Raw genomic sequence first — 54,491 nt, 5'->3', positions numbered from 1 at the left:
TATGCCACGCGAGAAAAGACCCGCCGGGAACATCTGGATGCTCTGCGCAAGATGTACGGGTACAAGATGTTCTCCGGCAAGCGCGCCAAAAAGATGCGGAACTGGCTGGACCGAAATGCCCAAGCCGCGCAATCCAGTCAGGCTCTGGTGCGTGGGTTCGCAGAAGAATGCCGCAGACAGCAGATCATTCTGCCGGGAACTTCGGTCATCGAACGTCATTGTGCTGATGCATTGGTCGCCGCTGAACATAGAATTGAGGCGCGCATAGCCGCTCGCCTCGATGCAAATGCGCGCGCCAAGCTCGAAAAATTGCTGGCCGAAGAGGTGGGTGGTCGGGTCAGTCGGTTTGTCTGGTTACGGCGGTTTGAGGTTGGAAAAAACTCTGCCGACATCAACCGCCAGCTCAACCGATTGGAATTTCTGCAACGGCTCGCGTTGCCACCAGCAATCCTCGACGACATCCCGGCGCACCGGGTCGCGCAATTGCGCCGCCAAGGCGAAAGGTATTTCACGGATGGGCTTCGAGACATCACCAGTGATCGTCGTTTGGCCATCCTTGCCACCTGCATCGTGGAATGGTCGGCTGCCATTGCAGACACTGTGGTCGAGACCCATGACCGGATCGTGGGGTCGATCTGGCGAGAGGCAAAGAGGATTTGCGATGCCCGTGTTACAGAGGCGCAATCGGAGATCGCAGCGACTTTAGCGGGGTTCGAGACGTTGGGCACGACCTTGCTGCTGGCAAAAGGTGATGACACGGCTGTCGCCGGTGCTGTGGATGCGTCCTGTGGTTGGGGCATGCTGGAAAACCTCGTCGCAACGGCAGGAGCGCTCGGCAAGACCGTCAAAGCGGATGCCTTGGCTTACGTCGAGAAGGGGTATCACCGCTTCAAGCTCTATGCCCCGCGAATGCTGGCGGCCTTGGACATTGCCTGCGCCAGCGTGACGGAACCCTTGCTCGCAGCGGCTGATGTGATCCGCGACAAGCAGGATATCCCAAGCCGGTCTGCGCCGTTTCTGAAACCGCAGTCGAAATGGCGAGGCCACCTGCAGAATCCAGAAACCAACCGGGAGCGTCTTTGGGTCGTCGCGGTATTGTTCCATCTGCGCGAAGCCTTCAGATCCGGGGATGTCTGGCTTGCTCATTCCCGCCGCTACAGCGACATGAAACAGGGCCTGGTTCCGGTCGAGGCCGCTCAAACCATGGGGCTGTCGATGCCATTGGAACCGGACGTCTGGATCGCAGATCGAAAACAACGGCTGGAAGACGGGCTGCACAGGCTTGCCATGGCGGTCAAAAATGGAACCCTCCCCGGCGGCGTCATCGAGGATGGCCGCTTGCGCGTCGACCGGCTTGAAGCTGATGTACCTGCGGAGGCCGATAGCCTCATCCTTGATCTTTATCGCCGTCTGCCAGAGGTGAGGATAACGGATATCCTTATGGACGTGGACAATGATACCGGGTTCACCGATGCCTTCACCCATCTGCGCACCGGGGCACCGTGCAAAGACAGGCTCGGATTGTTGAACGTCATTCTCGCTGAGGGTCTAAATCTTGGGCTGAGTAAGATGGCCGGAGCTAGCAGCACGCATAGTTTTACCCAACTGGCGCGACTTTCGAACTGGCATGTGGAAAGCGAGGCTATCAATCGGGCATTGGCCAACGTGATCGAAGCGCAAGCACAGTTGCCAATGGCAAAGTACTGGGGTGCCGGTGAAACTGCTTCCAGTGACGGGCAATTCTTTCCGACCACGCGGCAAGGCGAGGCGATGAATCTGATCAATGCGAAGTACGGTCATGAACCCGGCCTGAAAGCCTATACCCATGTAACAGATCAGTATGGCCCCTTTGCTGCGCAGGTTATCCCTGCCACGGTGAACGAGGCCCCATATATATTGGATGGGTTGCTGATGAACCCGACCGGAAAACGGATCAAAGAACAGTATGCCGATACTGGTGGCTTCACCGATCTTGTGTTCGCCGCCACTTCGCTGCTTGGCTATCTGTTCATCCCGCGCATCAGGGATTTGCCGTCTAAACGGCTGCATGTCTTTGATCGGCGCAGTGTCCCGACTGAGCTGAAGGGCTTGGTGGGTGACAAAATCCGGGAAACCACCATCATCGCCAACTGGCCGGATGTTCTGCGCTGCATTGCGACGATGCTTTCCGGCAGGATGCAACCCAGTCAACTCCTGAAGAAACTGGCGGCGCGGCCGAGACAACACGACCTGGCCATTGCCCTACGCGAAATCGGGCGGGTTGAACGAACACTCTTCATCATCGAATGGGCGCTCGACACGGATATGCAGCGTCGCGCCAACATTGGTCTCAATAAAGGTGAGGCGCACCATGCTTTGAAAAGTGCCCTACGGATTGGTCGGCAGGGAGAAATCAGAGATCGCACAATCGAAGGTCAACACTTCCGCATTGCAGGACTGAACCTGCTCACCGCAATCATCATCTACTGGAATACAAAACAGCTCGGCATAGCGGTCGCGCAGCGGAAAAAGGCCGGGTTGGACACGCCAGCCTATCTTCTTTCACACATCTCGCCCCTTGGATGGGCACATATTATCCTCACCGGTGAATATAGGTGGCGACAGATCGAAGCCATTGCCACTTAGAAGGGCCGGGCGCTCATTCGGTCTCAATACCCTCCTGAAGCACATGCTTCGGGTAGGTAGATTAGTTTTGGCAAAACTGCCACACGACCTTACAAATAACAGCATTGCGGCGTATTTTTTTCAAACTTTATTTGTATCCGAACTAAATCGAGTACGTTGTTTTGAATGAGTGAAGCTTTGGTAAGAATGAGAAAAAACGAAAAACAGGCATGTTTGAGAACAACCCTGAAGGATGAACACACCTATACTTCAGGGTCACGCGTCCAGATTTTTGCGTGGTCGCTCCTGTCGACGACATTGATGACTTCTGGCGCATATGCTCAGAGCTTTACGATCCAAAACGGACAGATTGTTGGTCAACAAACCCTGACAACTCCTGGTGATGTGGGTACAGTGGATGCCGGTGGGACCATCAATGCCGGGGGTGATGGCATCGTTGATGCCGGGGCCGTCGATAACCTGACCGTGCTAAACAATGGATCAATTGTTTCTGGCGCTAACGGTGTGAACTTTGATGGGAACTCTAGCGCTCTCACAAACAACGGGGGCATCACCGCAACAGTTGATGGTCTTCGGTTCCAGGACGGGTCAGTTGTGACCAACGGTGGTACAATTTCAGCCAGCGATGATGGCCTGGATGGACAAGATTCAAACACGATAACGAATAATGGCACAATTACATCAGCAGGGAGTGGTAGTTCTGCTAATAACAACAGCATCGAGGTTCAGGACAACAACACCGTAACAAACAACGGAACGTTGATTTCAGCAGACGATGTAATTGATGCCGGTGATACTAACACCCTCGTAAACTCTGCCACTGGTATCATCAATGCAGGCGACGACGGTTTTGATATCGGAGATGGGAATAGCGTCACAAACCGCGGAACAATAACAGCCACAGACCGGGGGATTCAAGCAGGTGATGATCTTACGGCCATCAATTCGGGAACTATCACCGCGGGTGACGATGGTATCCTTGGTCAAGACAACGGGTTTGTAGACAATTCCGGCACCGTTACGACGACCAGTGGAGGCACCGGAAATGTGGCCGTTGCTTTGAACAATGGCACGGTCATCAACTCCGGTACGTTAGATGGCGGGATTGGCATTCAGTTCGCCACCGGCATGGGAACGGTTATCAGTTCTGGCGCAATTACCGGCCGAGCCGGTACGGCGCTGGATTTTGCTCTGGGCGCCTTTGATGATCAGGCAACGTTACAGACCGGGAGCACTACAACCGGTAATATTCTACTCAAAGGTGGGAATGACACGCTGACCAGTGATGGAGGAATTGTTGGTGATATTCTCGCAGACACCGGCGATGATTCCGCAACCTTTACCAGCAACAGCACAACGGTGGGCCAAATACTGATGGGGGACGGCTCCGATCTTGTAACCTTTTCAGGTGGAGATTTCAGCGGCGTTACCCTGTTCGATGGCGGCGATGATACTGGCCTTGCCGACGGATTTGTCGACGTTCTGACCTTTACCGGAACCAGCGGGGCTCTGACCGGCACGAATGTCATCAACTGGGAGAACGTAGTGATCGGAGCAGGGTCCACGATTTCGTTCACTGATAACCTGCTCGTCGCAGGAGCGCTTCAAACCAATGCAGGCGGTATTCTGAATGCCGCTGGCGGGTTTTCTCTGACCGGCGCACTGACGAACAATGGGATAGTGTCCACCCGAAATGGTGCGGCAGGGGATGTGGTGTCTGTGAGCGGCGATTATTCCGGCAGCGGTCAGTTGCAAGTTGATGTCGATTTCACCTCAGATACAGCGGATTCGTTGCAAGTCGCCGGTGACGTGAACGGGGGAACAACAGCCATCGCCGTAACCGATGTCTCAACAGGTCTGGCATCAGGCAATGACGTTCTGGTCGTTGATGTGGCCGGGACAACATCCGCCGGTGACTTTGCGCTGGCGAGTGGCCCGGTCGCATCCGGGGCTTTCTCTTATGACCTTGAGCTCATTGGCAGCCAATTCTTTCTAAGCAGCATCGGCGTAAATGGAACCGGAGCGGTTTATGAGGCAACGCCTTCGGTGCTGCTCGGCTTCACAGACCTGCCGACACTGGAACAACGTGTTGGTCAGAGGCAATGGTTGTCTCGGGACAGTGAGCGGGGCCCGGTACAACCTCAGGAAGGCGCGTGGCTGCGCCTTTATGGTAACCGTTTTGACATTTCACCCGACTCCAGCACCTCAGGTCTGAATTACGACACACAAAGATGGGGCCTCCAGTTCGGTGCGGATGTTGCTATTGACGAAGGTGACAACGGGTTTTGGGTTGTGGGTGTTACAGGTCAACTTGGCAGCGTTAGCGCGGATGTGACAAACGCTCTTGGGCGCGGCGATATCGATGCAGACGGGGTCGGGATTGGCGCAACTGCAACCTGGTATGGAAATTCCGGCACTTACTTCGATGCCCAGGCACAGTTGAACTGGATAGATACTGATTTTTCATCGTCAACCAGTGGATCATTAGGATCGGATGTTTCCTCGAAAGCCTATGCTTTGAGTTTCGAGGTCGGCCATCTGTACGAACTGGATGAACAGAACGCTCTTGTGCCGCAAGCGCAGCTGACCTGGGGCGGCTGGGATGGAGATGATTTTACCGACAACGCGGGGAATGTTGTAGATTTCAACTCAGAAACTAGCCTGATCGGCCGCATTGGTCTGGCCTATGAGCATGAGTACACTGAAGGATATTTCTTTGGCGATCATAGCCGGGGTGCTGGATATGCCGGGCACCGTGAAAAAGTCTACGTCATCGGAAACATCCTGCACCAGTTTGCGGGATCGACAACAGTTGGCGTTTCTGGAAGCAACCTGTCGTTGGAAAACCAGACGACATGGGCTGAAATTGGTCTCGGTGGGTCGATTGTTTGGGAAGAAGATAAAACGCTCTACCTTGAAGCCGCCTATAGCTCATCACTAGATGGCGGCGGAGATAGTCACGGATATGGTTTAACAGCAGGATTCAGGATGCTTTGGTGAAATATCGCATCAACAGGCGGAGCAGTTTTCACTCGCCGGACCTGAATGACGTTCATCATTCCCTCTGGTAAGTGACCGGGCCCCATCAGCACGAAGCCTTCCGAAAAATGCGGCTGAAAGGCAGTTATCCAATCTACCTGCATGAAGAAATCTCTTACCGCCCTATTCTGCACTTAGCCGGAGTCGACCCCTACTGCGTCGAAAATGGTGGAACATACGAGATCCGTCGTGCCGCCGACGGCTCGCAGACCGGGGTCTGCATCCTCGAGGACGGCGCCGAGGTCGAAGCCTGGGACTATTTCAGGGAAAAGGCGGGATGAAGTGACGGCGGTCGTTGGGTACCGCATGCATTGATGACCGCTTTGTACCAGAAGCGCCGGCCGGAACGGTCGGTTCGAATGTCTGGAAGGTCCCGCATTCTGTGAATTCAATCTCTAAAATCGAATGACTGCAACGGTGGCGTGGCTTGTGGCCCCGCCGCTTTTGTTCGTTGGGCCAGCGGGATTTGGCCAAGCCAAACGCCCCTGGCCGTCAGGGGGAAGGCGCTGCCTTCCCCCTCGGGCAACCCTATTAGACAAAACCGTGTCCTCGCTGCGCTGCGGGCCGCACCACTTTTGTCGAATAGCATTGCCTCGCCCCCATCCGCGTTCGCCACGTGGCAGATCAGCAGGAACAGGCGGCTTCGCCGTCTGAACCTGCAAATCAGCCCTGATTTTCCAAAAAGGGAAGTCAGATCAACGCAACAGGCCACACGGGCAAAAACAGGGATTGGGTCAGTTTATGACGTTTGGGTCAAATTCATCTGACATTCAACATTTACCAAGTGGCGGACCGAGGAGGATTCGAACCCCCGACCCCTTGATTCGTAGTCAAGTACTCTATCCAGCTGAGCTATCGGTCCGCGTTGGTGAGGCGCTATTTAGACCCGCCGCCCGAGACGTGCAACCCGATTCTTCAAAAATATTTCAAAAACCCGCATCGCCGCGCGGAAGCCTTATTTCAAAGGCCGTGCCATCGGGTCCGGTGCGGCTCAGCACCAGTTCGCCGCCATGTCCGCGCACCAATTCCTGCGAAATCGCCAGCCCCAGCCCTGACCCGCCTTTGCGCACGCCGCCCTGAAATGGCGTGAACAGATTCTCCTGCGCGCGGAGCGGCAGTCCCGGACCGGTGTCTTCGATGTCTATGAGCCAGGCGTCGTCGTCCTCGCGCGCGGACACGGTGATCCGGCCCGGCTGCCCTGACGCCACCAGCGCCTGTCGGGCGTTGCGTACGAGGTTCATCAGAACCCGGAACATCTGTTCGGGGTCAGCGCGAATGACCATGTCTTCGGGAACTTCGTTACGAATCTCGATACGCGCGTCGTCTACGGCCAGCGCCTCGCTGCCGACCACATCCGCCGCCACGTTGCGCAGGCGCACCATGGTCAGCGTCGGCGCCGGCTCTTCGGCGCGGCCGAAGGCCAGCGTGCTTTCACACAGGGAAACGGCGCGGGTGATCGAGTTGACCAGCTTGGGCGCCATGCGACGCACCAACGGGTCTTCGCTGGACTCGAGCCGGTCGGTGAACAGCTGGGCCGAGGTCAGGATGTTGCGCAGATCGTGGCTGACCTTGGCCACCGCACCACCAAGTTGCGCAAGCCTCTCGCGCTGTTTCAGGGCCTGGGTCAGGTCGGTCTGCAACATCTGCAGGGCTTCTTCGGCCTCGCGCAGTTCGGTCACCTTTGACTGGGGCGAAATGATCCCGCGCGCGTCTTCGGGCGCACGCGCATAGCGCTGCATGTAGCCCACCACGCCCTTGATCGGACGAACAAGGACCACCCGCACAGCCAGAAACAGGAAAAACGCGGTGATGATCGAGATGACGAAGGACAGGCCGAGGATGCGCAGACCATAATCGATCATCGCCATCCGCAGGGGCGCCGTATCCATCGTGACCTCGATCAGCAGGCCGGCGTCTCGGACCGGCTGGCCGATCACGCGGATGATCTCGTTTTCGGGGGTGAACAGCCGCAGCATCGCATCGCGGATCAGAACCCACGGCCCCGCCTCGCGCAGATCAAAGGTCTTGGACACGTCGCCGGGAATGGGCGAGGACAGCATCAGCTGGCGCACCTCGTCCCGGCGCAGCACCACGTTGTAGACCCCGGCATTGGCTAGAAGCTCGGCCTCCAGCTCTTCGGCCAGCATGTCGTCGGCCAGCAGCGCCAGCGAGGCGATCTGGGCGCGTTCTAGCCGGTTCAGAAGGAAATCCTCGCGGAAGCGCGCGATCGACGGCACGAAGATCAGCACCTCGGCCAACATCACGAAGACCGTCGTCAAGATCAGGAAACGACCCGACAGCGAGTTCAAGTGGCGCTCCTTTCCCGATCAGGGGAGCCAACGCTGGACCAGCCTGACCACCCGTTCAACCATCTGATTTTCAAACAGTCTTGGCGAGAAATAGGCGCCCGCCACCCGTTTGTTAAGCTCTCCGATCGTGGGATAGGGCGACACCATCGCCGCGATCTGGCTCATCTTCAGGTTATTGGCCAGCGCCAGAGACCACAAGTTGATCAATTCGCCCGCCTGATGCCCCACGATTGTGGCCCCCACCGGGCGCCCCTTGACGACCATGACCTTGATGAACCCGGTCGTTTTGCGTTCGGCCACGGCACGATCGTTGTGGGCATAGTCGAACCGGGCGATCTCGACCTTGTCGCCGTGGCGGTCGCGCGCCTGCGCCTCGGTCAGACCAACCTGAGCCAGTTCGGGGTTGGTATAGGTCGCCCAGGGGATATGCGACGTCCTCGCCTTGGACGGCAGCCCGAACAGGGCCGATCGGATGATGACCCCGGCATGATACCCCGCCACATGGGTGAACTGCAGCCCGCCCGCGACGTCGCCGATCGCGTAGACCCTGCGGTTGGTGGTGCGCAGGCTGTCATCCACCTTGATGCCCGTGCGCGTCTGCTCGACCCCGGCAGCCTGCAGGTTCAGGCGGTCGGTGTTGGCCTTGCGTCCCACCGCCAGCAGCAGGTTTGAGCCCGCGTGGACCGCGCGATCCTCGGTGACGACCTCGACCGCGCCGGCCTTCCCGCGCACCCGGGCCACCATCGCGTGTTCCAGAATTTCGACCCCTTCGGCGCGCAGAGCCTCCAATACCACTGCGGCCGCCTCGGGGTCATCATTGCCCAGCGCCCGCGCGCCTTCGATCACCGTCACCTTGCAGCCCAGCCGGGCATGCGCCTGCGCCATTTCCATGCCGATAGGTCCCCCGCCGATGATCAGCAGGTGGTCGGGCTTGTCGCGCAGGTCGAAGATGGTCTCGTTGGTCTCATACGGCACCTCATCCAGCCCCGGGATCGGCGGCACCAGCGGCGACGAGCCCGTGGCCAGCACCACGCGACGGGGGGTGATGACGAAATGGCCGGCCTGAACCTGCGTGGGCGACAGAAAGCTCCCCCAGTCACGAATGACGCGCACGCCGAAACCTTCGAACCGTTCCTGGCTGTCCATGGGCTCGATCTGCGCGATCACGTCCCGCACATGGTCTATTGCGGCGGCATAGTCCACCTGTGGCGCGTGTTCGGCAACGCCGAACGGCGCGGCATGGCTTTGTGCATGGGCTAGCTTGGCGCTGGCCAGCAGGGCCTTGGACGGGACGCAGCCATAATTCAGGCAGTCGCCACCCATCTTGTGCCCTTCCAGCAGGATCACGTCAGCGCCCATCTGGCTGGCCCCAGCGGCCACCGACAGGCCGCCCGACCCGGCCCCGATCACCAGGATGTCGGTCTTGAGGTTTTGCATGGATCAAAGGCCCCTTCGGCCGCGAATGGTTTTGAGGAAAATCGGCAGAGCCGCCAGCGCGCACAGCCCCAGGATTGGGCCGATCACGAAGGGCTCGGTCAGCAGCGACAGGTCTGGCGTCTCGCCCCGGTCGAACACGCCGCCCAGGCCGACGCCGATCCAAGTATAGACGATGCCGCCCGGAATGATGCCCAGCGCCGTGGTCAGCAGAAAGTTCCGGAACCTCACCCCCACCAGCGCCGGGATCAGATTGGCAACGAAAAACGGCACCACCGGCACCAGCCGCATCAGGAACAGCACCGGGATCTCGTTCTCGCGCAACCCGTCCTTGATTCGCTTGACGGTGCCTTCCGAGGCCTCCAGCCGCGCCGTCAACGCCTCGCCCAAACCCCAGCGGGCCGCCAGAAAGATCGCCGAGGCACCCAAGGTTGCGGCAAATACGTTGAACACGGTGCCCGCGAACAGCCCGAACAGGAACCCGCCCGTCATCGAGGCCACGGCCGCACCGGGCAAAGAAAAGGTGACGATCAGGACATAGACCAGGAAGAAAACCCCCGCCAACGACCAGTAGTTGGCATCACGCCAGGCCAACAGCGCCTCGCGATTATCGCGCAGGGTCTCAAAGGTCAGGTAGTCGCCCAGCGCAAAGAACCCGACGACGGCAACCGTCAGGATCACGATCAGGGGAATATGTCGGGCCAGCCCATTGCGCGGCACCTGGGTGGTTTCGGTCATTTCGTGGTCCGGGTTCGAATGCTTCATCAGACCCACAAGATGCGCGCTTGGCCTCCTGTGCAACAGGGTCTTCACGCCGGGTTGAACACGCACCGGTTCAATGTGAGAAATCCGCCGTCCTCGGGCTGATTCTGAAACTTTTGGCTGGTCGCCCGGCAGAATTGTTGCAAAAGGCAAGAAAACCGTTGCTATGGGGTTTGACTTGCCCGCCGGTTCCCAGTAGAGGACGGGCTTCGAACACCACGGGCAGGCGAATCCGCGCCGCACCCGACCGCCAAAGATTGGAGACGGAGCGATGAAACGCACCTATCAGCCTTCGAACCTGGTTCGCAAACGCCGCCACGGTTTCCGCGCGCGCATGGCCACCAAGGCCGGCCGCAAGATCCTGAACGCTCGCCGTGCCCGCGGCCGCAAGTCGCTGAGCGCATAAACCGCGCGACCTTTCAGGTTTAGAACATGACGCCGCCGGAGGCCCCTGTGGATGGCACTGACCACCCCGGGGATATGCCCCCGGCGGTGTCCGTTTGCGCGCCTGCCTTGTCGGTACTGCGCAAGCGCAGCGATTTCCTTAGGGCCGCACGGGCCCGACGACAGGGCACGCCTTCCATGATGGTGCAGGCCCGCAAGCGCGCGCCGGATGAGGCCGAGGGCATTCGCGTCGGGTTCACCTGCTCGAAGAAGGTCGGCAATGCCGTAGCCCGCAACCGGGCCAAGCGCCGGCTGCGCGAGGCGGCCCGCGCCGTTCTTCCGGACCATGGCCGGGACGGGTGGGATTACGTCCTGATCGGTCGGGTCGAGGTGACCGCCGCCCGCCCCTTCGGCGCTCTGCTGGACGATCTGCGCCAGGCCCTGCGCAAGATCCACAGCCCGCGCAAATGACCCCTCTTGCCCATATCCTCGCGCTGCCAATCCGGGCCTATCGGCTGATCTTCAGTCCCTGGGTGGGGTTCAACTGCCGCTATCAGCCGACCTGCTCGGCCTATGCGCTGGAAGCGCTGGAAAAGCACGGTCCGATCAAGGGCGCTTGGCTGGCCGCGCGCCGTATCGGGCGCTGCCACCCCTGGGGGGGTGACGGCTATGACCCGGTGCCCGACGACAAACCCGACGCGCCCTGATCTGACACCCCGTCACGCTTGACCCAAGGGGGTGCGCCGCTGAACATCGGTTTCATCAACAACCGTCCGAGGCGCCCATGTCCAGATCCAACGCCCGCCAGTCTCTGCCCACGCATGAGGTGACAAACCAACCGCCCGAGCGCGGCGACGCTGACCTGTGGACCTCGGACCCGGTTCTGCGCGATTGCGCCACGCGCGCCGGGGCGCGGACGGCCCCGCTGGCCGCCTATGGGGCCGCTCTGGGCCGGAGCGAAACCCGCGACGCCGGGCGCGACGCCAACATGCACCCGCCCAAACTCTGCCTCTTCGACCGGGGCGGCCGCCGTCTGGACGAGGTGCGGTTCCACCCGGCCTATCATCACATGATGGATCTGAGCCAATCGGCAGGCTATGCCGCGCTGGCCTGGGACGGAGCATCGGGCGGTCACGCCACTCATGCCGCGATGGTCTATCTGGCCAGCCAGGTCGAGCCGGGCCATTGCTGCCCGCTGACCATGACCTATGCCGCCGTGCCGGCGCTGGCCGCCAACCCCGAACTGGCCGATATCTGGCGCCCGAAACTGACCGCCAACACCTATGACCCAGCCCCCCGCCCGATCGGAGAAAAACGCTCGGCGACCTTGGGCATGGCGGTGACCGAGAAACAGGGCGGCTCGGACGTGCGTGGCAATACCACCACCGCCACCCGTGACGGTGAGGCCTGGCGGCTGCGCGGCCACAAATGGTTCTGCTCGGCCCCGATGTCCGACGGGTTCCTCACGCTGGCGCAGGCTCCGGGCGGGCTGACCTGTTTTCTGCTGCCCCGCTGGCTGGAGGGCGAGCGCAACGCCATCCACCTGATGCGCCTCAAGGACAAGCTGGGCAACCGCGCCAACGCCTCGTCCGAAGTCGAGTTCCACGACGCGCTGGCCTATCAACTGGGGGACGAGGGGGCCGGCGTACGCACGATCATCGAGATGGTGCATCACACCCGGCTCGACACCGCGATGGCACCCGCCGGCCTGATGCGTGCGGCCTTGTCCGAAGCGCATCACTGGGTTAACCACCGCAGCGCCTTTCAGCGCCGCTTGATCGACCAGCCGCTGATGCGTGCCGTTCTGGCCGACCTTGCGCTGGACTGGGAAGGCGCCCTGACCCTGGGCCTGCGCGTGGCACGCGCCTTTGACGGGGACACCGCCGAAGACCGCGCGTTTGCCCGGATCGGGGTGGCGCTGGCCAAGTTCCTGTCGAACAAGCGCTGCCCCGTCGTTGCGGTCGAGGCGATGGAGGTGCTGGGTGGCATGGGCTATGTCGAGGACACGCCGATGCCGATGATCTATCGCGAAGCGCCGCTGAACGGCATCTGGGAGGGGTCCGGCAACGTGATCTGCCTGGACATTCTACGCAGCCTTGCGCGCGACCCGCTGGCCGGCCAGACAGTACATGCCGAACTGGACGCGGCAACCGGAGCCGACCGCCGCTATGACGCCGCCCTGAAGGCGCATCGCGACCGTTGGCCCACCCTGCCCCCCGAGGCCGAGGCCCGCTGGTTCGCCGAGGCCACCGCGCATCTGCTGACCGCCGCACTGCTGCTGCGCCACGCGCCCGGTGCGGTGGCCGATGGATATATTGCCACGCGGGTTCTGGGCGAAAGCGGGCGCATACCCGGATCGGTCTCGGGGCTGGACACCGACGCCCTGCTGGGCCGGCTGTCCGGCTAGGCGGGCCTTGCTCGGTCGGCGCATCTGCGGTAGGGGCTGCGCATGTTCGACGAAGCCGACGATATCCATCCGCTGTTTGCCGGTGCGCCCTCGACCACCGAGTTCAAGAAGCTGCGCAAACGCATCGTGCGCCAGACGCGCGAGGCGATCGAGCAATACGGCATGGTTGACCCGTCGGCCCATGACAAGGATGGCAAGCCGCCGCGCTGGCTGGTCTGCCTGTCGGGCGGCAAGGACAGCTATACCCTGCTGGCCGTTCTGTACGAGCTGAAGTGGCGCGGCCTGCTGCCCGTGGACCTGCTGGCCTGCAATCTGGATCAGGGGCAGCCGGGCTTTCCGGCCACCGTGCTGCCCGAGTTTCTGGAACGCATGGGCGTGCCGCACCGGATCGAGTACCAGGACACCTATTCCATCGTGGTCGACAAGGTGCCGCAGGGCCGCACCTATTGCGCGCTGTGCTCGCGTTTGCGCCGCGGCAACCTGTACCGGATCGCGCGCGAGGAAGGGTGCTCGGCTGTGGTGCTGGGTCATCACCGCGATGACATCCTGGAAACCTTCTTCATGAACCTGTTCCACGGCGGCCGTCTGGCGACCATGCCCCCGAAACTGGTGAACGAGGATGGCGACCTGTTCGTTTATCGCCCTCTGGCCCATGTGGCCGAGGCCGATTGCGAGAAATTCGCCAAGGCGATGAACTATCCGATTATTCCCTGCGACCTGTGCGGCAGCCAGGACGGCCTGCAACGCCAGCAGGTCAAACAGATTCTGGACCAATGGGAAAAGAACAGTCCCGGCCGCCGGCAGGTGATGTTCCGTGCGCTGACCAATGCGCGTCCGTCCCACTTGCTAGACCCTGATCTCTTCGACTTTGCCGGCCTTTCGCTGAAACCCCGAAAAAACCCGGATGATCAGGGCGAAATACCGCGGTTGCGTTAACTTCTGACTCAGATTGGTTTTCTACCCTCGCCCTGCACGACAACGCCAAGGACGAGGGCCGAAACCCGATGCGGACCCATACTTTCTTCAGACAGATCCGGCACGCGCTGCTGACGGTTCTCTCGATTCCGCAGGGGCTGGCATTCGTTCCCGCACTCAGCCTCGCCGCATTCTGGCTGGGTGGAGAAACCGCGCTGATCGTCGCGGCCCTTGGCCTGCCCTTGGCCTTTCTGATCGCCCTGCGCCTGACTGACAATACCTTGCCCGACGGCCAGAATATCTCGGGCCTGGTTTCCAACGACGCGTTCCGAACCCGGCTGGAGCAGATGCACCTGGCGGCGCGGGAGACTGGGTGCGATGCCGCCTGTCTGGTCGTCGCCGTGGATCAGTTCGACGACCTTCAGGAACTGCACGGTTCCGCCGCCGCCGATTTAATCGCACAGCGATTCGGCGACCGGGTTCTATCGGTCATACGCAGTCAGGACGTCGCGACCCGCATTTCCCGAAATACGTTCCTGATTGGCATGCACCCCTCCACGCAGCTCGGGCTCGAGGCTTGCATTCAGGCATCGGGCCGCATTCAGAGCGTTGTCGAGGAACCCGTTCCGCTCAACAGCGTCAGCGTCTACCTGTCCTGCTCGATCGGGTTCTGCCTGCAGTCAATGGTTCCCGATGGACCGGCATCCGACTGGATCGAGGCCGCACAGGCCGCGCTGTCCGAAGCGCAGCGCAACGGGCCGTCGACGATCCGGGCCTTTTCCACCGAGACCCGGCGCCGGTCTCTGATCCATGTCAATCTCCGCAAAGAGCTTGAGGCGGCGCTGGACAACGGCGAAATCCAGCCGTGTTTCCAGCCACAGGTTTCGACCGATACGGGGGACGTCACCGGTTTCGAGGCTCTGGCGCGCTGGAATCACCCCACCAAAGGGGTACTGCGCCCGCAGGTCTTCCTGCCTTTCGCAGAGCAGGCCAACCTGATGGGAATGCTTGGCCAGGCCATTCGACACCAGGCCTTTTCGGCCATGCGCGATTGGGATCGCGCGGGGGCGGTGGTGCCCAGGATCGGCATCAACTTTTCGTCGGAGGAACTGCGCGACCCCAAGCTGATCGACCGCCTCAAATGGGAACTGGACCAGTACGACCTGACCCCGGAGCGGCTGGCTGTCGAAGTTCTCGAGACAGTGTTCGCTCGGCATCCCGACGATATCATTGCGCGCAACGTGGCGCAGATGTCCGCCATGGGCTGCCATATCGATCTGGATGACTTCGGCACCGGGCATGCGGCCTTCGCGTCGATCAAACGTTTCAACGTGAACCGCATCAAGATCGACCGGTCCTTTGTCACCAACGCCGACAAGGACCCTGAACAGCAACAGCTCGTCGGCGCGATACTGACGATGGCCGAACGCCTGAACCTGGAAACTTTGGCCGAGGGCGTCGAGACCCCCGGCGAGCATGCGCTGATGGCGCAGTTGGGCTGCCACCATGTTCAGGGCTATGGAATTGCCAAACCGATGCCCTGGGAAGAGACCGTGCGGTGGATCACCAACCACCGCAACAGCCTCAAGGGAGCGCCCGCGATCGGACGGAAAATGGGAGGAGAATCCTGAAATCGCCGCCTGCATTGCCGCTGCAACGGGCAAACAGCGGCGATTCCGCTTGACCTTTCGGGCTGCACTCTGTTGAACCCTGCGGTGTCTTTCACTGCTCAAGGTGGCTGTCCCCGATGGACGATCAGAACAAGAATCTCATCCTCGCAACCGCGCTCAGCTTTCTCGTGATCCTCGTGTGGTTCGTGCTGTTCCCTCCGCCGGAACCCGCCACGAACCTCGACCGAACCGAGATCAGTGCGACCGATGGTGACGGGCTCCAAACACCGAGCGCCGCCGGGCCTTCGACCATTGGCGAGACCACCTCGGAAGCCGCTGAAGCGGCCCCCGAGTCCAACGCGCCGCGGCTCGAGATCGACACCCCGCGCCTGACGGGCAGTCTTTCGCTTTCGGGTGGTCGGATCGATGAGCTGTTTCTGAAGGATTACAAGGTCTCGCTCGAAGAAGACGCGCCCATCGTCGAACTTCTGTCGCCGGTCGGATCGGAATCCGCATATTACGCGCTGTATGGTTGGGCCCCCGGCGCCGGACTTGCTGGGGCCGACGTGCCCGGCCCGAATACCTTGTGGGAAATTGAGAGTGGCGAAACGCTGGGCGTGGACAGCCCGGTCACTTTGGTCTGGAACAACGGCAAGGGCCTGACCTTCCGTCGCACGATCGCGGTGGACGAAGACTATATGTTCACGGTGACCCAGTCGGTTGAGAACGCGAGCCAGACCGAGGTCGGCATGGCGCCGTATGGCATCCTTGCCAGGCATGGCATGGGCGAGGATGGCGATCTTCCGGGATTGAAGAATTTCTTCATCCTGCACGAAGGCGTCATTGGCATGGCGGACGGGACGTTGTCCGAAGTCGATTATGGGGATGTCCGAGAATTCGACATCGACCCGAACGAACGCGCCCAGGCTGAGGTCTATCAGGTGAAGGAAAACGGCTGGATCGGCTTTACCGATCACTACTGGATGACCACACTGATCCCCGAGCCGGGCTCGGCCTTCAAGGCCGCCGCGAAATACGACGCCCGCCGCAAGATCTATCAGACCGAAACAGTACTGCCGACCTTGACGGTCGCACCCGGCGAAACCTCCCAGGTTACCACCCGGCTGTTTGCGGGGGCGAAGGAATGGGAAACCATCCGCGAATATCAGGCGCAGGGCGTTCAGAAATTCATCGACAGCATCGATTGGGGCTGGTTCTTCTTCCTGACCAAGCCGATCTTCTGGCTGCTGCACAACATCAACGCCCTGATCGGCAACATGGGTTGGTCGATCATCGGGCTTACTCTGATCATCAAGGCGATTCTGTTCCCGCTGGCCTTCAAGTCCTATGTCTCGATGGCCAAAATGAAAGAGCTTCAGCCGCAGATGGAAGCCCTCAAAGAGGCCGCTGGCGACGACCGCCAAAAGATGCAGCAGGGCATGATGGAGCTGTACAAGAAGGAAAAGGTCAACCCGGCTGCCGGCTGTCTGCCGATACTGCTGCAAATTCCGATCTTCTTCTCGCTGTACAAGGTGATTTTCGTCACCATCGAATTGCGCCACGCGCCCTGGTTCGGCCCGTTCCGCGATCTGAGCGCGCCGGACCCGACCTCGATCATGAACCTGTTTGGGCTGCTGCCCTGGGCCGGTCCCGAGCCGGGAACCCTGATGGCGACCATCTTCATCGGGATCCTGCCGCTGTTGCTGGGTATCTCGATGTGGCTGCAGCAAAAGCTGAACCCGGCGCCCACCGATCCGACCCAGGCCATGATCTTTGCCTGGATGCCTTGGGTCTTCATGTTCATGCTGGGCAGCTTCGCCAGCGGGCTGGTGATTTACTGGATCGCGAACAACACGATCACGTTTACCCAGCAGTACCTGATCATGCGCAGCCAGGGCTACAAGCCTGACGTGTTTGGCAACATCAAGTCCGGCTTCAAGCGAACACCGAAAACGGACGGCAAATGACGGGGGCGGTCACCGAAATCTGGCGGCACCCGATCAAGAGCCACGGCAGGGAAACCCTGTCCGAAGTCACCCTCATCCCCGGGCAGACCATGCCCGGGGATCGTGTTTGGGCGGTGGCGCATGAAATGTCCGAGGCCGACGGATCCGAATGGGCGCCCTGCGCAAATTTCAGCCGCGGTTCGAAGGCACCCCGCCTAATGGCGATCTCGGCCGTTCTGGACGGGGATCGCGTGACACTCAGCCACCCGGATCGGCCAGATCTGACCTTCCACCCAGACACCCAGCAGGATCTGTTTCTGGATTGGGTCCGCCCGCTCATGCCCGCCGACCGCGCGGCCTCGGCCCGGATCGTCCGAGTTCCGGGGCGGGGCATGACCGACAGCGACTACCCCTCGATCAGCCTTTGCAATATGGCCTCGCACCGCGCGGTCGAGCAAAGACTGGGCCGCAAGCTGTCGATCTGCCGCTGGCGGGGCAATATCTGGTTCGACGGCCTTCCTCTGTGGGAAGAATTCGACTGGCTGGATCGCGAGGTCCGGATCGGTGATACCGTTTTTCACGTCAAGGAGCGGATCACCCGCTGCCTGGCAACCACCGCCAACCCCGAGACCGGCCAGCGCGACGCCGACACGCTGGGCGCGCTACGCAGTTGGGACCACCAGGATTTCGGCGTCTATGCGACTGTGATCCGCGGTGGCACGATCCGGCGCGGAGACGAGGTGCAGGTCCTATGAATACATTGCCTTTCCCTTTGGCCCCCGAGCCCGACGCATTCGCGTTGGAAAAAGGCCGCAAGCTGTTTGCCGGGCCGTCCGAATTCGTCAAGGGCGTCGTGGCGATGAACGGCCTTCCCGCCCCCGACCGGATCGAGGTCTGTTTCGCCGGCCGGTCGAACGTGGGCAAGTCCAGCCTGATCAACGCCCTGACCGGCACCAAGGGGTTGGCCCGCGCATCGAACACGCCGGGCCGCACGCAAGAGATCAACTTCTTCACCCAGGGCCCCGACCTGTATCTGGTTGACCTGCCCGGCTATGGCTATGCCAACGCTCCGGTCAAGGTGGTCGAGAAGTGGCAGCGCCTTCTGAAACAGTATCTGAGCGGGCGGCAGACCCTGCGCCGGGCCTTCGTACTGATTGATTCCCGCCACGGAGTGAAGCCCGTGGATGACGAGATCATGAAGCTGCTGGACACCAGCGCCGTGACCTTTCAATGCGTGATGACCAAGGCCGACAAGGTCAAGGCCAAGGACCGCGAAAAGGTTCTGGCCCAGGTGCGCGGCGCCTTGTCCAAACACCCCGCCGCCTATCCCGAGATCGTGCTGACCTCGTCCGAGAAGGGCGACGGCATCCCGACGCTGCGTTCGATCATCGCCAATCTGGAATGATGCTGCTGCGCGTCATATCGGTGCTGACGCTGGTTGCTGTGATGGTACCCGGTGCAATCCCGATGGCTGGATGCCCACGCGCAACTCGGACGGGGCGATTCTGATGGTGATCTGCACCGGCGACGGCCTGGTCGAGCGCTGGATCAACCCGGGCGAGGACGCCCCGGACCACGACGAAACCGACGAACGCAGCGCCTGCCCCTGTGGCGGGGTGAATCTGGCAGGCCAATTGCCCGAAGTGGGAGCGGTGCTGCCGGCCGACTGGCCGATTGCCGCGCGTTGGGCGCATCTGGATTTCACCCATCGCAGCGCCGGGTTCCACACCCGGTACGATGCCCCGGGTCCGCCCCACCTCTCTTGAGACCGAGAACAAGACTTGAATCCTCAGCCGCCCGGCCGGAGATGTTCCGAATTTCTGGAGAATGAAATGGTACAAGACGGCCAAACCGGTGGCGCTCAGGCGAGCCGGCGCGAACAGGCGCAAAAATTCTACCTGGCCGCCTAGCGGTGGCACTTCTATGCGGGGCTTTTTGTTGTCCCCTTCCTGATCATCCTGCCGGTGACCGGCCTGATTATGATGTTCATTACCCAAGCCGATGGTCGCGACGGAGAAAAAATCGCGGTCGAGATCAAGGACCAGGCGATGCCCGCATCCGAACTGGCCGACATAGTTCAGGCCCGCGTGCCGGGCCGCGTGGTCGAATGGATCGGCCCCAAGGCGCCGGATCTGGCAACCGTGTTTCGCGTCAAGGCCGAGACCGGTCAGCGCATGGTGGCCATCGACCAGTATTCCCGCGAGGTGATCCAGGTCTGGGACCGTCGCGCGGGGTGGTACGATCCGGCCGGCAACATCCACTCGACCCTACTGATGGGCGATACCGGCGACCGGATTCTGGAAATCGCGGCCGGGATGGCGCTGCTGCTGGCGTTCACCGGCCTTTAAAGGTGGTGGCCCCGCGGAAACGTTGTGGCGGCCCTGGTGCCTGACCTGCGGGCGCGGGGCCGGGCCTTTGGGAAATCGCTGCACGCGGGCGCCGGGTTCTGAATGTCGCTGCTGCTGGTCGGGTTCCTCATCTCGGGCATGTCGTGGGCCGGGATCTGGGGCGGCAAGTTCGTGCAGGCCTGGAGCAGCTTTCCGGCCGAGATGCCCGTGTGGAAGGGCGCGGTGCTGATCGGGCTGTGCACGGCCATGGCCTTCCCACTGGTTGGGCTGACGCCGCTTGCGGCGCTGGCCGTCGACCTGCTGGTCGTCAGCAACATACCTACGGTACGGCGCGCATTCAACTGACCGGTTCAGGCGGCGCCGCGTGGCGTTGCCCGGTTGCGTGGCGCGGCAGCGTCCCCCTTTTGGCGCGCCACGCAACAAAACCTGCGGCCTGCCCGTTCCGGGCTTGGCAGGTCCGGCCAAAGGCCCTAACAGGGAAGGCCAGAGGGACGACAGCCATGAAGAAACAGGACATGAACCGGGATTGGATAGCCACCGCCGCCACGCTCAACAGCGCCCTGCCCTATCTGCAGCGTTATGACGGGGCAATCGTCGTGATCAAGCTGGGCGGGCACGCCATGGGCAGCGACGAAGCGATGGAAAGCTTTGCCCGCGACGTGGTGCTGATGCGTCAGGTCGGCGTGAACCCGGTGATCGTGCATGGCGGCGGGCCGATGATCAACGCGATGCTGGACAAGCTCGACATCCAGTCCGAGTTCGTGAACGGCAAGCGCGTCACCGATGCCGCCACGGTGGAAGTGGTCGAAATGGTGCTGTCCGGCGTGGTGAACAAGCGCATCGTGCAGGCGATCAACGATCAGGGCGGCATGGCCGTCGGCCTTTCCGGCAAGGATGCCAACCTGATGATCTGCGACCAGACCGACGCCTCGTTGGGATATGTGGGCACACCTGCCGAGATGAATCCCAAGATCCTGCACGACCTGTTCTCGCATGACGTGATCCCGGTGATCGCCCCGCTGGGGGCGGGCCGCAATGGCGAGACGTTCAACGTGAACGGCGATACAGCCGCCGGGGCGATTGCCTCGGCGCTCAAGGCCGATCGCCTGTTGCTGCTGACGGATGTCTCGGGCGTCAAGAACGCCGCAGGAGAGGTAGTGACCGAGTTGAAAGCGGGCCAGATCCGTGAGATGACCCGCGAAGGCACAATCGCCGGCGGCATGATCCCCAAGACAGAAACCGCGCTGGACGCGCTGCACAGCGGGGTCCGCGCCGTGGTGATCCTGGATGGCCGCGCGCCCAACGCCGTGCTGCTGGAGCTGTTCACCGAACATGGCGCCGGCTCGCTGATCCGTCCCGACTGACGGCTTCTTGGCGCAACTGGGCTTGTGATTCTCAATCGCATGCCCAATTGTGAATGTATGGAGCACGAAGCCACCATTCGCCTGGGCGTTTTCCTGGGGCTGTTTATCATCTTTGCCTGTGCCGAGGCGCTTTTGCCGCGCCGTCCGCGCCAATACGGGCGGCCGAAAAGATGGGCCACCAACCTGTCGATCACGATCCTCAACACCGTCGCGCTGCGGCTCATGGCGTTCGGCTTGCCGCTGCTGGCGGTCGGTGCGGCGCTGGATGCGGGCCAAAAGGGCTGGGGCCTGTTCAACCATCTCTCTTGGCCTGCATGGGTCGAGGTGGCGCTGTCCATTCTGATCTTCGACTTTGCCATCTGGGCGCAACATCTGATCACGCACAAGGTGCCAATCCTGTGGCGCCTGCACCGGGTCCACCATGCGGACCGTGACATGGACGTGACCACGGCGGTCCGTTTCCATCCGGTGGAAATCGCGCTGTCGATGCTGCTCAAGATCGGCCTCGTCTACCTGCTGGGGCCTAGTGCACTGGCCGTGGTACTGTTCGAAGTCCTTTTGAATGGCACGGCAATGTTCAACCACTCGAACCTGAAACTCCCTCTTGCTCTGGATGCGGTCTTGCGTAGGCTGCTGGTAACGCCCGACATGCACCGGGTGCACCATTCGCGGCTGAGGGAGGAACACGACAGCAATTTTGGGTTTGCCCTGTCGATCTGGGACCGCTGGATGGGAACCTATGTGGCGCAGCCCGGAAAGGGGCATGACGGCATGACCATCGGTCTCGAATGGCAGGACGACCGCCCGACAAGACTGGGCTGGAGCCTATCGCTGCCGTTTCGCAAGAAATGATCTATGACGAGGTTGAAAAGGCGGCGCACGAACACGGGCTGATCGTGATGGGCGCCCAGCATCCGCGCCTGAGCGGTGCCAAGGGGCTCGACGGCGGTACCCTGATCCTTTTGGGCGCTGCCGGGGCGTTCTGGCCTGCGCTCAAGGCCGCGCCCGAATGGCGCGACGGCGATCCTGACCCGGTCGATCGCTGGTCAACCCGCGTTGTCAGCGCGATGGCCGAGAGCCTCGGGGCAGAGGCGCATTTCCCGTTCGGCGGACCGCCCTACATGCCATTCATCGACTGGGCACTGAAATCTGGTCGCGCCTTTCTTAGCCCCGTCGGTGCAATGGTGCATGATACGGTGGGCATGATGATCTCTTATCGGGGCGCGCTGTATTTCGCAGAAGAATTTTCGATCCCCGAGGCGACGGCCCCTTCGCCTTGCCTGACCTGTCCTGCCCCCTGCGCCACCGCTTGCCCGGTGAAGGCGCTGAACGCCACGACGTTCTATGATGTTGAGGCCTGCCACGGTTATTTGGACACTGCCGAGGGGCAGTCCTGCATGACCGGAGGCTGCGCCGCCCGGCTGGCTTGCCCCCTCAGCGCAGGCGCCGGGAGAGACCCCGAGCAATCGGCCCACCACATGCAGGCGTTTCATCCACCATGCCCCGCACATTGATCCTGACCCGCCACGCCAAGTCCAGCTGGGACAACCCAGACCTGAGCGACCATGCACGCCCGCTGAACAAGCGGGGCCGAAAATCGGCGGCGGCAATCGGGGCCTGGCTGAAGGAAAAGGGATGGTTGCCGGACGAGTTGCTCTGCTCCTCATCCGTTCGCACCCGCGAAACCTGGGAGCTGATGGGGCTCGAGGCGGAAAAGCTGACCTTTACCGACGAGCTATACCATGCTTCGCCGGATCGGATGTTCCTGCTTCTGTCTTCGGCAACCGGGGAAACCGTGCTGATGTTGGGGCACAATCCGGGAATCGCCGTGTTTGCAGGCGCCATTGTGGAAGAGGCCCCGATGCACGGCCGGTTCTTCGACTACCCGACCGGCGCCACAACCGTGGTCCGCTTTGACATCGACGATTGGCGGGATGTGAACTGGCGCAGCGGCACGGTGAGTGGTTTCGTCATCCCGCGCGAGTTGACGGAATAAAAAAAGGGCGGGATGCCCCCGCCCTTTGCTGTTGTCTTTCAGCCCGCGTCAGTGCCCCAGGATCTGGCTGAGGAACAGCTTGGTGCGTTCGCTCTGCGGGTTGTTGAAGAACTCTTCGGGTTCATTCTGTTCGACGATCTGGCCGGCATCCATGAAGATCACGCGGTTCGCCACCTGACGCGCAAAGCCCATCTCGTGCGTCACGCAGAGCATGGTCATGCCTTCCTCGGCCAGCTCGATCATGGTGTCGAGCACCTCTTTGATCATCTCGGGGTCAAGGGCCGAGGTCGGCTCGTCGAACAACATGATCCGCGGCATCATGCACAGGCTTCGCGCAATCGCCACACGCTGTTGCTGACCACCTGACAGTTGGCCGGGATACTTGTTGGCCTGATCCGGAATTTTCACCTTTTCCAGGAAGTGCATAGCGCGTTCTTCGGCCTCTTTCTTGGGCGTCTTGCGCACCCAGATCGGGGCCAACGTGCAGTTTTCCAGAACCGTCAGATGCGGGAACAGGTTGAAGTGCTGGAACACCATCCCGACCTCGGAGCGGATCTTGTCGATGTTCTTGAGGTCGCTGGTCAGCTCGATCCCGTCCACGACGATCTTGCCGGCCTGATGCTCTTCCAGCGCGTTGATGCAGCGGATCAGGGTCGATTTGCCCGAACCCGACGGCCCCGCGATCACGATCCGCTCGCCCTGGTTGACGGTCAGATTGATGTCGCGCAGCACGTGGAAGGACCCGTACCACTTGTTCATGTTGTTGATTTCGATGGCGACCTCGTCGCTCACCTGCATTTTCGAACGATCGATTTCGCGATCAATGGCAAGTTCAGACATGTGTTGAACTCCTTAACGGTGATCGGTGGCAAGGCGACGCTCGAGCCACTGTGAATATTGAGAGATGCCGTAGCAGACGACGAAAAACAGAAGCGCGGCAAAGCCCAAAAGCTCCCAATAGACGCCATTCCACTCGGTCGATGCCAGGATCGGGCCGCGGATCATGCCAACGAGGTCGAACATCGAAATGACCGAAACCAGCGTCGTATCCTTGAACAGGCCCACGGCCACGTTCACGATACCCGGGATCGAGATCTTCAGCGCCTGCGGCAGGATGATCAACCGCATTGCCTGGGCATAGTCCAAACCAAGACTGTCTGCGGCCTCGTACTGTCCACGAGGAAGCGCTGCCAGACCGCCGCGGATCACCTCGGCGATGTAGGCAGCCGAGAACATGGTAATCATGATCACCACGCGCAGGAACAGGTCTACCGTGCTGTCAGGCGGGAAGAAATACGCCAGCATCACCGAAGCCACGAACAGCAGCGTGATCAGCGGCACGCCCCGGATGAACTCGATGAAAATGACGCAGACCCACTTGATCAAAGGCATGTCGGACTGGCGGCCCAACGCCAACGCGATGCCAAGGGGCAGTGACAGCGATACACAGGTCACCCCGAGCATAAGGTTCAGCATGAACCCGCCGAGGTCGCGACTGGGAACAGCGGTCAACCAAGCATTTTCCGATGCATCTTCGGGGATCAGCGCGCCGCCGACGTTCCAGACGACCAGCGCGACGACGATCCCACCGAAGAACCCGGCGGCAAAGCTGTTTTTTCCGTATTTCTGGAAAACGACCGCCGCTGCGACGCAGCCCAACAACGCCACCAAGGGGACAAGAATGGTGCCACCCCAAATCAGCCAGAAGGCAACAAACGGGTAAACCGCAGTGAACAAAAGCATCTTTCGAGGCAGATCGAAGAACAGAACCGGCGCTGCGGCCACCAGCATCAGCACGAACGCGAGGTTCGGGCGCCAATAGGCTTCCACGGGATACTTGAACCCGTAGATCAACTGGTTCCACCGCTCCGTCAGAACGGCGAAACACGCGCCGGTCTTGCCGTCCAGGATCTCACGGCACTGCGAAAGCGAATCCGCATTCCAAACTCCGTTGAAGATCCATGGCAGCGTGTTCTTCAGCAAAACATAGATCAGCAGCACGGAGAGAATGGTCAGAATGGTGTTCCCTACGCCCGAGAAAAGGTTCTCGCGCAGCCATTTGACCACGCCGGTTTCATTGGCCGGCGGCGGCGAAGGCGGAATCGTCCCCTCGGCCACGAATGCGATCGAGTTGGTGGTTTGATCACTCATGGCTCAGCGCTCCTTCAATTTGACGGATGCGTTGTAGATGTTCATCACAGCCGAGATCAGCAGCGAAGCCGTCAGATAGAACAGCATCAGCAGCAGAACACATTCGATCGCACGACCGGTCTGGTTCAGCGAGATCCCACCCAGGGTGGCGGTAATGTCCGCATAGCCCACGGCGATCGCCAGAGACGAGTTCTTGGTGATGTTCAGGTATTGCGAGATCAACGGCGGGATGATCACCCGCAGCGCCTGGGGCAGGATCACGAGTTTCATGATGCGCCCCGGACGAAGACCCAAAGCGGCCGCAGCCTCGGTCTGACCTTTCGAGATTGCCTGGATGCCTGCGCGCACGTTCTCGGCGATGAAGGCCCCCGTGTAGATCGACAGGGCGAACCACAAGGCGATCAAGGGACCGCCCACCTTGATGCCACCGCTGAAGTTGAAGCCTTTCAACGCGGGCACATCCCAGGTCAAGCCCATCAGGACCATCAGGGTCAGGAAGGGTACCAACCACACGGCCAGTTTTACCAGGAAGGTCTTGGGACGTTCACCGGTTTGCTCCTGCTTGAGGGTCGCACGCTTTTCAACTTCGTGCGACGCGAACCAAGAGCCGACCAGACCCGCAAGCACCAGAAGCCAGTTCAAGATCGTGGAGCTGAAAAGACCGTTGCTGAATTCCGGCCGCGGGATGTAAACACCGCGGTTCGTGAAGGCGAACAGGTCGAACAGCATGCTCGAGGTCGGGTTGTCACCCCGGAACGCCCGTGGCCCCGGCAGCACTGCCGTCATGATGGTGAAGATGATGATGATCCAGATCAGAACCGGAATGTTCCGGAAGATCTCGACATAGATCGCCATCAGCTTGGAGACGAGCCAGTTGTTCGACAACCGCAGGACACCTGCGATCACACCGAAAATGGTGGCCGTGACACAGGCAAGAAACGCAACCAGCAGCGTGTTGAGGATACCAACGATCGCCGCGCGTCCATGTGAGGACTGGCTGTCATATTCGACCAGGCGCTGGTTGATGTCGTAACCGGCCGGGTCGCCTAGAAATGCAAATGAGATGTTCAGGCCAGCAGCCCTGAGGTTCTGGATCAGGTTGTTGCCAAGATACCAGATGCTGAGCGCAATAACGATGGCCGCAATCACTTGGAAGGTCAAAGAGCGATAGCGGGTATCGTTTATGAGCATCGACAACCGAAAATCAGCTTTCGGTGGGTCAGTCATAGTCGACATGTTTTGGGATCCCCGTGGCTTGCGGATGCTTCTGATTTGGCAGGGTATTCCCTGCTCCCGAGCTGTCCGCAGCTATTTATGAGAAATGGGCGCAGGAAACCCTGCGCCCTTCTCGGTTTTCTTAACGGAACGGCGGCGAGTACAGCAGGCCACCATCGGTCCACTGGGCGTTCAGCCCGCGTGCCAGACCGATCGGGGTGTCTTCGCCGATGTTCTTGGCAAACACTTCGCCATAGTTGCCGCCCGCCTTGATCGCGCGCATGGCCCACTGGGCGTCCAGACCCAGCATCTCGCCCAGGGTGCCTTCGCTCCCAAGCAGGCGGTTGATTTCCGGGTTCTCGGTGCCGGCTGCCATCTCATCGATATTGGCCGAGGTGATGCCCAGCTCTTCGGCCGAGATCATCGCGTTCAGGGTCCAGCGAACCACGTCGCCCCACTCGTTGTCGCCGTGACGGACCAGCGGGCCCAGCGGCTCTTTCGAGATGATTTCGGGCAGCAGGACATGGTCACCGGGGTTTTCGAACGTGGCGCGGGTTGCGGCCAGGCCCGATGCGTCGGTGGTGTACACGTCACAGGCACCGGCAAGGTACTGCTGCTGCGCTTCGGCGTTGGTTTCGATCGGCACCGGCTCGTAGCTGATGTTGTTCGAGCGGAAGAAATCCGCCAGGTTCAGCTCGGTGGTGGTGCCGGTCTGGATGCAGACGGTTGCGCCGTCCAGTTCCTTGGCCGAGCTCACGCCCAGCGACTTGGGCACCATGAAGCCCTGACCGTCATAGTAGTTGACGCCGACAAATTCGAACTTCAGGTCAACGTCGCGGCTGAAGGTCCAGGTGGTGTTGCGCGCCAGCATGTCGACCTCGCCCGACGCCAGAGCGGTAAAGCGGGTCTTGCCGGTGGTGGGCACGAATTCGACAGCGTTCGCATCGCCCAGGACGGCGGCGGCAACGGCGCGGCAGACGGCCACGTCAAAGCCTTGCCATTCGCCGTTAGCGTCGGGTGCCGCAAAACCGACCAGACCGGTGGTCACGCCGCAGTTCAGCTTGCCGCGCGCCTTAACGTCGTCCATGGTTCCCGCCGCGGCCGCGCCAGCAGCCAGACCAGCAATCGTCGCCGCGCCCAAGATTACGGATTTTTTCATTTTTACCTCTTCCTGATTTCCCGCCCCGATCCGGGACGGGCTTTTATCCGACACGCAAGGTAGCCGGACCGGTTACCCAAAAGGTGTCTCCCCTTTAGTGCGCCCGAGTTTGGGCGCATTCATAAACAAACGTCAAGGGCCGGATCATGGAAATCGATGAGATCAAGCGGGCGGCGTAGGCAAGTCTCTCAAATCGGGACCAAAAAGGCTCAGACCGATAGATCGTAGAACTTTTTGGCGTGCAGGAAGGCGGCCCTTTTGGTCTCGGCGGCCTGAACGGCTTCTGCGTCGTCGCCCCATTGCTCGGCCTGCCACGATTCATCCAGCCGCGAAATGCGCCATATATCGTCCGGTTTGCGCCAATTCCGGGCAGCTGCAAAACCCAGAATCAGCGACCCCGACAGGCTCACCAGATCGTGAAAGGCCGCCAGACGGAACGCGTCCAGCGCGTGCACCATGTCGCGCAACCTGTTTACGGCTTCTGCAGGCTGCGGCTGATGCACCACGCCCGCAACCGTCTGCAGACGCGCCCCCAACGTTTCGGCGGCCCAGTCCAGCGCCGGGTCCCATTGTTCGGCCTGACGCTCGGCCAGCTCCTGAGGATGGGTGGCGCGATAGCACAGCAGGTCAGAGTCGCCATAGTCGGCCAGCATGTCGGCCACCTCGGCATGTTGATGCGTCACCTTGTCGATCGCGGCATTGGCCGAGCGGGTAAAGGGCATGGTCGCGGGGTCGACTTCTTTTTCCTGCGCCTCCCATTCCCGCGCGACCGCTTCGGCCATGGCCCGGGTGGGCAGCACCAATGGCGCCTTGGCCGGCGTTTTCACACGGCGCCCGTCCAGCTCGACGGCATAGCCGTCATCGGCTGCGACCACGGCGCTTGATGTCCAGAAGCGTTTCGGTTTCCAGTCACTCATGCTCTTGTCCCCAGAATTCTGTCAGCGCGTCGGGCAGTTGATCGAAACTGTCGATCACCCTGCGCGCGGCCACCAGACGCGACCGGTCGTGATAGCCCCAGGCCACTCCGATCCCGTGAACGCGCGCCGCCTGCGCCATTTCCATGTCGAAACTCGTGTCGCCGATCATCACCGCATCCGCAGGTGTGATGCCAGTCTCGGACAGGGCCGTTTCGATCATCGAGGGATGCGGTTTCGACGGGTGATGGTCGGCCACCTGCCGGGTGACGAAAACGTGCCCGAGGTCGTGCGCCTCAAGCAGCGCGTCCAGCCCGCGCTGTGACTTGCCCGTGGCCACGCCCAGCAGGATCTCGGGGGTGGCGTGCAGCCGATCGATGACGTCGCGGGCGCCGGGGTACAGGGGCGAGCCAGCGGCGCCCTGCTGAAGGCGCTGCGCGTGGTAGGCTTGCTTGTAGCCATCGACCAGCCGGGCCTGCATGCGCGGCGGCTGCTCGGGCACGAGGCGCGCAATCGCAACCGGCAGGGAAAGACCCACGATCGACAGGATCGCGGCGCGATCCGGCACCGGCAGCGACACCGCCTGGAAACTGGCGGTCATGGCCGACACGATGCTGGCCTGGCTGTCCACCAGCGTCCCGTCCACATCGAACAGAACCAGTCGCAGGTGCGCGGTCATCGCAGCGCCTCGAACGGGTCCTCGGCGGCCAGATCCTCGGTCCAGCCCAAGGTGTCCCAACTGTCTTTCATGTGCGGCGGCAGCGGGGCGTTGATCGTGATTTGCTTGCCGGTCATCGGATGCTTGAATGACGCGGTTCGGGCGTGCAGATGCAACTTTTTGCTGATGACCCCACCCAATTGTGCGCCCCAGCCATCGCCCAGATTTTCCTGACCCGAGCCGCCATATTTCCCATCCCCGATGATCGGGTGCCCGATGGCCGCCATATGCGCACGCAGCTGATGTGTGCGACCGGTGACGGGCTCCATCGCCACCCATGATGCACGGCTGGCCACCCGATACAGCGTGGCATAAAGCGTGTGCGCCCGTTTGGCGCCCGGCGTACTGTCGATTTCGTTCAGGTGGAGGGCGATCATCTTTTCGCCTTCGCCCTGCTTGCCGTGACCGGGGGCCTTGACCAGCCCGGTCTTGATCTCGCCCAGATACGGGGTCGGCACACCAGCCACCAGCGCCCAGTAGATCTTGCGTGTGTTGCGATGCCGGAAGGCCGCGGTCAGGCCCTTGGCCGCTTCGCGCGTGCGCGCCATCAGCAGCACGCCCGACGTGTCCTTGTCGAGACGGTGCACGAGCCGTGGGTTCTCGTCATAGCCAAAGCGCAACGCTTCGGCGAGGCCGTCCACGTGCCGGACCTGGCCGCTGCCCCCCTGAACGGGCAGGCCTTGGGGCTTGTTCAGCGCCAGCACGTGGTCATCCCGGTAGATCACGCAGGCTTGGATCATTTTCGCATCGGCATCCGTCACGCGGGGGCGGGCCGGGGCAGGTTTGTGATCCGGGTCGGGCAGGGGCGGCACACGCACCACCTGCCCCGCCTGCAGCCGGGTCGAGCCCTTGACCCGCCCGCCGTCCACGCGCAGTTCACCCTTGCGGCACATCTTTTCGATCCGGCCCTGGCTGACATGCGGGAACAGGCGCCGCAACCAGCGGTCCAACCGCTGGTCGCCGTCGCCCGGCTCGACCGTGATCATCTGTACGCCGCTCATGCCAATACCCCTTGCAACCGGATGCTGCGCGCCCGGAAAATCGCCCGTGTCAGTGCCTCAGAAAACATCCGCGTCTGTCGCGCGCCGCAAGGCAAGAGTCAAGCAGGCTGACGGGCTCGCGGGCCAAGGCCGCTCAGATATCGTTGAAATCCCCGTGCCGCCCCGCCCCATCGCGGAACCGAGCCGCGCCGGACGTGCCCTCGCGGCGGATGGCGTCCAGCCCGTTGGCCCATTCGACCTTCAACGCCTCGCGTATCGGCATCCCCCGGGTTTCGATGATCGAGCGCCGGTCGGCGCCGACGGCCTCCTGCGGGAAGCGGGAAATTTCGTGCGCCATCGCTTCGGCCGCCATGCGGGTTTCACCCTGCGGCACGATTTTCTCGGCCAGCCCGATCCGTTCGCACTCGTCAGCCATGACCGTGCGCCCGGTCAGCGCGATCTCGAGTGCCTTGCCCTGCCCGACCAGCCGCGGCAGCCGCACCGAACCGCCATCCATCAGCGTGATCCCCCAGCGGCGGCAATAGACGCCCATATTGCGTCCTCGGCCATCACCCGGATGTCGCACCAAAGGGCCAACTCCATGCCGCCGGCAACAGCGGCGCCTTCGATCGCGCCAATGACCGGCTTTGACAGCTCCAGCCGCGATGGGCCCATCGGGCCCAGCAGCGACGGCGCGGCCCCGATTGGAAAGGCGTGCCTGTCGAAATAGGGCTCGCGCAGGTCCGGGTCAGACAGCGTGGCTGCCATCTTGAGGTCCCAGCCCGCGCAGAAATTGCCGCCTTTACCCCAGAACACGGCCGTCTTGGCCGCGCTATCCTCGAAGGCAATGAAGGCCTCGGCCAGGGCTGCCGCGTGTTCGGCATCTACGGCGTTTCTGGCCTGGGGCCGGTCGTGGATGATGGTCCACACGTCGTCTGTCTTGTCGATGGAAACGGTCATCTGCGCTCCTCCCTGGCGGCATGTAACCCTAGGGAACCCCGGGCGCGCCTTGAGTGTCCCGCGAAACGCGACGGCACGGCCTGATCTGACCTTGCGTCACGACCCGTTGCGTTGACTGCGCAGTTTCGAAAAGTAGTCCAGACGCTTTTTCAACTCGCGCTCGAACCCGCGTTCGACCGGCTGGTACAGGACCGGGCGTTTCATGGTCTCGGGAAAGTAGTTCTGCCCTGAGAACCCGTCCTCGGCATCGTGGTCATAGGCATAGCCCGCGCCATAGCCCTGATCTTTCATCAACCCTGTCGGCGCGTTCAGGATGTGTTTGGGCGGCGGCTCGCTGCCCGACTGTTTGGCCAGGCGCATCGCCGCCTTATAGCCCACATAGGCCCCGTTGGATTTGGGCGCCAGCGCCAGATACACGACCGCCTGCGCGAGCGCCAACTCACCCTCGGGCGACCCGAGCCGCTCGTAAACTTCCCACGCATGCAGGCAGATCGACTGGGCCTGCGGATCGGCCAAGCCGATATCCTCGACCGCCATCCGGGTGATGCGGCGGGCCAGGTATCGCGGATCCTCGCCCCCGGTCAGCATCCGGGCGAACCAGTACAGCGCTGCATCCGGGTCGGACCCGCGCACCGATTTGTGCAGCGCCGAAATCAGATTGTAGTGCTCGTCCCCCGACTTGTCGTATTTCGCGGCGCGGCGCATCAGGCGCTTAGCCAGCGCGTCGGGGTCCAGCGGCGCGTCCACCGACCAGGCCGCGATTTGCTCGATCAGGTTCAACAGCGCCCGACCGTCTCCATCCGCCATTTCCTGCAGCGCGTCCCGCGCTGCGGGTGTCAGAGGCAACGCCTTGCCCAGCTCTTTTTCGGCACGCTGCGTCAGGCGTTCCAGATCGGCCAGGCCCAGCCGTTCCAGCACCAGCACCTGCGCGCGGCTGAGTACGGCGGCGTTCAACTCGAACGAGGGGTTTTCGGTGGTCGCGCCCACCAGAAGGATCGTCCCGTCCTCCATATGCGGCAGGAACCCGTCCTGCTGGGCCTTGTTGAAACGATGGATCTCGTCCACGAACAACAGCGTCCCCTTGCCGTTCCGCCGCCGCAACTTGGCAGCCTCGAATACCTTCTTGAGGTCGGGAACGCCGGTGAAGATCGCGCTGATCTGTTCGAAATGCAGGTCGGTTTCTTTGGCCAGCAGCCGCGCGATGGTAGTTTTGCCCACCCCCGGCGGCCCCCAGAAGATCAGGCTGGACAGGCTGCCTGACGCCAGCATCACCCCCAGCGGCGCCTCGGGGCCCAGAACCTGTTGCTGCCCGATCACCTCGGACAGCGCCTGGGGCCGCAACCGGTCTGCCAGCGGGCGGTTCGGGGCCGGTTCGGAGGCCTGCCCTTCGGTGTCGAACAGGTCACTCATGCCGTCAGAGCCTGAACCGCAACGACACGGGCTTACCGCCGCGCACCAGATCGATCTGCACCCGCCGGCCCGGGTCGCGCAGCGCCCGAACGACGTCGCGCGGGCGTTCGGCCTTTCGCCCGTTCACGGCATTGATAACGTCGCCGGGCCGCAGCCCGGCCCGCGCGCCATAGGGGCCGGGGTCGACAACGACCACACCGGTTTGAGACAGGGGCAGCCCCATCTTGACGATCAAAGCCGGGTTGATTCGCGCAACCGTCATCCCCGGCAGAACCGTGCGGTCGTTCAAAGTGGTTTCCTCGGCCGTCGGCGTTTCAGGCGCAGCCATCAGCGCCACACTGACATCTTTCCTGTCACCACCGCGCAGCCGGGTCAGAACGGATGTCCCACCAACACCCGCCACCGACATGCGAAACTTCATTTCGGCGGGCGAGTTCACCTCTTCACCATCCACATGCGTGACGATGTCGCCCACCCGCAAGCCCGCCTCGGCCAATGGGCTGAGCGGATGGAGGTCCGAGATCACCACGCCCTGCGGCAGCGAAAGCCCAAGCGATTCCGCGATGTCGGCGCTCATGATCTGACCGGCCATGCCGGCCCAGGGGCTGACGAATTCCGTGTTGCCCGCCTTAGCCTGACGCAGGAATTCCGCCACCAGATTGGCCGGAATGGCAAAGCCGATGCCGTTGGACCCGCCCGACCGCGTGAGGATCGAGGTGTTGATGCCGATCAGATCTCCGTTGACGTCGATCAGAGCGCCCCCGGAATTGCCCGGGTTGATGGGCGCATCGGTCTGAATGAAATACCCCCGCGCATTGCCCGTGGCAGTTCCCGACCGCGCCAGCCCCGAGATGATGCCCGACGACACGGTCTGCCCCACGCCGAACGGGTTGCCGATGGCCAGAGCCAACTCGCCAACCTCGACCTGATCCGAATCGCGCAGACGCAGGAAGGGCAGGCCCTGCGCGTCCAGCAGGCGCAGGATGGCGATGTCGCTTTCCTCGTCGCCCAGGACGACCTCGGCGTGAAATTCACGACGATCCGTTGTGACGACCCGGATCTCGGTCGCGGTGCCGACGACGTGGTAGTTCGAAACGACGTAGCCATCCTCGGTCAAGATGACGCCCGACCCCAGAGAGTTCTGCACCCGTGGACGCGGCGTACCGAAGCCGCCACCGAAAAAGTCCTGAAAGAACGGGTCTGCGAAAATCGGGCTGCGGCGTCCGGGCCGGACGATCTTGGCATAGATGTTCACCACCGCCGGGGCCGCCTTTTTGACCACCGGGGCAAATCCCATCGAAATCTCGGCCTGCGATTGCGGAACCCGCGTCTCGGCGCCGGCCTGAGCGGCCAGTGTCATCAGACATACAGCCAGTATCGTGCGTATCATGACAGCTCCGTTCTTCCTCCGCCGAAGATATGCGGAGCGCGGCGTGCGAATGCAATAGAGCGTGGCGCTCCGCCGCCGGTAGGGTCGTTTTAAAGCCCGCAAAGCAATTAAAAACCCCTGCCCGGACGATCCGGACAGGGGTCAAGAGTTCGGCCATTCAGCCGGGTCTTATTCTTCGTCAGCGGCCGCTTCTTCGGCAGCAACGCGGGCCTTGTCGGCCGCGCCCTTGGCATCGACGTCGCGATCGACGAATTCGATGATCGCCATCGGCGCCATGTCGCCATAGCGGAAGCCGGCCTTCAGGATACGGACGTATCCGCCCTGACGGTCCTTGTAGCGCGGGCCCAGAACCTCGAACAGCTTGGCGACGTCCTTGTCTTCCTTCAGCTGAGCTGCGGCCTGACGGCGGGCGTGCAGGTCGCCGCGCTTGCCCAGTGTGATCAGCTTTTCAACGATCGGGCGCAGCTCTTTTGCCTTGGGCAGCGTCGTCTTGATCTGTTCGTGCTCGATCAGCGAGCCGGCCATGTTCGAAAACAGGGCCTTGCGGTGCTCATGAGTACGGTTCAGGCGGCGGTAACCACGTGCGTGACGCATTTTTCAATTCCTTCTTTCGCGTTTTGCTTTGTCTGGCCGGCGATGCGTGTCACCGGCTCTCCTTGGGGCGGAAATGCCCATACGGTCCCCGGCAGCCCGGGCATTGGCGAAGACGCGCTTAGAACGCGTCTTCGAATTTTTTGGCCAGATCTTCGATGTTGTCGGGCGGCCAATCCTCGACATCCATGCCGAGGTGCAGGCCCATTCCGGACAGCACTTCCTTGATCTCGTTCAGCGACTTGCGGCCGAAGTTCGGGGTGCGGAGCATCTCGGCTTCGGTCTTCTGGATCAGATCGCCGATATAGACGATGTTGTCGTTCTTCAGGCAGTTTGCCGAACGGACCGACAGCTCCAGCTCGTCCACCTTCTTCAGCAGCAGCGGGTTGAACTCCAGACCATCGTCCTCGTCCTGGCGGCCCGCCGATTCCGGCTCGTCGAAGTTGACGAAGATCGACAGCTGATCCTGCAGGATGCGGGCGGCGAAGGCCAGCGCATCCTCGGGCGTGATCGAGCCGTCGGTTTCGATCTTCATGGTCAGCTTGTCATAGTCCAGAACCTGACCTTCACGGGTCGGCTGAACGTCATAGGCGACCTTCTTGACCGGCGAATAGATCGCGTCGATCGGGATCAGGCCGATGGGCGCGTCTTCGGGCTTGTTCTTCTCGGCCGAGACATAGCCCTTTCCGGTGTTGACGGTCAGTTCCATGAACAGGTCGGCGCCATCGTCCAGGTGGCAGATGACGTGATCGCGGTTCAGAACCTCGATGCCGGCGCTTTCGCTGATGTCGCCTGCGGTGACGACTGCGGGGCCTTTGGCATTGATCGACAGGCGCTTGGGGCCTTCGACTTCCATGCGCAGAGCGACCTGCTTGAGGTTCAGGATGATGTCGGTGACGTCTTCACGCACACCTGCGACCGAGCTGAACTCGTGCAGGACGTTGTCGATCTGGACGCTGGTGATGGCCGCGCCTTGCAGCGAGCTCATCAGCACGCGGCGCAAGGCGTTGCCCAAGGTCAGACCAAAGCCGCGTTCAAGCGGTTCGGCGACGATGGTGGCCTGGCGCGCGGGATCATTGCCCGGCTTGCCGTCAAGCTGGGTCGGCTTGATCAATTCAGCCCAATTCTTGTGGATCATGTAATCCCTCCATTCCTGTCTGCGCCCCATGACCAACAAGGTGCAGACGCCCGAGGTTCAAAATGACGTGCTGGGGCCGTGCGAAAACACAGCCCCAGCTCAATTCCAAATTGCTTAGACGCGGCGGCGCTTCGGCGGGCGGCAGCCGTTGTGGGCAATCGGGGTCACGTCGCGGATCGACGTGATGTTGAAGCCCACGGCAGCCAGCGCGCGCAGCGCCGATTCACGGCCCGAACCGGGGCCCTGAACTTCGACTTCCAGCGTCTTGACGCCATGTTCCTGCGCCTTGCGGCCAGCGTCTTCGGCGGCCATCTGCGCGGCGTAGGGGGTCGACTTCCGCGAACCCTTGAAGCCCATGGTGCCGGCCGACGACCACGAAATGGCGTTGCCCTGCACGTCCGAGATCAGGATCTTGGTGTTGTTGAAGGTCGAGTTCACATGGGCGACGCCCGATGCGATGTTCTTGCGCTCTTTGCGTTTTACGCGTGTCTTGTCACGTGCCATCGGTCAGACCCTCCTTACTTCTTCTTGCCCGCGATCGGCTTTGCGGGGCCTTTGCGGGTACGAGCGTTGGTGTGGGTGCGCTGACCGCGAACCGGCAGGTTGCGGCGGTGACGCAGACCGCGATAGCAGCCCAGGTCCATCAGGCGCTTGATGTTCATCTGCACTTCACGACGCAGGTCACCTTCAACGGTGTAGTTGGCGTCGATGTGCTCGCGGATGGCCAGAACTTCGGCATCCGACAGTTCGTTCACCCGGCGGCTCTCGTCGATGCCCACGGCTTCGCAGATCGCCTTGGCCGAGGTGTTGCCGATTCCGGTGATATAGGTGAGGGCGATAGGTACCCGCTTTGCAGTCGGGATGTTTACGCCGGCAATACGTGCCACGTGTCACTTTCCTTTCGTTGCGGTTCCGTAATTCCAGAACCTTTTTTCACAACGCCCAACCGTGGCAGTGTGGCCAGAGGGTTCAGCATCATTCGAGGTGGTCTTGGCATGCGGGACGAATCCCGCACACGCGGTTGATTCCCCAAGGGGATGGGGGTCGATATGGGCTTTTGGACTTGGCGTCAAGCCCCTTGCTGCCTCAGCCCAGTATGGCCTCGATCGAGGCCCGGACTTCCTTGATGTCCGCCAACCCGTTCACTGGGCGCAGATCACCTTTGGCATAGTAGTAACCGATCAACGGAGATGTCTTCTTGTAGTACTCCATCAACCGGGTCCGCAGGCTGTCTTCGTTGTCATCGGCCCGGCGTACCATGTTGGTACCGCCACATTTATCACATTCCCCATCGACCGCGGTGGGCTTGGTTTCGTCGTGATAGACCTCGCCGCAATCGCCACAGGAGAATCTGCCGGTGATCCGCTTGACCAACGCATCGTCATCCACGCGCATTTCGATCACGGTGTGCAGCGACTGGCCCAGCTTGGCCAGCAGGGCGGACAAGGCGTCAGCTTGGGCCAAGGTACGCGGGAAGCCGTCGAAGATGAAGCCAGCGCCCTTTTCGGTGGTCAGCTTTTCTTCGATCAGGCCGATAACGATCTCGTCGGTGACAAGCTTGCCCGCGTCCATGATCGCAGCCACCTTCTTGCCCATCTCGGTTCCCGAGCTGCGGGCCTCGCGCAGCATGTCACCGGTGCTGAGCTGGATCATGCCCCGCGTTTCAACCAGGTGGCGTGCTTGCGTACCCTTGCCTGCCCCCGGGGGGCCCAGAAGAATGATATTCATCGACGAGCGGGTCCCTTCCTGCCGCGTTTCTTGCCTTTGCCGCGCAACTGGGACTTTTCGATCAGCCCTTCGTATTGATGCGCCAGCAGGTGGCTCTGAACTTGTTGGATCGTGTCCATGGTCACAGAGACGATGATCAGAACTGAGGTGCCACCAAAATAGAACGGAATGGCGAACTGGCCGCGCAGGATCTCGGGCAGCAGGCAGACCGCCGCCAGATAGGCCGAGCCCAGCACCAGCACGCGGTTGACCACATATTCCAGATACTCGGCGGTCTTCTTGCCGGGACGGATGCCGGGCACAAAGCCGTTCTGCTTTTTCAGGTTGTCCGCCACGTCATCCGGTTTGAACGACACGTTGAACGTGTAGAAATACGCAAAGAATACGATCATCGAAGCGAAGAACAGCAGGTACAGCGGCTGTCCCGGTCCGAAATTGGCCAGCAGCCACGACATGATCGGTCCGTTCGCCGCGCCCGACGAGAAGGTCGAGATCGTGACCGGCAGCAGCAGCAGCGAGCTGGCGAAGATCGCCGGAATCACGCCGGCAGGGTTGACCTTGACCGGCAGGTGGCTCGAGCCGCCTTCATAGACCTTCATGCCGACATTGCGGCGCGGGTACTGGATATGGATCTTGCGCAGCGCGCGCTCCATGAACACCACGAAGGTGATCACAGCGATCACCATCACGATCACGCCGACGATCACGGCCGGGCTGATCGCACCGCTACGGCCTGAGGCGAAGAACTGCGCCAGCGCCGCCGGAACCTCGGCGATGATACCGACGAAGATGATCAGCGAGATGCCGTTGCCGATGCCGCGCGCGGTGATTTGTTCGCCCAGCCACATCAGGAACATGGTGCCACCCACCAGCGTGATCATCGTGGACAGGCGGAAATACAGACCGGGATCGGTCGCCAAATCGCCCGATTCCAGCGAAACCGCCAGGCCATAGGCCTGCACGGTGGCCAGCGCCACAGTGCCAAAACGGGTGTATTGGTTGATCTTCTTGCGGCCCTGCTCGCCCTCTTTCTTGAGTTGTTCGAGCGCGGGAACCATCGAGGTCAGCAGCTGCACGATGATCGATGCCGAGATATAGGGCATGATGCCGAGGGCAAAGATACCCATCCGCCCCAGTGCCCCGCCGGTGAACATCGAAACCATCCCACCGATGCCCTGCCCCGCCTGCTCCATGAACTCGCGCAGCGCCTGCCCGTCGATCCCCGGCACCGGAATAAAGGTGCCCAGACGATAGACAATCAGCAAACCCAGCGTGAACAGGATGCGGTTGCGCAGATCGGTGGCCTTGCCCAGGGCAGCCCAGCTTGTGTTGGCTGCCATTTGTTCTGCTGCTGATACCATAAATCGGTCTCTCTTATGAAAACGCCGCCCGGAACCGTTTTCCGGCTCGGGCGGCGTCTTGGAAAACTCTGAGGTCTATGTAAGCGGGTCGGCGCCCGCTCACAAGCGCTTACTCTGCCGCAGCGGCTTTTGTGACCTTCAGTGAACCGCCCGCTTTTTCCACGGCTTCGATGGCCGACTTCGAGGCGCCGGTCACTTCCAGGTTCAGCTTGGCGGTGATTTCACCCTTGGCCAGAACGCGGACGCCGTCCAGCTTGCGGCGGACCAGGCCCGAGGCAATCAGAGCGTCCTCGGTGATCGCGGCCTTGGCGTCCAGCTTGCCGGCGTCGACGAATTTCTGGATCAGGCCCAGGTTCACAACGGCGTATTCCTTGCGGTTCGGCTTGTTGAAGCCACGCTTGGGCAGGCGCTGATACAGCGGCATCTGGCCGCCTTCATAGCCGTTGATGGCCACACCCGAACGGGATTTCTGGCCTTTGATACCACGGCCACCCATTTTACCCTTGCCCGAGCCGGGACCACGGCCAACGCGGGTCCGTTTCTTGACGGCGCCGGGATTGTCGCGCAGTTCATGCAGTTTCATGTCGCTTCTCCTTAGCCGGATATGACCCCGAAGCGTGATGGGCCAAACACGGCATTTCTTGATTTTGATTCTCGTGGCCGTCATGCCACCGAAGCCCGATACAGCGTCAGGCCTCCGGTTGCAAGTTTTGATTGTCCGATCGCAACGAGTCAGCCCTCGGGATCGGAGATCGGCGCGTCTTGCGGAACGATACCATGTTTGGCCACCAGTTGCCCGACCAAGCTGTCGGGGTGCGGAACGCCGCCGTTCTTGCGCATGATCGCGCGCATCCGGCGTCCGTAGAGATGGATCGAAACCGTATCTTCGTGGAAAAACCGGTCGAGATTCGTATTCGGCCGTGCCATGGCGCGGCGGCGCGTGAAATTGATCGGATAGAACACATGCTCTGGCAGGGCGTATTTGATCTCGCCTGTTTCCTTCAACGCCCAGGTGAACGCCTTTGGCCCCCACACACCCCACAAAAACTCGGGAACGTTGGTGGGATTTCCGGCGTCCCGCGCCTCTTCCAATGGCCGCCGGTGGCGCGGAGGCAGCCAAGGCGGTATTCGATACGGATCATTCGTGTACTCAATCAGCTTGGCCAGAGTTTCACTGTCATGCGGCAGCCCCAATACGCCGATGGCTACCTCACCCTCGAGATACCCGTAGTAATGGCCATTCGCCGTTGAATAGGGTTTCAGGCAATAGGCATCAGTGTCGGCCCAAATCATGTCGGGTTCCTGCGCCAGCATCCGGTATCGGAACTTGTCGGAATGCGGCGCCGGGCTTTGGGTGCGGTCATGGGTGATGAATTCGGAATCGGGCAGGATCTCTCGGGCGTCCCGCTGCTCCACCCCTTCGGGAATGTTGGTCACGTTGTTGTAGGTGTACAGGCGCACGCTGTGGCCCATGTCCAGATAGGACTGGATGCAAAGCAGCTCGAGGAAACTGAGCGGCCCCTCCACCCACAGCATTCCGATCTGGTAGTCCCTCGCCATGCCCTGCCCTTTCACTCGCAAAATCGCGCTGTTCAGGAAGTGGCGCAAATCCCGGGCCCATGCAACGATGCAGTTGGCGCCCCGTGGAAATTCTTGAGGAGACAGACGCCCCAAAAAGGAAAAGGGCACCCGTCCGGCGCCCCACCTGCATCGCGAAGAAGGCCTTTGCCACTTACGAGCAATAAGCGTGCTCGCGTGCGATATCGGCAATGTCGCAGCGGCGGATGCCGATGTCGTTGAGTTCACGGTCGCTCAACCGCTGCAGCTCGGAATAGGTCTTGCTGTATTCTCGCGCGCGGGACTGGGCGCGCTTGATGCCGTCGATCAGGTCGCGGATGCGGGCGGTCAGGTTCAGGCCGCCATGGGGGATGTTCAGTGCGTGTGCCATATCTGGGCTCCTTTCTTGCCGGGGCGTATTCCCTGGCGCTGTGAGTGTCGTTCCTTTTGGACACTCCACAGATAGGCCCGGATGTTACCGCAAACAATCCAAGTCTCGGTCTAGCCGTCATGCACCGGCTGCATGGCAAGCCATGCAGAGGGCGCAAAAAAACGCCCCCGAACGGGTCGGGGGCGTTATCAAGTTGGATCCGAGACGCGATCAGTCGCGTTCTTCGATGATCTCCACCAGATGCGGGATCTTGTTGACCATGCCGCGGATCGAGGGGGTATCCTCCAGTTCGCGGGTCTTGTGCATCTTGTTCAGGCCCAGGCCGATCAGGGTTGCGCGCTGGTCGGCGGGGCGGCGGATCGGCGAGCCGATCTGCTTGACGACGATGGTTTTTGCCATGGTGACGTCTCCTTACGCTTCTTCGGCGACTTGCGCCGATGCGGCCGGTGCTTCGTCCCGCTTGGGCAGGATGTCAGCGACCTTCTTGCCACGACGTGCGGCAACCGAACGCGGGCTCTGTTCTTTCTTCAGGCCGTCGATGGTGGCGCGGATCATGTTGTAGGGGTTCTGCGAGCCCAGCGACTTGGACACCACGTCCTTGACGCCCAGCATCTCGAACACGGCACGCATCGGACCACCGGCGATGATACCGGTACCTTCCGGCGCGGTGCGCATGACGACCTTGCCGGCGCCGTGGCGGCCTTCGATATCGTGGTGCAGGGTGCGGCCTTCGCGCAGCTGCACGCGGATCATGTTGCGTTTGGCCTGCTCGGTGGCCTTGCGGATGGCCTCGGGCACTTCTTTCGCCTTGCCCTTGCCAAAGCCGACGCGGCCTTTCTGATCGCCGACAACCACCAGAGCGGCGAAGCCGAAGCGCTTACCACCCTTTACAGTTTTCGACACGCGGTTGATCGCAACCAGGCGATCTGCGAATTCCGGTGCTTCCTCGCGCTCGCGACGGTTGCCCCGGCGGTTTTCACGTTCTGCCATTTCGGCATCCCTTTCTCTGATGGCGCGTCAGCGCCGTTACTTCAATCCAGGTGAGCCCCGGCCCGCGGCCGAGGCTCCCGGATCATCGGGGTGGCCGCATGGGCCACCCACAGGTCTTAGATCTTCAGGCCGCCTTCACGCGCAGCGTCGGCCAGAGCCTTCACCTTGCCGTGGAACAGGAAGCCGCCACGATCGAAATAGGCCTCTTCTACGCCGGCCTTCTTGGCCCGCTCGGCGATGGCCGCGCCCACCTTGGTGGCCGCTTCGATGTTGTTCTTGCCGACAACGCCCAGATCCTTTTCCAGGGTCGAGGCCGAGGCCAGGGTCACGCCGCGCACATCGTCGATCAGCTGGACCGAGATGTTCTTGTTCGAGCGGTGCACCGACAGGCGCGGACGCCCGGCGTTGACCTTGCGAAGCTTGTTCCGAACGCGCAGGCGGCGCTTCAGAAACAGGGTTCTTTTGCTGTTTGCCATTGTGTTCGTCCTTACTTCTTCTTGCCTTCCTTGCGGAAGATGAACTCGCCCTTGTAGCGGATGCCCTTGCCTTTGTACGGCTCGGGGCGGCGCCAGTCGCGGATCTTGGCCGCCACTTCGCCCACCAGCTGCTGGTCGATGCCTTCCACGACGATCTCGGTCTGCTTCGGCGCGGTGATTGTGACACCTTCCGGCGCAACGAAATCGACATCGTGGCTGTAGCCCAGGTTCAGCTTCAGGGTGTTGCCCTGCATCTGAGCGCGGTAACCCACACCCTGGATCTCCAGCTCTTTCTTGAAGCCGTTGGTCACGCCTTCAACCAGGTTGGCAACCATGGTGCGGCTCATGCCCCACTGCTGACGTGCACGCTTCGAGGTGCCGCGCGGAGTGATCTTGACCACGTTGTCTTCGACCGACAGGGTGACGTCGTCGGTTGCGGTGAAGCTGCGGGTACCTTTCGGACCCTTCACTTCGATGGTCTGGCCGGACACAGCAGCGGAAACGCCGCTGGGCAGCTCGACCGGTTTTTTACCAATACGAGACATTCCAGACCTCCTTAGAAGACGGTGCAGAGCACTTCGCCGCCAACATTGTTGGAGCGAGCGTTCGCGTCCGACATCACGCCCTTGGGCGTGCTGACAATCGACACGCCCAGACCCTGACGGACCTGCGGAATGTCATTGACACCCATGTAAACGCGACGACCGGGCTTCGAGACCCGCTTCAGTTCGCGAATGACAGGGGTGCCTTCATAGTATTTCAGGCTGATCTCAAGCGCCGGATGGCCATTGGCGCCGGTCACTTTTTCATAGCCGCGGATGTAGCCTTCGTCCGCCAGCACGTCCAGAACCCAGGCGCGCAGTTTCGACGCCGGAGTGGTCACGGTGGACTTGCCGCGCATCTGCGCGTTGCGGATACGGGTGAGCATATCGCCGATAGGATCGTTCATATCACTCTCTCCCTTACCAGCTCGATTTCACCATGCCGGGGATCTGACCAGCAGAGCCCAGCTCGCGCAGCGCGATACGGCTGATCTTCAGCTTACGATAGTAAGCGTGCGGACGGCCGGTCAGCTGGCAGCGGTTGTGCAGACGGGTTGCCGAGCTGTTGCGCGGCAGTTTCGCCAGTTTCAGTCGCGCCTTGAAGCGCTCTTCCATCGGGCGGCTCTCGTCATTCGCGATTTCTTTCAGCTCGGCGCGTTTTGCGGCGTATTTGGCCACCAGGCGCTCGCGCTTCTTTTCGCGCTCGATCATTGCTTTTTTAGCCATGTCTCTTTCCTCCCGGCGCTTACGCGTTGAACGGCATGTTGAAGTGCTTCAACAGTGCCTTTGCTTCAGCGTCGGTTTTCGCTGTGGTGGCAATTACGATGTCCAGGCCCCAGACCTCGTCGACTTTGTCGAAGTCGATTTCCGGGAACACGATGTGCTCTTTCATGCCCATGGCAAAGTTGCCACGGCCGTCAAAAGCCGGTTTCACACCGCGGAAGTCACGCACGCGCGGCAGCGCGATGGTGATCAGACGGTCCAGGAATTCGTACATCCGGTCGCCGCGCAGGGTGACCTTGGCGCCCAGCGGCATGTCTTCACGGACGCGGAAACCCGCGATCGACTTCTTCGCCTTGGTCGCCACGGCCTTCTGGCCGGCAATCGCAGTCAGATCCTCGACGGCGGCCTTCGCCTTCTTCGAGTCCTTCACCGCCTCGGCACCACAGCCGATGTTCAGAACGATCTTCTCCAGCTTGGGGATCTGCATATCGTTCTTGTAGCCGAACTCTTCCTTCAGAGCGGCGCGGATCTTGTCGGCGTACTGAGCTTTCAGACGCGGGGTGTAGGTTGCAGCATCAAGCATCGATCACGTCCCCCGTGGTCTTGGCGTAACGAACCTTCTTGTCACCTTCCATGCGGAAGCCGACGCGGGTTGCCTTGCCGTTCTTGTCCAGCAGAGCCAGGTTCGACAGGTCGATCGGCATCGCCTTGGGCAGGCGGCCACCTTGCGAGGTCTGCGACTGGCGGGTGTGGCGGATGGCGATGTTGATGCCATCAACCACGGCTTTGCCAGCTTTCGGGTCGACCGAGGTGATCACGCCCTCTTTGCCCTTGTCCTTGCCGGCCAGCACGACGACCTTATCGCCTTTGCGGAGTTTAGCAGCCATGATTACAGCACCTCCGGAGCCAGCGAGATGATCTTCATGAAGTTCTTCGCGCGCAGTTCACGAACGACGGGGCCGAAGATACGGGTACCCACGGGCTCGTTGTTGTTGTTCAGGATGACGGCGGCGTTGCGATCGAAGCGGATCGCGGTACCGTCTTCGCGACGGACTTCCTTGGCGGTGCGCACGACGACGGCCTTGCGGACGTCACCTTTCTTCACGCGGCCGCGCGGGATGGCTTCCTTCACCGAGACGACGATGATGTCGCCGACGGAGGCGTATTTACGCTTGGAACCACCCAGGACCTTGATGCACTGAACTCGGCGTGCGCCGGAGTTGTCAGCGACATCCAGATTGGTCTGCATCTGGATCATGTGGTTTCTCCCGACCTGTGGGGGCTGGTCTAGTTAGTTCCCCCAGGGTTTCGACAAATGGAAAGTTCCGCGGGCTTACGCCTCCAGAACCTCCCAGCGTTTCGTCTTCGATTTCGGCGCGCATTCGATGATGCGTACGGTGTCGCCGACCTTGAAGGCGTTCTTTTCATCGTGAGCCCGGTATTTCTTGGACTTACGGATGGTCTTCTTCAGAACCGGGTGCGTGAAGCGGCGCTCCACCAGCACGGTGACGGTCTGTTCGTTGGCGTCGCTGGTCACGGTGCCTTGCAGAATACGTTTGGGCATCTCTCAGGCTCCTCAGTTCGCAGCTTCAGCAGCTTTTTCGTTCAGCACGGTCTGGATGCGGGCCACGTCGCGGCGCACGCTCTTGATCCGGGCGGTGTTCTCGAGTTGTCCGGTCGCCTGCTGGAAGCGCAGGTTGAATGCTTCCTTCTTCAGGTTGACCAGATCCTCCCGGAGCTGGTCCGGGGTCTTGTTACGCAGTTCCTGGGCGTTCATCGCCTTTTCCTTTGCTCAAAACACCAGAAGGCCCCTTCGCGGGTCACCTTTGACCTGGTGGATGAATTACAGACATGCGAATCGCCCGACGCAGTCGGGAGATCGCAGGATGCCGCCGTATAAGGGTTTGGGGGGTGGGTGGCAAGGGAAAGTTTCAAACCTCCAACCCGTCACCTCCAGAGGACACTCCAGCAAGCAAATCTTCGCGCTCAACTTCCTTCAAGCCCGAGCGTCGGGCTACATGAAGAAGTCGCAGGATCATGACCTCTTCGGGCTTCCCCGAAATCCAGCGAGGCGCGGCTGAAAGAGACTCCTGATCTTCTATTTTGACCGCGGAAATCCCACTTGCCTCAATCCCACCTGTAGTTGAAGCTTACCGAGATCCTCTCTTCTTCGGCCATGTTCATCGGCACCTCGTGGCGGAGCCAGCTTTCCCAAAGCAACACGTCACCGACCTCGGGCTTCATATAAATGAACGGTTGCAATTCCCGCCGTGCGCCCTTGCGGCGCACCGGCGCAGCCATCATCCGACCTGAGCGCGGGTCCTCCAGCTTCAACGCGCTGGCTCCCTCTGGCATCGAAACATAGGTCGTTCCGGATATCACACTGTGTGGATGGATATGGCTGGCATGCATTCCGCCTTCTGGCAGAATGTTGATCCAAAGATCCTCGAGCTTCAATCCGCGCCCATCCAGATCGAATTCCAAGTCTTCGGCAAACGCGGCCACATGTTGGTCCAGCACCTTGACCAGATCGGCGAAGATCGGGAAGCGCCACGGCAAGTCGGTCAGCGAGGCATAGCTGGTGTAGCCAGGATAGCCGTTTTCTTCGCACCATTCCTGGCCGGCTTCGTCGTCCTGGGCGATGACCAGACAGGAGTTCTCCAGTTCCTCCGGTTCGATCCTGGGATCGAACTCGGACAGAGCGGCGCGGTAAAGTCGGGTGACGAAGAGCGATTCGATCTGTGGCATGATCTCGTCCTAATGCAGCGTCGCAACGAAAGCCATGGAAGTTTTGCGAGGCTCTGCCTCGCGCTCCGGGATATTTGCGGCCAGATGAATCTCGCGTGAATCTCGCGGTCCATTCTGCATCAGGCAAGAAATATCCCCGGGGGAGCCGCGGCTTGCCGCGGTGGGGGAAGCGCCCCCTCGAAAAAAGCCTTACCCCCGCCGGTTTCCCAACGGGGGTAGTATTGTCGCGACAGGGTTGCCCCAGCCGCTTACCAGTCCTCGCGGACGACGACGCGGGTCTTGATCGGCAGCTTCATCGCAGCCAGGCGCAGGGCCTCGCGAGCGATTTCATCGTTGACGCCGTCGATCTCGAACATCACGCGACCGGGCTTCACTTTGGCTGCCCAATAGTCAACCGAGCCTTTACCTTTACCCATACGGACTTCGGTCGGCTTCGAGGTCACGGGGGTATCCGGGAAGATCCGGATCCAGACACGACCTTGACGTTTCATGTGACGGGTCATGGCACGACGTGCAGCTTCGATCTGACGCGCGGTCACGCGCTCGGGCTGCAGGGCTTTCAGACCGTAGGTGCCAAAGTTCAGATCAGAGCCGCCCTTGGCTTCGCCCTTGATCCGGCCTTTGTGCATCTTGCGGAATTTCGTACGCTTTGGTTGAAGCATCTCAAATCCTCCTTAGCGACGGCCGCCTGCACCACGCGGTGCCGGACCATCCTGGAGTTCCTGTGCTTTACGGTCACGTGCCTGCGGATCGTGCTCCATGATCTCACCTTTGAAGATCCAGACCTTGATCCCGATGATCCCGTAGGGGGTCATCGCTTCGGCATGTGCGTAATCGATGTCGGCACGCAGGGTGTGCAGAGGCACGCGGCCTTCGCGGTACCATTCGGTCCGTGCGATTTCGGCACCGCCCAGACGACCAGCGACGTTCACCCGGATACCCAGGGCGCCCATGCGCATGGCGTTCTGAACCGACCGCTTCATCGCGCGACGGAACGAAACGCGGCGCTCCAGCTGCTGAGCGATCGACTCGGCAACCAGCTGCGCGTCGAGTTCCGGCTTGCGCACTTCGACGATGTTCAGGTGCAGTTCGCTGTCGGTCATCGCGGCCAGCTTCTTGCGCAGAACTTCAATGTCCGCGCCTTTCTTGCCGATGATGACACCCGGACGTGCGGTGTGGATCGTGACGCGGCACTTCTTGTGCGGACGCTCGATGATCACACGGGCCACGCCGGCCTGCTTGCACTCTTTCTTGATGAACTCACGGATCTTGAGGTCTTCCAGCAGAAGATCACCGTAGTCCTTGGTATCTGCGTACCAACGGCTGTCCCAGGTGCGGTTGACCTGAAGGCGCATGCCGATCGGATTGACTTTATGTCCCATTAGGCTTGCTCCTCAACTTGACGCACCTTGATGGTGATCTCCGAGAACGGCTTCATGATCTTGCCGAAACGGCCGCGGGCACGCGGGCGGCCGCGCTTCATGACCAGGTTCTTGCCAACCCAGGCCTCGGCGACGATCAGCTCGTCGACATCCAGGTTGTGGTTGTTCTCGGCGTTGGCGATGGCCGACTGAAGGCATTTCTTCACGTCCTGCGCGACACGCTTGTTCGAGAAAGTCAGGTCGGTCAGAGCCTTCTCGACTTTCTTGCCGCGGATCATCGCTGCAACCAGGTTCAGTTTCTGCGGGCTGGTGCGAAGCATACGGGTCTTGGCCATTGCTTCGTTTTCAGCCACGCGGCGGGGGTTCTTTGCCTTGCCCATGACTTACTTCCGCTTCGCTTTCTTGTCCGCGGCGTGACCGTAATAGGTCCGGGTCGGCGAGTACTCACCGAACTTCTGACCGATCATGTCTTCCGTGACGGATACAGGGATATGTTTCTGGCCGTTATACACACCAAAGGTCAGACCCACGAACTGGGGCAGGATGGTGGAACGACGCGACCAGATCTTGATGACTTCGTTGCGGCCCGACTCGCGCGCTGCTTCGGCTTTTTTCAGCACGTAAGCGTCGACGAAAGGACCCTTCCAAACAGAGCGAGACATGTCTTAACGCCCTTTCTTCTTGGCGTGCCGCGAGCGGATGATCAGCTTCTGGGACGCTTTGTTCTTGTTGCGGGTACGCTTACCCTTGGTGTCCTTACCCCAAGGCGTAACCGGCGTACGGCCACCCGAGGTCCGGCCTTCACCACCACCGTGGGGGTGATCGATCGGGTTCATGGCAACACCACGGACCGACGGACGCACGCCCTTGTGGCGCATACGACCGGCTTTGCCGAGGTTCTGGTTGCTGTTGTCCGGGTTCGACACGGCACCGACGGTGGCCATGCATTCCTGGCGCACCATGCGCAGCTCGCCCGAGCTCAGACGGATCTGGGCATAGCCGCCATCGCGGCCGACGAACTGGGCGTAGGTGCCCGCGGCACGTGCGATCTGACCGCCCTTGCCGGGCTTCATCTCGATGTTGTGCACGATGGTACCGATCGGCATGCCCGAGAACGGCATCGCGTTGCCGGGCTTGATGTCGGCCTTGGCCGAAGCGATGACCTTGTCGCCAACCGCCAGACGCTGCGGCGCCAGGATATAGGCCAGCTCGCCGTCGTCATATTTGATCAGTGCGATGAATGCGGTCCGGTTCGGGTCGTATTCGATCCGCTCGACGGTTGCCGCCACATCCAGTTTGTTCCGTTTGAAGTCAACGATCCGGTAGAGACGCTTTGCGCCACCGCCGCGGCGGCGTGAAGTGATCCGTCCGGTGTTGTTCCGGCCGCCCGATTTGGTCAAACCCTCGGTGAGAGACTTGACCGGACGTCCTTTCCAAAGCTCCGAACGGTCGATCAGCACCAGCCCGCGCTGGCCCGGCGTCGTCGGTTTGTACGACTTGAGTGCCATGCTTTCTGTCTTCCGTTTAGCAAGCGCGAGGATCAATCCCCGCTATGTGAGAGGCCCCCGTAGGTGCCCAGTTTATAGGGCCCCGAAGGTCCCCGGTTTCAAATATCAGAGGCCCCGGAACGAATCCGAGGCCGCAAGATTGGGAGCGTTTAGCAGGGTTGGGGGTGGGTGTCTATAGCGCTCTAGGTGCTTTCCACCAAATTTAAGAACCAACAGGCATCTCAAGACATACTTCAGAATTAGCGGCCAACCTGACTGACGAGCTTTGAAGGCAAGCTAAAGGTGTCACAAAGATACCTATTGCAATCCAGAAATGAGTAGATAACTTTCGGCACAACCAAGTTGAAAGGAACATTTGTGCCAAAATTCTCTGAGTATTTTAAAATTAATGCTCCACAATCTCAACTCGATTTTGTCGATATCAGTACAGACTTCGACACACCCGTTTACGTAGACCCCTACGCCATTGAAATTAGAAACGATGTATGGTCTGCGGAAGCTTCGAATCTCATTAGAGCGTTCTTTGTTGAAGTTTTGGATGCGCTTAGAGCAGGAGACGACCTCAGGGCACGGAACTTGATGTCTCACCTGCATGAGCCTTACGAAACCTACCTTGGAGTCTCCTCAGCCAAACCGCAAGGCAAAGGAGTAGGGCAAAAACAGTCACGCCAGCTAATCGCAGCGATCAAAAACAGCGCTGCCTTTCAATCGGGTCTACTATCCGATCTTTCAGAAATGGCCTTGTTCGTTGAGCATGTGGATCGTGACAAGATTTCTGACCTGACCACCAACGTCATTAGAGAGCGCTTGGTGCAATACACCCAAGAGCAGTGCGCACTATATAGCATTCCTACAAATCAGTATAATGGGCCTCCACTTTGGGATGCCAACCTCCGCAATTGGCGAAGCCAGTACGTAGACCTTCCATTCATAGAAGACGCACCAGTGCTCCTGATCCCAAAGTATATAGTTAGAAAACGGCTGTCGCTTGATAGCCAAGAGTTTTACAATAAACATATTACCGATTTTTTGGTCTCGGAGCACATTCAAGCCAACAGTAGTTTGGTAACACTTTTGAAGGGCAAGCCTAAGGTCTACAAAAAAGACGTACGGGAAAAGCATCCAAAGTCTAAGAAGCTCATAACTGACTTGGTTGCCCAAAATCCTGGTTTGCTGGACCTGTACAAACGCTTAGCAAGCAGCGAAGCCCGAATTATGGTCAACACAAGTGACACCGATCAGTCTGTTTCTCAATCCTGCATAGATCTGATAGCCGAGCTTGAAAAAATTCCAGCCGGAATGAAAGGTGCAGACGCTTACCACATCTGGGCCATGCACGCGTTAACTGTTTGTTTTTACCCAGACCTCATTCAACCTCACAAGGAATGGGAAATAAACCAAGGTCGAAAACGTATCGATATTGTATTCACCAACGCTGCAAACAACGGTTTTTTTGCTCATCGAAGGGATGCGAACAATACCGCTGCTACCATGGTTGTTGTCGAGTGCAAGAATTATACAAAAGACATTGCTAACCCAGAGGTCGACCAATTGTTGGGACGCTTCGACAATAACAGAGGCCGTTTCGGAATTATCACTTGCCGCGGAGTGCAAGACAGAGACCGTCTTTTAGAGCGTCAGCGGGATTTAGCGAAGGGCGGCCAAGCTTACATCTTGGTTCTAACAGATGATGATTTCAGAAAGCTACTAGAAGCAAAGTCTAAGCTTGAAGAAGAGGCTCTAGGTGAAATTCTTCACCAGAAATTTCGAGAGATAATATCGTAAAAAAACCCCCGCCTTTCGGCGGGGGCTTTCATCTCTCTCCAAAGACGGGTCCGATCAGAGACCGGTGGTCACGTCGATGGTGTTGCCCTCTTCCAGGGTCACATAGGCTTTTTTGACGTCTTTCCGCTTGCCCAGCTGGCCGCGGAACCGCTTGACCTTGCCTTTGGTCACGGTGGTGTTCACCGCCTTGACCTTCACACCAAACAGCGCCTCGACGGCCTCTTTGATCTGCGGCTTGTTGGCGTCGATCGCGACCTCGAAGACAACCGCGCCGTTTTCGGACGCCATGGTCGTTTTCTCGGTGATGATCGGCTTGCGGATCACGTCGTAGTGTTCTGCCTTCGCGCTCATTTCAGTCGAGCCTCCAGTGCTTCGACACCCGCCTTGGTGAGCACCAGCGTGTCACGCTTGAGGATGTCATAGACGTTTGCGCCCATCGACGGCAGGATATCCAGACCCTCGATGTTGCGGGCTGCGCGGGCGAACCCTTCGTTCACGGTGGCGCCGTCGATGACCAGAGCGCGCTTCCAGCCCAGGTTTGCAACCTGCTTGGCCAGTGCGGCGGTCTTGCCTTCGGCCTCGGCAGCCTCGATCACGACCAGCTCACCTGCCTTTGCCTTGGCCGACAGAGCGTGGCGCAGGCCCAGCTTGCGGAACTTCTTCGGCAGGTCGTGGCCGTGCGAACGCGGGGTCGGACCTTTGTAGATGCCACCCTTGCGGAAGATCGGCGCATTGCGGTCACCGTGACGTGCGCCACCGGTGCCCTTCTGGCGATAGATCTTCTTGGTCGAGTAGCTGGTCTCGGACCGGGTCTTGACCTTGTGGGTGCCGGCCTGCGCGTTGTTGCGCTGCCAACGGACCACACGGTGCAGGATGTCCGCACGCGGCTCGAGGCCGAACAGAGCTTCGTCCAGCTCGATGTCGCCGGCTTTCTTGCCGTCCAGTTTGATCACGTCAAGTTTCATGCTTCACCCCCTTCCGCGGGCGCTTCTTCAGCCGGAGCCTCGGTCGCTGCAGTTTTCAGAGCAGCCGGGAACGGCAGACCCTCGGGCGCTTTCTTCTTCACGGCGTCCTTGACGGTGACCCAGCCCGATTTCGGCCCAGGAACGGCACCCTTGATGAAGACCAGGCCACGCTCGGCGTCGGTTTTGACGACTTCGAGGTTCTGCGTGGTGACACGTGCAGCACCCATGTGACCGGCCATCTTCTTGCCCTTGAACACCTTGCCCGGGTCCTGACACTGACCGGTCGAACCGTGCGAACGGTGCGAGATCGAGACACCGTGCGAGGCGCGCAGACCACCGAAGTTGTGGCGCTTCATCGCACCGGCAAAGCCTTTACCGATCGAGGTGCCCGAAACGTCAACCTTCTGACCTTCGACGAAGTGATCTGCCGAGATCTCGGCGCCCACTTCGATCAGCGCGTCTTCCGACACGCGGAACTCGGCCAGCTTGCGCTTGGGCTCGACCTTGGCGGCGGCGAAGTGGCCGCGCATGGCCTTCGAGGTGCGTTTTGCCTTGGCGGCACCGGCGCCCAACTGAACGGCGGTATAGCCGTCTTTGTCAGCGGTGCGCTGTGCGACGACCTGCAGATTGTCCAGGTGCAGTACGGTGACAGGGATCTGACGACCGTCTTCCATGAACAGCCGGGTCATGCCGACTTTCTTTGCGATAATACCAGAGCGCATCATCAATACCCTCCGATCTTACGACTGCAGCTTGATCTCGACGTCCACACCAGCGGCGAGGTCGAGCTTCATCAGCGCGTCCACGGTCTGGGGCGTCGGATCTACGATGTCGAGCAGACGCTTGTGCGTGCGGATCTCGAACTGATCGCGGGATTTCTTGTCAACGTGAGGGCCACGGAGAACCGTGAACTTCTCGATTTTGTTCGGCAGAGGGATCGGGCCACGCACTTGCGCGCCGGTCCGCTTGGCAGTGTTGACGATCTCTTGCGTGCTGGCATCCAGGACGCGATAGTCAAATGCCTTGAGCCGAATACGGATGTTTTGGCTTTGCATCATAACAGCCTTTTTTTCAGGCGTTGGAGTTGAGAGGAGGACAGGCGCTCATCGCCAACCCTCATCGAACCCAAAAGGCGGGAATCACCCCGCCTTTACGTTCTGCATGAGAACCCGCGCGGCATACATGGGAGAAAGGGGTTTGGCAAGGGATTTTGGTTAGAAAACATGCTTGCTGCGCGGCAGGCTACTTTACCAACAACCCTCGAAACTCTGAAACCAAGGATTTTATCAGCGGGACGCATTCTTTGTTGTAATCGTCCCAAGCTTGCCGGCCTTCTGCGAAGTCACCAACATCTATCGCAATTTCGCGGCTTACCAGCGAGCTTTGCATCCTGTCGCAGATTGAGCGGATCAATCGAAATATCTCCGGCTCGAAGAACAGCTCATTTGATCGTGTGAGCCGGTCGAAGGCAGCAAAGGCCGTTGCCGCCTCGGCAAACCTCTTGCGATCTACCATATTTTGAAACCTGTCCTGCACATCGACAGAGCAAAGGATCTCCCTTTTTTGCCACTCCTCCAGATCAAATGAAGAGAGGTATTCATCTCGCGCCTGTTCATCCATGCGGCGGAGGTCCGAATACTGCTGCAAAGGAGATATGTAACAGAGCAGATTCTCCTGAGCAGTCTTCAACGACTCCCACGTGCGAAGTATTGCTTCAAACTGTTTCTCTTGAAGCCGGATGCGGGCTTTCAACGCTCCATCGATTTCTGCGCGAAAATGTTCGAGCTCTTTCGCCTTGTCGCGCCTAAAGGCCTCGAGTCGCTTTGAAAACTGTGCCTCAAGCCAACCGCGTCCCAAGCTTCCAAAAAATGCCAAAGGCGACGAACGCGTCGCCTTCACCAGCCGATACACTTGTTACAATGACTGACTCAATATCCAATGCCATCGATGTCTCCGTTCAAGCTCGTGAGCATTGCGAACCGTGTCTTCCTGACGTCTGGGAAGACTATTCTCACATCAAAATTTAACTACAGATTCGTACTCATTCGCAGTCGCTATTGGACTTTCAGAAAATGAAAAAGAAAAGGCCGCCCCCCCCCACGGAGCGGCCTTCTTGGTTTTCTCACCGTGTTGCTTTCGGCAGATTGTCCCCTGGAAAATCACCTGCCGCAACCAGGCGCGGCAAGCGCGCCTTGCGCGATGATTTTCGACACACTTTTTGTGCGCGTCTCGTGATTATTGAATCCAAACAAAAAGGGCGCCCCGAGGGACGCCCCTTCCGTTTGATCATTCGCGTGTGCGAATTACTCGATGATTTTCGACACGACGCCGGCGCCGACGGTGCGGCCGCCTTCGCGGATGGCGAAACGCAGGCCGTCTTCCATCGCGATCGGAGCGATCAGTTCGACGGTGAAGCCGACGTTGTCGCCCGGCATGACCATCTCGGTGCCTTCCTTCAACTGAACCGTGCCGGTCACGTCAGTCGTACGGAAGTAGAACTGCGGACGGTAGTTCGCGAAGAACGGGGTGTGACGGCCGCCCTCTTCCTTGGTCAGGATGTAGGCTTCGGC

The 54,491-nt window shown here is 60.6% G+C and carries 66 protein-coding genes and 1 tRNA gene (1 of these 67 running past the window's edge); 20 read left to right on the top strand and 47 right to left on the bottom strand.

Annotation, left to right across the window (positions count from 1 at the left end; translation table 11 throughout):
• From AC2FMN_RS05010 to AC2FMN_RS05000, 3 genes are all read left to right on the top strand, one after another.
• A protein-coding gene (locus AC2FMN_RS05010) for a Tn3 family transposase (protein WP_257601509.1) crosses the window boundary here: on the top strand, positions 1–2,625 show its 3' portion. 276 nt of this gene lie to the left of the window's left edge; only the last 2,625 of its 2,901 coding nucleotides appear in the window; its start codon lies off the left edge, out of view; the stop codon is at positions 2,623–2,625.
• Positions 2,626–2,790: 165 nt separating this feature from the next.
• A complete protein-coding gene (locus AC2FMN_RS05005) occupies positions 2,791–5,625 on the top strand; it encodes an autotransporter family protein (RefSeq protein ID WP_257601510.1) in 2,835 nt (944 codons plus the stop codon).
• A gap of 71 nt (positions 5,626–5,696) precedes the next feature.
• Positions 5,697–5,945 carry a putative hemolysin gene (locus tag AC2FMN_RS05000; protein WP_496686705.1) on the top strand — a complete coding sequence of 83 codons (249 nt, stop codon included), beginning with the start codon at positions 5,697–5,699 and terminating at the stop codon, positions 5,943–5,945.
• Between the two features lie 504 nt (positions 5,946–6,449).
• Here AC2FMN_RS05000 and AC2FMN_RS04995 read toward each other — a convergent pair.
• The 4 genes from AC2FMN_RS04995 to AC2FMN_RS04980 form a co-directional block, all read right to left on the bottom strand.
• Positions 6,450–6,526 (bottom strand) — tRNA-Arg (locus tag AC2FMN_RS04995).
• A gap of 64 nt (positions 6,527–6,590) precedes the next feature.
• A complete protein-coding gene (locus AC2FMN_RS04990; RefSeq protein WP_496686955.1) occupies positions 6,591–7,925 on the bottom strand; it encodes a sensor histidine kinase in 1,335 nt (444 codons plus the stop codon).
• Between the two features lie 66 nt (positions 7,926–7,991).
• Positions 7,992–9,410, bottom strand: a complete 1,419-nt coding sequence (locus tag AC2FMN_RS04985; protein WP_496686703.1) for a dihydrolipoyl dehydrogenase family protein — start codon at positions 9,408–9,410, stop codon at positions 7,992–7,994.
• Positions 9,411–9,413: 3 nt separating this feature from the next.
• Positions 9,414–10,172, bottom strand: coding sequence for a TVP38/TMEM64 family protein (locus tag AC2FMN_RS04980; RefSeq protein WP_496686702.1), 759 nt, complete (start codon positions 10,170–10,172; stop codon positions 9,414–9,416).
• Between the two features lie 268 nt (positions 10,173–10,440).
• On the opposite strand from AC2FMN_RS04980, the gene rpmH reads away from it, so the two are divergent.
• The 16 genes from rpmH to AC2FMN_RS04900 all read left to right on the top strand — a co-directional run bounded on the left by rpmH (position 10,441) and on the right by AC2FMN_RS04900 (position 23,139).
• Complete coding sequence (gene rpmH, locus AC2FMN_RS04975) at positions 10,441–10,575, top strand: 50S ribosomal protein L34 (RefSeq protein WP_005980833.1); 135 nt, start codon at positions 10,441–10,443, stop codon at positions 10,573–10,575.
• A gap of 26 nt (positions 10,576–10,601) precedes the next feature.
• Complete coding sequence (gene rnpA / locus AC2FMN_RS04970; RefSeq protein WP_496686700.1) at positions 10,602–11,024, top strand: ribonuclease P protein component; 423 nt, start codon at positions 10,602–10,604, stop codon at positions 11,022–11,024.
• Entirely contained in the window at positions 11,021–11,260 is a 240-nt protein-coding gene (yidD, locus tag AC2FMN_RS04965) for a membrane protein insertion efficiency factor YidD (protein ID WP_093965416.1), read from the top strand. Before rnpA ends, yidD begins: the two co-directional genes overlap by 4 nt.
• A 77-nt stretch (positions 11,261–11,337) precedes the next feature.
• Positions 11,338–12,960, top strand: a complete 1,623-nt coding sequence (locus tag AC2FMN_RS04960) for an acyl-CoA dehydrogenase family protein (protein WP_496686698.1) — start codon at positions 11,338–11,340, stop codon at positions 12,958–12,960.
• Between the two features lie 42 nt (positions 12,961–13,002).
• The gene (gene ttcA, locus AC2FMN_RS04955) at positions 13,003–13,896 is read left to right on the top strand and encodes a tRNA 2-thiocytidine(32) synthetase TtcA (RefSeq protein ID WP_496679153.1); all 894 of its coding nucleotides are present in this window, start codon (positions 13,003–13,005) and stop codon (positions 13,894–13,896) included.
• A gap of 68 nt (positions 13,897–13,964) precedes the next feature.
• The gene (locus AC2FMN_RS04950; RefSeq protein ID WP_496679154.1) at positions 13,965–15,506 is read left to right on the top strand and encodes a putative bifunctional diguanylate cyclase/phosphodiesterase; all 1,542 of its coding nucleotides are present in this window, start codon (positions 13,965–13,967) and stop codon (positions 15,504–15,506) included.
• A 116-nt stretch (positions 15,507–15,622) separates the two neighbouring features.
• Entirely contained in the window at positions 15,623–17,452 is a 1,830-nt protein-coding gene (yidC, locus tag AC2FMN_RS04945) for a membrane protein insertase YidC (protein ID WP_496679156.1), read from the top strand.
• Positions 17,449–18,186 carry an MOSC domain-containing protein gene (locus AC2FMN_RS04940; protein ID WP_496686696.1) on the top strand — a complete coding sequence of 246 codons (738 nt, stop codon included), beginning with the start codon at positions 17,449–17,451 and terminating at the stop codon, positions 18,184–18,186. The genes yidC and AC2FMN_RS04940 overlap by 4 nt, the downstream gene beginning before the upstream one ends.
• Positions 18,183–18,836 carry a ribosome biogenesis GTP-binding protein YihA/YsxC gene (gene yihA, locus AC2FMN_RS04935; RefSeq protein ID WP_496679161.1) on the top strand — a complete coding sequence of 218 codons (654 nt, stop codon included), beginning with the start codon at positions 18,183–18,185 and terminating at the stop codon, positions 18,834–18,836. Before AC2FMN_RS04940 ends, yihA begins: the two co-directional genes overlap by 4 nt.
• A 70-nt stretch (positions 18,837–18,906) precedes the next feature.
• Positions 18,907–19,197, top strand: coding sequence for a DUF2946 domain-containing protein (locus AC2FMN_RS04930; protein WP_496686695.1), 291 nt, complete (start codon positions 18,907–18,909; stop codon positions 19,195–19,197).
• Positions 19,198–19,395: 198 nt separating this feature from the next.
• The gene (locus tag AC2FMN_RS04925) at positions 19,396–19,779 is read left to right on the top strand and encodes a PepSY domain-containing protein (RefSeq protein WP_496686693.1); all 384 of its coding nucleotides are present in this window, start codon (positions 19,396–19,398) and stop codon (positions 19,777–19,779) included.
• 102 nt (positions 19,780–19,881) lie between these two features.
• Positions 19,882–20,124, top strand: a complete 243-nt coding sequence (locus AC2FMN_RS04920; protein WP_496686691.1) for a hypothetical protein — start codon at positions 19,882–19,884, stop codon at positions 20,122–20,124.
• A gap of 155 nt (positions 20,125–20,279) precedes the next feature.
• Positions 20,280–21,143 (top strand): acetylglutamate kinase, encoded by an 864-nt coding sequence (gene argB / locus AC2FMN_RS04915; RefSeq protein WP_496686689.1) that lies wholly within the window; start codon positions 20,280–20,282, stop codon positions 21,141–21,143.
• Positions 21,144–21,200: 57 nt separating this feature from the next.
• Positions 21,201–21,995: a sterol desaturase family protein gene (locus AC2FMN_RS04910; RefSeq protein ID WP_496686687.1), complete on the top strand. Its 795-nt coding sequence runs from the start codon at positions 21,201–21,203 to the stop codon at positions 21,993–21,995.
• Complete coding sequence (locus tag AC2FMN_RS04905) at positions 21,992–22,657, top strand: ferredoxin (RefSeq protein ID WP_496686685.1); 666 nt, start codon at positions 21,992–21,994, stop codon at positions 22,655–22,657. The genes AC2FMN_RS04910 and AC2FMN_RS04905 overlap by 4 nt, the downstream gene beginning before the upstream one ends.
• Positions 22,642–23,139, top strand: a complete 498-nt coding sequence (locus AC2FMN_RS04900) for a SixA phosphatase family protein (protein ID WP_496686683.1) — start codon at positions 22,642–22,644, stop codon at positions 23,137–23,139. The genes AC2FMN_RS04905 and AC2FMN_RS04900 overlap by 16 nt, the downstream gene beginning before the upstream one ends.
• A 48-nt stretch (positions 23,140–23,187) precedes the next feature.
• Here the strand turns inward: AC2FMN_RS04900 and AC2FMN_RS04895 are convergent, their stop codons facing one another.
• From AC2FMN_RS04895 to rplB, 37 genes are all read right to left on the bottom strand, one after another.
• The gene (locus AC2FMN_RS04895; protein ID WP_496679171.1) at positions 23,188–23,979 is read right to left on the bottom strand and encodes an amino acid ABC transporter ATP-binding protein; all 792 of its coding nucleotides are present in this window, start codon (positions 23,977–23,979) and stop codon (positions 23,188–23,190) included.
• Positions 23,980–23,991: 12 nt separating this feature from the next.
• Positions 23,992–25,290 (bottom strand): amino acid ABC transporter permease, encoded by a 1,299-nt coding sequence (locus AC2FMN_RS04890; RefSeq protein WP_496686681.1) that lies wholly within the window; start codon positions 25,288–25,290, stop codon positions 23,992–23,994.
• Between the two features lie 3 nt (positions 25,291–25,293).
• The gene (locus tag AC2FMN_RS04885) at positions 25,294–26,526 is read right to left on the bottom strand and encodes an amino acid ABC transporter permease (RefSeq protein WP_496679174.1); all 1,233 of its coding nucleotides are present in this window, start codon (positions 26,524–26,526) and stop codon (positions 25,294–25,296) included.
• Between the two features lie 121 nt (positions 26,527–26,647).
• Positions 26,648–27,664 (bottom strand): amino acid ABC transporter substrate-binding protein, encoded by a 1,017-nt coding sequence (locus AC2FMN_RS04880; RefSeq protein WP_496679175.1) that lies wholly within the window; start codon positions 27,662–27,664, stop codon positions 26,648–26,650.
• A 209-nt stretch (positions 27,665–27,873) separates the two neighbouring features.
• Positions 27,874–28,581, bottom strand: a complete 708-nt coding sequence (locus tag AC2FMN_RS04875; RefSeq protein WP_496686679.1) for an ATP12 family chaperone protein — start codon at positions 28,579–28,581, stop codon at positions 27,874–27,876.
• On the bottom strand, positions 28,574–29,257 hold the full coding sequence (locus AC2FMN_RS04870; protein ID WP_496686677.1) for an HAD-IA family hydrolase: 684 nt from the start codon (positions 29,255–29,257) through the stop codon (positions 28,574–28,576). Before AC2FMN_RS04870 ends, AC2FMN_RS04875 begins: the two co-directional genes overlap by 8 nt.
• Positions 29,254–30,297, bottom strand: a complete 1,044-nt coding sequence (locus AC2FMN_RS04865) for an RluA family pseudouridine synthase (RefSeq protein WP_496686675.1) — start codon at positions 30,295–30,297, stop codon at positions 29,254–29,256. Before AC2FMN_RS04865 ends, AC2FMN_RS04870 begins: the two co-directional genes overlap by 4 nt.
• 133 nt (positions 30,298–30,430) lie before the next feature.
• Entirely contained in the window at positions 30,431–30,829 is a 399-nt protein-coding gene (locus AC2FMN_RS04860) for an enoyl-CoA hydratase-related protein (protein WP_496686673.1), read from the bottom strand.
• Positions 30,793–31,236, bottom strand: coding sequence for an enoyl-CoA hydratase-related protein (locus AC2FMN_RS04855; RefSeq protein ID WP_496686672.1), 444 nt, complete (start codon positions 31,234–31,236; stop codon positions 30,793–30,795). The genes AC2FMN_RS04860 and AC2FMN_RS04855 overlap by 37 nt, the downstream gene beginning before the upstream one ends.
• Positions 31,237–31,332: 96 nt before the next feature.
• Positions 31,333–32,646 (bottom strand): replication-associated recombination protein A, encoded by a 1,314-nt coding sequence (locus AC2FMN_RS04850; RefSeq protein WP_496679184.1) that lies wholly within the window; start codon positions 32,644–32,646, stop codon positions 31,333–31,335.
• Between the two features lie 4 nt (positions 32,647–32,650).
• Complete coding sequence (locus AC2FMN_RS04845; RefSeq protein WP_496686670.1) at positions 32,651–34,036, bottom strand: trypsin-like peptidase domain-containing protein; 1,386 nt, start codon at positions 34,034–34,036, stop codon at positions 32,651–32,653.
• A 168-nt stretch (positions 34,037–34,204) separates the two neighbouring features.
• Positions 34,205–34,630 carry a 50S ribosomal protein L17 gene (gene rplQ, locus AC2FMN_RS04840; protein WP_496679187.1) on the bottom strand — a complete coding sequence of 142 codons (426 nt, stop codon included), beginning with the start codon at positions 34,628–34,630 and terminating at the stop codon, positions 34,205–34,207.
• A 118-nt stretch (positions 34,631–34,748) separates the two neighbouring features.
• Positions 34,749–35,765, bottom strand: a complete 1,017-nt coding sequence (locus AC2FMN_RS04835) for a DNA-directed RNA polymerase subunit alpha (RefSeq protein WP_149775087.1) — start codon at positions 35,763–35,765, stop codon at positions 34,749–34,751.
• A gap of 114 nt (positions 35,766–35,879) precedes the next feature.
• On the bottom strand, positions 35,880–36,269 hold the full coding sequence (gene rpsK / locus AC2FMN_RS04830; protein WP_068344878.1) for a 30S ribosomal protein S11: 390 nt from the start codon (positions 36,267–36,269) through the stop codon (positions 35,880–35,882).
• A gap of 14 nt (positions 36,270–36,283) precedes the next feature.
• Positions 36,284–36,652 (bottom strand): 30S ribosomal protein S13, encoded by a 369-nt coding sequence (rpsM, locus tag AC2FMN_RS04825; protein ID WP_068344877.1) that lies wholly within the window; start codon positions 36,650–36,652, stop codon positions 36,284–36,286.
• A 199-nt stretch (positions 36,653–36,851) separates the two neighbouring features.
• A complete protein-coding gene (locus tag AC2FMN_RS04820) occupies positions 36,852–37,493 on the bottom strand; it encodes an adenylate kinase (RefSeq protein WP_496686668.1) in 642 nt (213 codons plus the stop codon).
• On the bottom strand, positions 37,490–38,854 hold the full coding sequence (gene secY / locus AC2FMN_RS04815; RefSeq protein WP_149775089.1) for a preprotein translocase subunit SecY: 1,365 nt from the start codon (positions 38,852–38,854) through the stop codon (positions 37,490–37,492). The genes AC2FMN_RS04820 and secY overlap by 4 nt, the downstream gene beginning before the upstream one ends.
• Positions 38,855–38,963: 109 nt before the next feature.
• Positions 38,964–39,437, bottom strand: coding sequence for a 50S ribosomal protein L15 (gene rplO / locus AC2FMN_RS04810; RefSeq protein ID WP_496679192.1), 474 nt, complete (start codon positions 39,435–39,437; stop codon positions 38,964–38,966).
• Positions 39,438–39,586: 149 nt separating this feature from the next.
• Complete coding sequence (locus tag AC2FMN_RS04805; protein ID WP_496686667.1) at positions 39,587–40,414, bottom strand: hypothetical protein; 828 nt, start codon at positions 40,412–40,414, stop codon at positions 39,587–39,589.
• Positions 40,415–40,586: 172 nt separating this feature from the next.
• Positions 40,587–40,802, bottom strand: coding sequence for a DUF1127 domain-containing protein (locus tag AC2FMN_RS04800; protein WP_496686666.1), 216 nt, complete (start codon positions 40,800–40,802; stop codon positions 40,587–40,589).
• 210 nt (positions 40,803–41,012) lie between these two features.
• Complete coding sequence (rpmD, locus tag AC2FMN_RS04795) at positions 41,013–41,201, bottom strand: 50S ribosomal protein L30 (RefSeq protein ID WP_149775093.1); 189 nt, start codon at positions 41,199–41,201, stop codon at positions 41,013–41,015.
• Between the two features lie 12 nt (positions 41,202–41,213).
• The gene (rpsE, locus tag AC2FMN_RS04790) at positions 41,214–41,792 is read right to left on the bottom strand and encodes a 30S ribosomal protein S5 (RefSeq protein WP_496679198.1); all 579 of its coding nucleotides are present in this window, start codon (positions 41,790–41,792) and stop codon (positions 41,214–41,216) included.
• A 116-nt stretch (positions 41,793–41,908) separates the two neighbouring features.
• Positions 41,909–42,268 (bottom strand): 50S ribosomal protein L18, encoded by a 360-nt coding sequence (rplR, locus tag AC2FMN_RS04785; RefSeq protein WP_005980751.1) that lies wholly within the window; start codon positions 42,266–42,268, stop codon positions 41,909–41,911.
• Positions 42,269–42,279: 11 nt separating this feature from the next.
• Positions 42,280–42,813: a 50S ribosomal protein L6 gene (gene rplF / locus AC2FMN_RS04780; protein WP_490361834.1), complete on the bottom strand. Its 534-nt coding sequence runs from the start codon at positions 42,811–42,813 to the stop codon at positions 42,280–42,282.
• Positions 42,814–42,824: 11 nt separating this feature from the next.
• Positions 42,825–43,217 (bottom strand): 30S ribosomal protein S8, encoded by a 393-nt coding sequence (rpsH, locus tag AC2FMN_RS04775; protein WP_490361835.1) that lies wholly within the window; start codon positions 43,215–43,217, stop codon positions 42,825–42,827.
• Between the two features lie 13 nt (positions 43,218–43,230).
• Entirely contained in the window at positions 43,231–43,536 is a 306-nt protein-coding gene (gene rpsN / locus AC2FMN_RS04770) for a 30S ribosomal protein S14 (RefSeq protein ID WP_005980746.1), read from the bottom strand.
• A gap of 19 nt (positions 43,537–43,555) precedes the next feature.
• Complete coding sequence (gene rplE, locus AC2FMN_RS04765) at positions 43,556–44,116, bottom strand: 50S ribosomal protein L5 (RefSeq protein ID WP_496686665.1); 561 nt, start codon at positions 44,114–44,116, stop codon at positions 43,556–43,558.
• Positions 44,109–44,420: a 50S ribosomal protein L24 gene (rplX, locus tag AC2FMN_RS04760; RefSeq protein ID WP_149775099.1), complete on the bottom strand. Its 312-nt coding sequence runs from the start codon at positions 44,418–44,420 to the stop codon at positions 44,109–44,111. The genes rplE and rplX overlap by 8 nt, the downstream gene beginning before the upstream one ends.
• Before the next feature lie 2 nt (positions 44,421–44,422).
• Positions 44,423–44,791, bottom strand: a complete 369-nt coding sequence (rplN, locus tag AC2FMN_RS04755; RefSeq protein ID WP_005621870.1) for a 50S ribosomal protein L14 — start codon at positions 44,789–44,791, stop codon at positions 44,423–44,425.
• 75 nt (positions 44,792–44,866) lie between these two features.
• Positions 44,867–45,097 (bottom strand): 30S ribosomal protein S17, encoded by a 231-nt coding sequence (gene rpsQ / locus AC2FMN_RS04750; RefSeq protein ID WP_068344864.1) that lies wholly within the window; start codon positions 45,095–45,097, stop codon positions 44,867–44,869.
• Positions 45,098–45,109: 12 nt separating this feature from the next.
• On the bottom strand, positions 45,110–45,310 hold the full coding sequence (rpmC, locus tag AC2FMN_RS04745) for a 50S ribosomal protein L29 (protein WP_149775100.1): 201 nt from the start codon (positions 45,308–45,310) through the stop codon (positions 45,110–45,112).
• A 350-nt stretch (positions 45,311–45,660) separates the two neighbouring features.
• Complete coding sequence (locus AC2FMN_RS04740; protein ID WP_496686663.1) at positions 45,661–46,281, bottom strand: 2OG-Fe(II) oxygenase family protein; 621 nt, start codon at positions 46,279–46,281, stop codon at positions 45,661–45,663.
• A 248-nt stretch (positions 46,282–46,529) separates the two neighbouring features.
• Positions 46,530–46,943 carry a 50S ribosomal protein L16 gene (rplP, locus tag AC2FMN_RS04735; protein ID WP_005980704.1) on the bottom strand — a complete coding sequence of 138 codons (414 nt, stop codon included), beginning with the start codon at positions 46,941–46,943 and terminating at the stop codon, positions 46,530–46,532.
• Between the two features lie 12 nt (positions 46,944–46,955).
• The gene (gene rpsC / locus AC2FMN_RS04730; RefSeq protein ID WP_149775103.1) at positions 46,956–47,663 is read right to left on the bottom strand and encodes a 30S ribosomal protein S3; all 708 of its coding nucleotides are present in this window, start codon (positions 47,661–47,663) and stop codon (positions 46,956–46,958) included.
• Positions 47,663–48,043, bottom strand: a complete 381-nt coding sequence (gene rplV, locus AC2FMN_RS04725; RefSeq protein WP_005980700.1) for a 50S ribosomal protein L22 — start codon at positions 48,041–48,043, stop codon at positions 47,663–47,665. Before rplV ends, rpsC begins: the two co-directional genes overlap by 1 nt.
• 3 nt (positions 48,044–48,046) lie before the next feature.
• Positions 48,047–48,325 carry a 30S ribosomal protein S19 gene (rpsS, locus tag AC2FMN_RS04720; protein WP_496679210.1) on the bottom strand — a complete coding sequence of 93 codons (279 nt, stop codon included), beginning with the start codon at positions 48,323–48,325 and terminating at the stop codon, positions 48,047–48,049.
• Between the two features lie 3 nt (positions 48,326–48,328).
• Positions 48,329–49,171, bottom strand: coding sequence for a 50S ribosomal protein L2 (rplB, locus tag AC2FMN_RS04715; protein WP_496686661.1), 843 nt, complete (start codon positions 49,169–49,171; stop codon positions 48,329–48,331).
• A gap of 342 nt (positions 49,172–49,513) precedes the next feature.
• Here rplB and AC2FMN_RS04710 point away from each other — a divergent pair, with 342 nt between their 5' ends.
• Positions 49,514–50,956, top strand: a complete 1,443-nt coding sequence (locus tag AC2FMN_RS04710; RefSeq protein WP_496686660.1) for a DUF8370 family protein — start codon at positions 49,514–49,516, stop codon at positions 50,954–50,956.
• Between the two features lie 54 nt (positions 50,957–51,010).
• Here AC2FMN_RS04710 and AC2FMN_RS04705 read toward each other — a convergent pair whose 3' ends face one another.
• From AC2FMN_RS04705 to AC2FMN_RS04680, 6 genes are all read right to left on the bottom strand, one after another.
• The gene (locus tag AC2FMN_RS04705; protein ID WP_170367992.1) at positions 51,011–51,307 is read right to left on the bottom strand and encodes a 50S ribosomal protein L23; all 297 of its coding nucleotides are present in this window, start codon (positions 51,305–51,307) and stop codon (positions 51,011–51,013) included.
• Positions 51,304–51,921, bottom strand: a complete 618-nt coding sequence (rplD, locus tag AC2FMN_RS04700; protein ID WP_496686659.1) for a 50S ribosomal protein L4 — start codon at positions 51,919–51,921, stop codon at positions 51,304–51,306. Before rplD ends, AC2FMN_RS04705 begins: the two co-directional genes overlap by 4 nt.
• Entirely contained in the window at positions 51,918–52,643 is a 726-nt protein-coding gene (gene rplC / locus AC2FMN_RS04695; protein WP_496679215.1) for a 50S ribosomal protein L3, read from the bottom strand. Before rplC ends, rplD begins: the two co-directional genes overlap by 4 nt.
• 18 nt (positions 52,644–52,661) lie before the next feature.
• Positions 52,662–52,976 carry a 30S ribosomal protein S10 gene (rpsJ, locus tag AC2FMN_RS04690; RefSeq protein ID WP_005621947.1) on the bottom strand — a complete coding sequence of 105 codons (315 nt, stop codon included), beginning with the start codon at positions 52,974–52,976 and terminating at the stop codon, positions 52,662–52,664.
• Positions 52,977–53,163: 187 nt separating this feature from the next.
• On the bottom strand, positions 53,164–53,820 hold the full coding sequence (locus AC2FMN_RS04685) for a hypothetical protein (RefSeq protein ID WP_496686657.1): 657 nt from the start codon (positions 53,818–53,820) through the stop codon (positions 53,164–53,166).
• A gap of 404 nt (positions 53,821–54,224) precedes the next feature.
• Positions 54,225–54,491: EF-Tu C-terminal domain-related protein (locus tag AC2FMN_RS04680; protein WP_496686655.1), on the bottom strand; the 267-nt coding region annotated here is incomplete at its 5' end.

Source organism: Ruegeria sp. BHSC037 (assembly GCF_059613045.1).
Note: the sequence above shows the minus strand (reverse complement) of the source record. Positions and strands in the feature narration are given on the sequence as shown.

Bases quoted from the DNA above. Each gene is read 5' to 3' on its own strand.
- AC2FMN_RS04905 (WP_496686685.1), top strand. From the start codon at position 21,992: ATGATCTATGACGAGGTTGAAAAGGCGGCGCACGAACACGGGCTGATC.
- rpsN (WP_005980746.1), bottom strand. From the start codon at position 43,536: ATGGCTAAAAAAGCAATGATCGAGCGCGAAAAGAAGCGCGAGCGCCTG.
- AC2FMN_RS04940 (WP_496686696.1), top strand. From the start codon at position 17,449: ATGACGGGGGCGGTCACCGAAATCTGGCGGCACCCGATCAAGAGCCAC.
- ttcA (WP_496679153.1), top strand. From the start codon at position 13,003: ATGTTCGACGAAGCCGACGATATCCATCCGCTGTTTGCCGGTGCGCCC.
- rplO (WP_496679192.1), bottom strand. From the start codon at position 39,437: ATGAAACTGCATGAACTGCGCGACAATCCCGGCGCCGTCAAGAAACGG.
- rplQ (WP_496679187.1), bottom strand. From the start codon at position 34,630: ATGCGTCACGCACGTGGTTACCGCCGCCTGAACCGTACTCATGAGCAC.
- secY (WP_149775089.1), bottom strand. From the start codon at position 38,854: ATGGTATCAGCAGCAGAACAAATGGCAGCCAACACAAGCTGGGCTGCC.
- AC2FMN_RS04985 (WP_496686703.1), bottom strand. From the start codon at position 9,410: ATGCAAAACCTCAAGACCGACATCCTGGTGATCGGGGCCGGGTCGGGC.
- AC2FMN_RS04990 (WP_496686955.1), bottom strand. From the start codon at position 7,925: ATGTTGGCCGAGGTGCTGATCTTCGTGCCGTCGATCGCGCGCTTCCGC.
- AC2FMN_RS04980 (WP_496686702.1), bottom strand. From the start codon at position 10,172: ATGAAGCATTCGAACCCGGACCACGAAATGACCGAAACCACCCAGGTG.
- rpsH (WP_490361835.1), bottom strand. From the start codon at position 43,217: ATGAACGATCCTATCGGCGATATGCTCACCCGTATCCGCAACGCGCAG.
- AC2FMN_RS04845 (WP_496686670.1), bottom strand. From the start codon at position 34,036: ATGATACGCACGATACTGGCTGTATGTCTGATGACACTGGCCGCTCAG.
- rpsQ (WP_068344864.1), bottom strand. From the start codon at position 45,097: ATGCCCAAACGTATTCTGCAAGGCACCGTGACCAGCGACGCCAACGAA.
- AC2FMN_RS04820 (WP_496686668.1), bottom strand. From the start codon at position 37,493: ATGAATATCATTCTTCTGGGCCCCCCGGGGGCAGGCAAGGGTACGCAA.
- AC2FMN_RS04800 (WP_496686666.1), bottom strand. From the start codon at position 40,802: ATGGCACACGCACTGAACATCCCCCATGGCGGCCTGAACCTGACCGCC.
- yidD (WP_093965416.1), top strand. From the start codon at position 11,021: ATGACCCCTCTTGCCCATATCCTCGCGCTGCCAATCCGGGCCTATCGG.
- rplV (WP_005980700.1), bottom strand. From the start codon at position 48,043: ATGGGCAAGGCAAAGAACCCCCGCCGCGTGGCTGAAAACGAAGCAATG.
- AC2FMN_RS04950 (WP_496679154.1), top strand. From the start codon at position 13,965: ATGCGGACCCATACTTTCTTCAGACAGATCCGGCACGCGCTGCTGACG.
- AC2FMN_RS04900 (WP_496686683.1), top strand. From the start codon at position 22,642: ATGCCCCGCACATTGATCCTGACCCGCCACGCCAAGTCCAGCTGGGAC.
- AC2FMN_RS04865 (WP_496686675.1), bottom strand. From the start codon at position 30,297: ATGAGCGGCGTACAGATGATCACGGTCGAGCCGGGCGACGGCGACCAG.
- rplD (WP_496686659.1), bottom strand. From the start codon at position 51,921: ATGAAACTTGACGTGATCAAACTGGACGGCAAGAAAGCCGGCGACATC.
- AC2FMN_RS04895 (WP_496679171.1), bottom strand. From the start codon at position 23,979: ATGTCTGAACTTGCCATTGATCGCGAAATCGATCGTTCGAAAATGCAG.
- rpsC (WP_149775103.1), bottom strand. From the start codon at position 47,663: ATGGGACATAAAGTCAATCCGATCGGCATGCGCCTTCAGGTCAACCGC.
- AC2FMN_RS04740 (WP_496686663.1), bottom strand. From the start codon at position 46,281: ATGCCACAGATCGAATCGCTCTTCGTCACCCGACTTTACCGCGCCGCT.
- rpmC (WP_149775100.1), bottom strand. From the start codon at position 45,310: ATGAACGCCCAGGAACTGCGTAACAAGACCCCGGACCAGCTCCGGGAG.
- rplP (WP_005980704.1), bottom strand. From the start codon at position 46,943: ATGCTTCAACCAAAGCGTACGAAATTCCGCAAGATGCACAAAGGCCGG.
- rplX (WP_149775099.1), bottom strand. From the start codon at position 44,420: ATGGCTGCTAAACTCCGCAAAGGCGATAAGGTCGTCGTGCTGGCCGGC.
- AC2FMN_RS04835 (WP_149775087.1), bottom strand. From the start codon at position 35,765: ATGATCCACAAGAATTGGGCTGAATTGATCAAGCCGACCCAGCTTGAC.
- rnpA (WP_496686700.1), top strand. From the start codon at position 10,602: ATGACGCCGCCGGAGGCCCCTGTGGATGGCACTGACCACCCCGGGGAT.
- AC2FMN_RS04705 (WP_170367992.1), bottom strand. From the start codon at position 51,307: ATGAGCGCGAAGGCAGAACACTACGACGTGATCCGCAAGCCGATCATC.
- yihA (WP_496679161.1), top strand. From the start codon at position 18,183: ATGAATACATTGCCTTTCCCTTTGGCCCCCGAGCCCGACGCATTCGCG.
- AC2FMN_RS04860 (WP_496686673.1), bottom strand. From the start codon at position 30,829: ATGGGCGTCTATTGCCGCCGCTGGGGGATCACGCTGATGGATGGCGGT.
- AC2FMN_RS04880 (WP_496679175.1), bottom strand. From the start codon at position 27,664: ATGAAAAAATCCGTAATCTTGGGCGCGGCGACGATTGCTGGTCTGGCT.
- AC2FMN_RS04930 (WP_496686695.1), top strand. From the start codon at position 18,907: ATGCCCACGCGCAACTCGGACGGGGCGATTCTGATGGTGATCTGCACC.
- rplR (WP_005980751.1), bottom strand. From the start codon at position 42,268: ATGGCAAACAGCAAAAGAACCCTGTTTCTGAAGCGCCGCCTGCGCGTT.
- AC2FMN_RS04875 (WP_496686679.1), bottom strand. From the start codon at position 28,581: ATGAGTGACTGGAAACCGAAACGCTTCTGGACATCAAGCGCCGTGGTC.
- AC2FMN_RS04960 (WP_496686698.1), top strand. From the start codon at position 11,338: ATGTCCAGATCCAACGCCCGCCAGTCTCTGCCCACGCATGAGGTGACA.
- rpsJ (WP_005621947.1), bottom strand. From the start codon at position 52,976: ATGCAAAGCCAAAACATCCGTATTCGGCTCAAGGCATTTGACTATCGC.
- AC2FMN_RS04805 (WP_496686667.1), bottom strand. From the start codon at position 40,414: ATGGCGAGGGACTACCAGATCGGAATGCTGTGGGTGGAGGGGCCGCTC.
- argB (WP_496686689.1), top strand. From the start codon at position 20,280: ATGAAGAAACAGGACATGAACCGGGATTGGATAGCCACCGCCGCCACG.
- AC2FMN_RS04855 (WP_496686672.1), bottom strand. From the start codon at position 31,236: ATGACCGTTTCCATCGACAAGACAGACGACGTGTGGACCATCATCCAC.
- rpmD (WP_149775093.1), bottom strand. From the start codon at position 41,201: ATGGCAAAAACCATCGTCGTCAAGCAGATCGGCTCGCCGATCCGCCGC.
- rplF (WP_490361834.1), bottom strand. From the start codon at position 42,813: ATGTCTCGTATTGGTAAAAAACCGGTCGAGCTGCCCAGCGGCGTTTCC.
- rplC (WP_496679215.1), bottom strand. From the start codon at position 52,643: ATGCGCTCTGGTATTATCGCAAAGAAAGTCGGCATGACCCGGCTGTTC.
- AC2FMN_RS04870 (WP_496686677.1), bottom strand. From the start codon at position 29,257: ATGACCGCGCACCTGCGACTGGTTCTGTTCGATGTGGACGGGACGCTG.
- rpsK (WP_068344878.1), bottom strand. From the start codon at position 36,269: ATGGCACGTGACAAGACACGCGTAAAACGCAAAGAGCGCAAGAACATC.
- rpmH (WP_005980833.1), top strand. From the start codon at position 10,441: ATGAAACGCACCTATCAGCCTTCGAACCTGGTTCGCAAACGCCGCCAC.
- AC2FMN_RS05005 (WP_257601510.1), top strand. From the start codon at position 2,791: ATGAGTGAAGCTTTGGTAAGAATGAGAAAAAACGAAAAACAGGCATGT.
- AC2FMN_RS04920 (WP_496686691.1), top strand. From the start codon at position 19,882: ATGTCGCTGCTGCTGGTCGGGTTCCTCATCTCGGGCATGTCGTGGGCC.
- rplE (WP_496686665.1), bottom strand. From the start codon at position 44,116: ATGCTTGATGCTGCAACCTACACCCCGCGTCTGAAAGCTCAGTACGCC.
- yidC (WP_496679156.1), top strand. From the start codon at position 15,623: ATGGACGATCAGAACAAGAATCTCATCCTCGCAACCGCGCTCAGCTTT.
- AC2FMN_RS04890 (WP_496686681.1), bottom strand. From the start codon at position 25,290: ATGAGTGATCAAACCACCAACTCGATCGCATTCGTGGCCGAGGGGACG.
- AC2FMN_RS04910 (WP_496686687.1), top strand. From the start codon at position 21,201: ATGGAGCACGAAGCCACCATTCGCCTGGGCGTTTTCCTGGGGCTGTTT.
- AC2FMN_RS04885 (WP_496679174.1), bottom strand. From the start codon at position 26,526: ATGTCGACTATGACTGACCCACCGAAAGCTGATTTTCGGTTGTCGATG.
- rpsE (WP_496679198.1), bottom strand. From the start codon at position 41,792: ATGGCAGAACGTGAAAACCGCCGGGGCAACCGTCGCGAGCGCGAGGAA.
- AC2FMN_RS04850 (WP_496679184.1), bottom strand. From the start codon at position 32,646: ATGAGTGACCTGTTCGACACCGAAGGGCAGGCCTCCGAACCGGCCCCG.
- rplB (WP_496686661.1), bottom strand. From the start codon at position 49,171: ATGGCACTCAAGTCGTACAAACCGACGACGCCGGGCCAGCGCGGGCTG.
- rpsS (WP_496679210.1), bottom strand. From the start codon at position 48,325: ATGTCTCGCTCTGTTTGGAAGGGTCCTTTCGTCGACGCTTACGTGCTG.
- rplN (WP_005621870.1), bottom strand. From the start codon at position 44,791: ATGATCCAGATGCAGACCAATCTGGATGTCGCTGACAACTCCGGCGCA.